Source organism: Arboricoccus pini (assembly GCF_900187945.1).
Taxonomy (GTDB): domain Bacteria; phylum Pseudomonadota; class Alphaproteobacteria; order Geminicoccales; family Geminicoccaceae; genus Arboricoccus; species Arboricoccus pini.
On the sequence record NZ_FYEH01000010.1, the window covers coordinates 1 to 57,671 of the forward strand.

General features: G+C 64.1%; 49 protein-coding genes (1 of these 49 running past the window's edge). 10 read left to right on the top strand and 39 right to left on the bottom strand.

Translation table 11 applies throughout. The features are described 5' to 3' along the window. The 4 genes from CFB17_RS13440 to CFB17_RS13455 form a co-directional block, all read left to right on the top strand. Positions 1-1,566, top strand: a 1,566-nt coding sequence (locus CFB17_RS13440) for a condensation domain-containing protein (RefSeq protein WP_133063908.1), incomplete at its 5' end; no start/stop codon positions are given. A 25-nt stretch (positions 1,567-1,591) separates the two neighbouring features. Then, on the top strand, positions 1,592-2,896 hold the full coding sequence (locus tag CFB17_RS13445; protein WP_165769610.1) for a lysine N(6)-hydroxylase/L-ornithine N(5)-oxygenase family protein: 1,305 nt from the start codon (positions 1,592-1,594) through the stop codon (positions 2,894-2,896). A gap of 82 nt (positions 2,897-2,978) precedes the next feature. Then, a complete protein-coding gene (locus CFB17_RS13450) occupies positions 2,979-5,204 on the top strand; it encodes a TonB-dependent siderophore receptor (protein WP_165769611.1) in 2,226 nt (741 codons plus the stop codon). Between the two features lie 53 nt (positions 5,205-5,257). Next, entirely contained in the window at positions 5,258-6,259 is a 1,002-nt protein-coding gene (locus tag CFB17_RS13455; protein ID WP_407642425.1) for a GNAT family N-acetyltransferase, read from the top strand. Positions 6,260-6,540: 281 nt separating this feature from the next. On the opposite strand, the gene CFB17_RS13460 is transcribed toward CFB17_RS13455, so the two are convergent. From CFB17_RS13460 to CFB17_RS13500, 9 genes are all read right to left on the bottom strand, one after another. Continuing rightward, complete coding sequence (locus CFB17_RS13460; protein ID WP_088562090.1) at positions 6,541-7,383, bottom strand: SDR family oxidoreductase; 843 nt, start codon at positions 7,381-7,383, stop codon at positions 6,541-6,543. Between the two features lie 592 nt (positions 7,384-7,975). Further along, positions 7,976-8,896, bottom strand: a complete 921-nt coding sequence (locus CFB17_RS13465) for an ABC transporter substrate-binding protein (RefSeq protein ID WP_207762092.1) — start codon at positions 8,894-8,896, stop codon at positions 7,976-7,978. Further along, positions 8,896-10,926 (bottom strand): iron ABC transporter permease, encoded by a 2,031-nt coding sequence (locus CFB17_RS13470; RefSeq protein WP_165769612.1) that lies wholly within the window; start codon positions 10,924-10,926, stop codon positions 8,896-8,898. Before CFB17_RS13470 ends, CFB17_RS13465 begins: the two co-directional genes overlap by 1 nt. Beyond that, the gene (locus CFB17_RS13475) at positions 10,923-11,753 is read right to left on the bottom strand and encodes an ABC transporter ATP-binding protein (protein ID WP_207762093.1); all 831 of its coding nucleotides are present in this window, start codon (positions 11,751-11,753) and stop codon (positions 10,923-10,925) included. Before CFB17_RS13475 ends, CFB17_RS13470 begins: the two co-directional genes overlap by 4 nt. Then, a complete protein-coding gene (locus CFB17_RS13480; protein ID WP_088562093.1) occupies positions 11,750-12,700 on the bottom strand; it encodes a TauD/TfdA family dioxygenase in 951 nt (316 codons plus the stop codon). The genes CFB17_RS13475 and CFB17_RS13480 overlap by 4 nt, the downstream gene beginning before the upstream one ends. Further along, positions 12,693-13,466, bottom strand: a complete 774-nt coding sequence (locus tag CFB17_RS13485; protein ID WP_165769613.1) for a 4'-phosphopantetheinyl transferase family protein — start codon at positions 13,464-13,466, stop codon at positions 12,693-12,695. Before CFB17_RS13485 ends, CFB17_RS13480 begins: the two co-directional genes overlap by 8 nt. Beyond that, positions 13,450-13,674, bottom strand: coding sequence for an MbtH family protein (locus CFB17_RS13490; RefSeq protein WP_088562198.1), 225 nt, complete (start codon positions 13,672-13,674; stop codon positions 13,450-13,452). Before CFB17_RS13490 ends, CFB17_RS13485 begins: the two co-directional genes overlap by 17 nt. An 87-nt stretch (positions 13,675-13,761) precedes the next feature. Continuing rightward, the gene (locus CFB17_RS13495; protein ID WP_088562095.1) at positions 13,762-14,508 is read right to left on the bottom strand and encodes an SDR family oxidoreductase; all 747 of its coding nucleotides are present in this window, start codon (positions 14,506-14,508) and stop codon (positions 13,762-13,764) included. Between the two features lie 9 nt (positions 14,509-14,517). After that, a complete protein-coding gene (locus CFB17_RS13500) occupies positions 14,518-14,724 on the bottom strand; it encodes a hypothetical protein (protein WP_088562096.1) in 207 nt (68 codons plus the stop codon). Positions 14,725-14,805: 81 nt separating this feature from the next. On the opposite strand from CFB17_RS13500, the gene CFB17_RS13505 reads away from it, so the two are divergent. The 4 genes from CFB17_RS13505 to CFB17_RS13530 all read left to right on the top strand — a co-directional run bounded on the left by CFB17_RS13505 (position 14,806) and on the right by CFB17_RS13530 (position 19,499). After that, positions 14,806-15,753 (top strand): LysR family transcriptional regulator, encoded by a 948-nt coding sequence (locus CFB17_RS13505; RefSeq protein ID WP_088562097.1) that lies wholly within the window; start codon positions 14,806-14,808, stop codon positions 15,751-15,753. Positions 15,754-15,884: 131 nt separating this feature from the next. Then, the gene (locus CFB17_RS13510) at positions 15,885-17,231 is read left to right on the top strand and encodes an aspartate aminotransferase family protein (protein WP_088562199.1); all 1,347 of its coding nucleotides are present in this window, start codon (positions 15,885-15,887) and stop codon (positions 17,229-17,231) included. Positions 17,232-18,370: 1,139 nt separating this feature from the next. Then, the gene (locus tag CFB17_RS13520) at positions 18,371-18,814 is read left to right on the top strand and encodes a hypothetical protein (protein ID WP_088562098.1); all 444 of its coding nucleotides are present in this window, start codon (positions 18,371-18,373) and stop codon (positions 18,812-18,814) included. A 484-nt stretch (positions 18,815-19,298) separates the two neighbouring features. Continuing rightward, positions 19,299-19,499 (top strand): hypothetical protein, encoded by a 201-nt coding sequence (locus CFB17_RS13530; RefSeq protein ID WP_133063909.1) that lies wholly within the window; start codon positions 19,299-19,301, stop codon positions 19,497-19,499. 439 nt (positions 19,500-19,938) lie between these two features. Here the strand turns inward: CFB17_RS13530 and CFB17_RS13540 are convergent, their stop codons facing one another. The 8 genes from CFB17_RS13540 to hisN are packed head-to-tail and all read right to left on the bottom strand — an operon-like array spanning position 19,939 to position 29,340. Next, positions 19,939-20,880: a choline/ethanolamine kinase family protein gene (locus tag CFB17_RS13540; RefSeq protein ID WP_088562102.1), complete on the bottom strand. Its 942-nt coding sequence runs from the start codon at positions 20,878-20,880 to the stop codon at positions 19,939-19,941. A gap of 24 nt (positions 20,881-20,904) precedes the next feature. After that, positions 20,905-21,864, bottom strand: coding sequence for a phosphotransferase (locus tag CFB17_RS13545; RefSeq protein WP_088562103.1), 960 nt, complete (start codon positions 21,862-21,864; stop codon positions 20,905-20,907). Between the two features lie 14 nt (positions 21,865-21,878). Then, positions 21,879-23,150 carry a Zn-dependent hydrolase gene (locus tag CFB17_RS13550; RefSeq protein WP_207762094.1) on the bottom strand — a complete coding sequence of 424 codons (1,272 nt, stop codon included), beginning with the start codon at positions 23,148-23,150 and terminating at the stop codon, positions 21,879-21,881. Next, entirely contained in the window at positions 23,143-24,978 is a 1,836-nt protein-coding gene (locus CFB17_RS13555; RefSeq protein ID WP_088562105.1) for an ABC transporter ATP-binding protein, read from the bottom strand. The genes CFB17_RS13550 and CFB17_RS13555 overlap by 8 nt, the downstream gene beginning before the upstream one ends. After that, a complete protein-coding gene (locus CFB17_RS13560) occupies positions 24,978-25,901 on the bottom strand; it encodes an ABC transporter permease (protein WP_088562106.1) in 924 nt (307 codons plus the stop codon). Before CFB17_RS13560 ends, CFB17_RS13555 begins: the two co-directional genes overlap by 1 nt. Next, entirely contained in the window at positions 25,901-26,881 is a 981-nt protein-coding gene (locus CFB17_RS13565; RefSeq protein WP_088562107.1) for an ABC transporter permease, read from the bottom strand. The genes CFB17_RS13560 and CFB17_RS13565 overlap by 1 nt, the downstream gene beginning before the upstream one ends. A gap of 36 nt (positions 26,882-26,917) precedes the next feature. Beyond that, on the bottom strand, positions 26,918-28,495 hold the full coding sequence (locus CFB17_RS13570) for an ABC transporter substrate-binding protein (protein WP_088562108.1): 1,578 nt from the start codon (positions 28,493-28,495) through the stop codon (positions 26,918-26,920). 50 nt (positions 28,496-28,545) lie between these two features. Next, complete coding sequence (hisN, locus tag CFB17_RS13575) at positions 28,546-29,340, bottom strand: histidinol-phosphatase (protein WP_088562109.1); 795 nt, start codon at positions 29,338-29,340, stop codon at positions 28,546-28,548. Between the two features lie 206 nt (positions 29,341-29,546). Between hisN and CFB17_RS13580 the strand changes: the two genes are divergently transcribed. Then, on the top strand, positions 29,547-30,326 hold the full coding sequence (locus tag CFB17_RS13580) for a DeoR/GlpR family DNA-binding transcription regulator (protein ID WP_088562110.1): 780 nt from the start codon (positions 29,547-29,549) through the stop codon (positions 30,324-30,326). A 507-nt stretch (positions 30,327-30,833) separates the two neighbouring features. Here CFB17_RS13580 and CFB17_RS13590 read toward each other — a convergent pair. The 17 genes from CFB17_RS13590 to CFB17_RS13670 all read right to left on the bottom strand — a co-directional run bounded on the left by CFB17_RS13590 (position 30,834) and on the right by CFB17_RS13670 (position 50,695). Further along, the gene (locus CFB17_RS13590; protein ID WP_088562112.1) at positions 30,834-32,060 is read right to left on the bottom strand and encodes an acyl-CoA dehydrogenase family protein; all 1,227 of its coding nucleotides are present in this window, start codon (positions 32,058-32,060) and stop codon (positions 30,834-30,836) included. A 280-nt stretch (positions 32,061-32,340) separates the two neighbouring features. Beyond that, positions 32,341-33,738 carry an NtaA/DmoA family FMN-dependent monooxygenase gene (locus CFB17_RS13595; protein WP_088562113.1) on the bottom strand — a complete coding sequence of 466 codons (1,398 nt, stop codon included), beginning with the start codon at positions 33,736-33,738 and terminating at the stop codon, positions 32,341-32,343. Between the two features lie 5 nt (positions 33,739-33,743). Further along, positions 33,744-35,123 carry an LLM class flavin-dependent oxidoreductase gene (locus CFB17_RS13600; protein ID WP_088562114.1) on the bottom strand — a complete coding sequence of 460 codons (1,380 nt, stop codon included), beginning with the start codon at positions 35,121-35,123 and terminating at the stop codon, positions 33,744-33,746. A 33-nt stretch (positions 35,124-35,156) separates the two neighbouring features. Next, on the bottom strand, positions 35,157-36,551 hold the full coding sequence (locus tag CFB17_RS13605) for an LLM class flavin-dependent oxidoreductase (RefSeq protein ID WP_207762095.1): 1,395 nt from the start codon (positions 36,549-36,551) through the stop codon (positions 35,157-35,159). A gap of 10 nt (positions 36,552-36,561) precedes the next feature. Next, positions 36,562-37,461 (bottom strand): ABC transporter permease, encoded by a 900-nt coding sequence (locus CFB17_RS13610; protein WP_165769614.1) that lies wholly within the window; start codon positions 37,459-37,461, stop codon positions 36,562-36,564. Positions 37,462-37,553: 92 nt separating this feature from the next. Continuing rightward, positions 37,554-39,140, bottom strand: coding sequence for a sugar ABC transporter ATP-binding protein (locus tag CFB17_RS13615; protein ID WP_207762096.1), 1,587 nt, complete (start codon positions 39,138-39,140; stop codon positions 37,554-37,556). 47 nt (positions 39,141-39,187) lie between these two features. Beyond that, the gene (locus CFB17_RS13620; protein ID WP_165769615.1) at positions 39,188-40,531 is read right to left on the bottom strand and encodes a sugar ABC transporter substrate-binding protein; all 1,344 of its coding nucleotides are present in this window, start codon (positions 40,529-40,531) and stop codon (positions 39,188-39,190) included. A gap of 61 nt (positions 40,532-40,592) precedes the next feature. Further along, positions 40,593-41,915 (bottom strand): sugar ABC transporter substrate-binding protein, encoded by a 1,323-nt coding sequence (locus CFB17_RS13625; protein ID WP_088562118.1) that lies wholly within the window; start codon positions 41,913-41,915, stop codon positions 40,593-40,595. A gap of 1,071 nt (positions 41,916-42,986) precedes the next feature. Further along, on the bottom strand, positions 42,987-43,847 hold the full coding sequence (locus tag CFB17_RS13630) for a Pnap_2097 family protein (RefSeq protein ID WP_165769616.1): 861 nt from the start codon (positions 43,845-43,847) through the stop codon (positions 42,987-42,989). Then, complete coding sequence (locus tag CFB17_RS13635) at positions 43,840-45,141, bottom strand: MSMEG_0569 family flavin-dependent oxidoreductase (RefSeq protein WP_088562120.1); 1,302 nt, start codon at positions 45,139-45,141, stop codon at positions 43,840-43,842. Before CFB17_RS13635 ends, CFB17_RS13630 begins: the two co-directional genes overlap by 8 nt. A gap of 8 nt (positions 45,142-45,149) precedes the next feature. Then, a complete protein-coding gene (locus tag CFB17_RS13640) occupies positions 45,150-45,431 on the bottom strand; it encodes an MSMEG_0570 family nitrogen starvation response protein (protein WP_088562121.1) in 282 nt (93 codons plus the stop codon). Then, the gene (locus CFB17_RS13645; RefSeq protein ID WP_088562122.1) at positions 45,419-46,591 is read right to left on the bottom strand and encodes an MSMEG_0565 family glycosyltransferase; all 1,173 of its coding nucleotides are present in this window, start codon (positions 46,589-46,591) and stop codon (positions 45,419-45,421) included. Before CFB17_RS13645 ends, CFB17_RS13640 begins: the two co-directional genes overlap by 13 nt. Further along, positions 46,588-47,559: a sll0787 family AIR synthase-like protein gene (locus CFB17_RS13650; protein ID WP_088562123.1), complete on the bottom strand. Its 972-nt coding sequence runs from the start codon at positions 47,557-47,559 to the stop codon at positions 46,588-46,590. Before CFB17_RS13650 ends, CFB17_RS13645 begins: the two co-directional genes overlap by 4 nt. Further along, complete coding sequence (locus CFB17_RS13655) at positions 47,556-48,056, bottom strand: MSMEG_0567/Sll0786 family nitrogen starvation N-acetyltransferase (RefSeq protein WP_088562124.1); 501 nt, start codon at positions 48,054-48,056, stop codon at positions 47,556-47,558. The genes CFB17_RS13650 and CFB17_RS13655 overlap by 4 nt, the downstream gene beginning before the upstream one ends. A 3-nt stretch (positions 48,057-48,059) precedes the next feature. Then, positions 48,060-49,196, bottom strand: coding sequence for an MSMEG_0568 family radical SAM protein (locus CFB17_RS13660; protein WP_088562125.1), 1,137 nt, complete (start codon positions 49,194-49,196; stop codon positions 48,060-48,062). Next, positions 49,126-50,178: a Nit6803 family nitrilase gene (locus tag CFB17_RS13665; protein ID WP_088562126.1), complete on the bottom strand. Its 1,053-nt coding sequence runs from the start codon at positions 50,176-50,178 to the stop codon at positions 49,126-49,128. The genes CFB17_RS13660 and CFB17_RS13665 overlap by 71 nt, the downstream gene beginning before the upstream one ends. A gap of 34 nt (positions 50,179-50,212) precedes the next feature. Beyond that, the gene (locus CFB17_RS13670) at positions 50,213-50,695 is read right to left on the bottom strand and encodes an MSMEG_0572/Sll0783 family nitrogen starvation response protein (RefSeq protein WP_088562127.1); all 483 of its coding nucleotides are present in this window, start codon (positions 50,693-50,695) and stop codon (positions 50,213-50,215) included. A 324-nt stretch (positions 50,696-51,019) separates the two neighbouring features. Between CFB17_RS13670 and CFB17_RS13675 the strand changes: the two genes are divergently transcribed. Beyond that, positions 51,020-52,399, top strand: coding sequence for an aminotransferase-like domain-containing protein (locus CFB17_RS13675; RefSeq protein WP_243389888.1), 1,380 nt, complete (start codon positions 51,020-51,022; stop codon positions 52,397-52,399). Between the two features lie 231 nt (positions 52,400-52,630). Here CFB17_RS13675 and CFB17_RS13680 read toward each other — a convergent pair whose 3' ends face one another. The 5 genes from CFB17_RS13680 to CFB17_RS13700 all read right to left on the bottom strand — a co-directional run. Beyond that, positions 52,631-53,944: an amidase gene (locus CFB17_RS13680; protein ID WP_088562129.1), complete on the bottom strand. Its 1,314-nt coding sequence runs from the start codon at positions 53,942-53,944 to the stop codon at positions 52,631-52,633. A 63-nt stretch (positions 53,945-54,007) separates the two neighbouring features. Further along, on the bottom strand, positions 54,008-54,751 hold the full coding sequence (locus tag CFB17_RS13685) for an aspartate/glutamate racemase family protein (protein WP_088562130.1): 744 nt from the start codon (positions 54,749-54,751) through the stop codon (positions 54,008-54,010). Beyond that, positions 54,748-55,632 carry a carbon-nitrogen hydrolase family protein gene (locus tag CFB17_RS13690; protein WP_165769617.1) on the bottom strand — a complete coding sequence of 295 codons (885 nt, stop codon included), beginning with the start codon at positions 55,630-55,632 and terminating at the stop codon, positions 54,748-54,750. Before CFB17_RS13690 ends, CFB17_RS13685 begins: the two co-directional genes overlap by 4 nt. A gap of 18 nt (positions 55,633-55,650) precedes the next feature. Continuing rightward, on the bottom strand, positions 55,651-57,186 hold the full coding sequence (locus CFB17_RS13695) for an amidohydrolase family protein (RefSeq protein ID WP_088562132.1): 1,536 nt from the start codon (positions 57,184-57,186) through the stop codon (positions 55,651-55,653). A gap of 25 nt (positions 57,187-57,211) precedes the next feature. Continuing rightward, a protein-coding gene (locus tag CFB17_RS13700; protein ID WP_088562201.1) for an ABC transporter ATP-binding protein crosses the window boundary here: on the bottom strand, positions 57,212-57,671 show its 3' portion. The gene runs 341 nt beyond the window's last position; the window shows 460 of its 801 coding nt (coding positions 342-801); its start codon lies off the right edge, out of view; its stop codon occupies positions 57,212-57,214.

Sequence of the window (57,671 nt, forward strand, 5' to 3'; positions counted from 1 at the left end):
CATGCCAGGGTCGGCCGCCATGACGGCTTCTTCCAACTGGGCGGCCACTCCCTCCTCGCCGCCAAACTCGTCGCCCAGATCCGCAAAGAATGGGGCCGGAACCTGCCGCTCAAGGGCGTGTTCGAGACGCCAGAGTTGGCCCGGCTGGCAGAGCGGATCGACGCCGCCCAGCCGGTTCCGGCGCCCAAGAATATCATCCTTGCGGACCGCGCGGCGCCGCTGCCGGCAAGCGGCATGCAGACCATGCTCTGGCAGTGGCAAAAGGAGCATCCCGAGAGCGGCGCCTACAATATTTGTGGCGCGGCGCGTCTCAAGGGGCCACTCGATGTCGGCATGCTGCGCGCTTGCTTTGCCTATCTGGTCGAGCGGCACGAGGCTCTGCGGACGCTCGTGCGCGAGGGACCGGACGGTCTGGAGCAGGTCATTTGCGAGGCGGAGCCGCTTGCCTTTGCCGTCATCGACCTTATGGAGCTGGAACCCTGGGCGGCCCTGGCCCGAGCCGCCGAGCTCGCCCACGAGCAGGCATCCCGCCCGTTCGATCTTGGCCGCGAGATGCCGATCCGCATCCACCTGACGAGGCTGGGAGATGAGGACTGGGTCTTCACGCTGACCCTGAACCACGCCTTCGCCGATGGTCTTTCCATGGGCATCCTGGGCGAGGAAATCCAAAGTGTCTATCAGGCGCTGATCCTGGGCGTTGAGCCCCATCTTCCTGCCACGCTCCAACTGGCCGACTACGCGGCCTGGCGGCGGCAGCGGGATCGGGATCCCGAAATCCAGCGGCGTCTGAGGCTGGCGTGCGCGGCCCTGCCTTCCGCCTGGTGTACCCACCCGCTGAGGCCGGATCGCCCGCGCGAACGTGCGGGCACGACAGGAGCAAGGCTGCGTTTCCAGATCCCCAAGGAAGCGATTGCCGCGGTGCGGCGGCATGCCGCCGAGAACGGTGCGACCCTGGCGATGGCGACGCTGACGGCACTCGGCATCACGCTTGGCAAGCGGGCCGATTGGGCCGCCATCGGTATCGGTCTCGTGAGCGCCGATCGCGAATTGCCCGAGTTCCAGCGTGTGTTCGGCTGCCTGCTTGAGACCGAGTTCGCCATCGTGCAGGGGGCGCCCCAGCAGTCCTTCCTGGATGTCCTGACCGCCGTTCGCGAGGAGCGACTGGCGTCCCAGGCACGCGGCACGGTGCCCTTCAGACGGATGACAGCCGCCCTGGAGGCCGATGGTCGGCTCGAACCGGGCGCGCCGCCCTATCAGATCTCCTTCAGCTATCTGGGGCGAGGCTTTGACGGTCGGAACATCATTCCGGGGGTCGAGGCCAGCGCCTTTGCCGTCGAGAATGCGTTCGAGGTCTTCGAGCTCGCCTTCGATTTCAACGAACGGCCGGAAGGCAGCCTCCACGTCTCGATGGGCTATCGCCGCGAGATCTTCGCCGCATCCACGATCGAGGGCGTGGCCGCCGATTTTCGCCGGACACTCATCGCCGCAGCGACTGATCCAAGCCAGCCCCTCGGGCGATTAGCCGGTTTCGACCCAAGCGAAGCCCTGAACAATGTCGGCGCCTGAACGCGCGGAAAGCGAGATGCCAGCAATGTCGATGATGGATCTAGATCTGCTAGGCGTCGGCTTCGGCCCCGCCAATCTCGCGGTCGCGGTGGCAATGGCCGAGACGCCGGCCGCCCGCAAGCTCAATTTTCGTTTTCTCGAGCGACAAAATGAGTTCCGCTGGCACCCCGACATGATGGTCGAGGGCAGCACGGTGCAGATCTCGTTCTTGAAGGATCTGGCCACGCTGCGCGATCCCTCGAGCCGCTTCACCTTCGTCAATTATCTCCATGCGAAGAAGCGGCTCGAGGCCTTCATCAACCTGGGTCAATCCCATCCGACCCGAGCCGAGTTCAATGATTATTTCCGTTGGGCAGCCTCGGCCTTCAAGGATCAGGTAAGCTACGGCCAGACCGTCCAGCGAATCGAGCCCGTCCGCCGACAGGGTCGCGTGTCGCAATTGCGCGTGACATCTCATGGCGCCGACGGCGCTGTGCGTGCCTTCACGACGCGCGATCTCGTGGTCGCGGTGGGCGGGCGCCCGAATTTTCCCGTGCCCTTCGCCGCGCTGGGTCGCGAGCGCGTGGTGCACACTTCGGGCTACCTCGCCGCCGCGCAGCGGCTGATCGCGGCGCATGACCGGCCCACGCGGGTGGCGGTGATTGGCGGCGGCCAGAGCGGTGCCGAGGTGTTCTACGATGTGGCGACGCGCTTCCCGCATGCCGAGGTCACGCTGGTCCTGCGCGACCACGCGCTTCGGCCGGCCGACGATAGTCCGTTCGTCAACGAGGTCTTCGATCCGAGTTTTGTCGATGTGCTGCACGGTCTGCCGATCGAGCGGCGACGGTCGCTGCTCGATTCGATGCGCAACACGAACTATTCGGTCGTCAATCTTGATCTGATCGAGCGGATCTACGCGCTCCTCTATCGCCAGCAGGTGGATGGCAACGAGCGGCATCGGCTTTTGGCCGGCCACGTGGTCGAATCCGCGAGCGAAGGAGAGAAGATCGACCTGGCACTCAGGGACACAGTCTCGGGCGAGGCCGCCTTGCATCGTTTCGATCTCGTCATGCTGGCGACGGGATATCGCTACGACGCGCATCAACGACTTCTCGAAGGACTGGCCGACGATCTCGATGGCTTCGAGGTCGACCGATTCTATCGGCTGAAGACGCCGCCTTCCTACAGCTCACGGATCTACCTGCTGGGCTGCAACGAGGACACGCATGGGCTCTCCGATACCCTGCTCTCGATCCTTCCCCGACGTGCCGGGGAAATGGTCGAAGACATGATCGGAGAATACGTTCTAGAAAAACCTATGCCATCGATGGTTTCATCGATGAACAGGTAAACAAAATCTAAACAATAAAAAGAAGATACTTGGATAAACCACAATAATCCAAGTGCAAGTGTTAACAATGGGGAAACGGGATTTGGCTAGGGACGTTTTACGCAAGGGTGCCTGGGGCATCGCATTGCCGGTATCTGTATTATTTGGCGCCCTGGATGATGCGGGCGCGCAGGAGGCCGGCGTGAGCGCGCTGGGCGAAATCAAGGTGGAGGGCCAGAGCGTCGCTGGCGAGGACGGCGGCAAGGGCCCGGTCGACGGCTTTGTCGCCAAGACCTCGACCGCCGGCAGCAAGACGGACACGCCGATCATCGAGACGCCGCAGGCGATCACGGTCATCGGTCGCGACCGGATGGAGACGCTCCAGGCCACCAGCACCAACGAGGCCATCCGCTACGCGCCCGGTATCGCCGTCGACGTCTACGGCCCCGATACACGCTCCGACAATTACCTGACGATCCGCGGTCTGCCCGGCAATTTCTACCAGGACGGGCTGCGGCTGCCCGTGACCAGGCCCTATGCCAGCTACCGTGTCGATCCGTGGATGCTGGACCGCATCGAGATTTTGCGCGGACCGGCCTCGATCCTCTACGGCCAAGGGGGCCCGGGCGGTACCATCAACTACGTCTCCAAACGTCCCGAGGACACGCCGCATACCATCATCGAGCAACAGTTCGGCAATCGTCGTCGCCTGGAGACAGCGATCGATCAAAACGGCTTGATCGACAAGGCCGGCAAGTGGAGCTATCGGATCAACGCCCTGGGCAGCCGGAGCGATCTGGGTGGCGGTGATCCCTATACGGGGCAACGTGTGGCTGTCGCCCCCTCGCTCTCCTTCAAGCCTAACGACCAGACCTCGTTGACGGCCTTTGCCAGCTATCTCCACGACGATACCAGCATCTCCTCCAACTTCCTGCCGGCGCGCGGCACCGTCCTGCCCAACCCGAATGGCAGGATTTCGCGCAATCAATGGACGGGCGACCGGGACTACGACGAGTATAAGAAGGAGCAATGGTCACTCGGCTACGAGTTCGAGCACCATTTCAACTCGATGTTTACCATCAGGCAGAATCTTCGCTATTCCAGCGTCGATTCGGACATCAAGACGGTCTATGGCGCAGACCTGCTGCCATCGAGCTACGATCGTACGCTGAGTTATCTGAACCGCTACGCCGTCGGCGGCAACGTCAAGTCGAAGGCGCTCACGATCGACAATCAGCTGGAGACTAAGCTCGATACGGGTCCGGCCAGGCACACATTCCTGCTGGGTGTCGATTTCCTTCGAGAAAAGAGCAGCGACCATCAAGACTTCCGCTACGGCGACCCGCTCAATCTCTATACGGGCCAGTCGATCGCCTATCCCTTGAAAAACCCGACGCTCGGCATTCGCGGCGAAGACCAGACCGTTACGCAGACGGGGGTCTACGTTCAAGATCAGGTCAAGCTCTGGGAAAAACTGGTGATCACAGGCGGCATCCGCTTCGATGCCGCGACCAATGACTACAAAGATGTGACCGATGCCTCGCTGCCGGGTGATCGCGCCGCGATCAACAAGGCCAAGGCCAGGGACCATGACTGGTCGCCGCGCATCGGTGCCGTCTACCTCTTCGACAACGGTCTAGCGCCCTACGCCAGCTACACCGAATCCTTCTCCATGAACGCGGGTTCGGAATACGACCTTTCGACGCGCAAGACGAACGGCGATCCCTTCGCGCCCAGCAGCGGTAAGCAGCGGGAGGTCGGCCTGCGCTGGCAGCCGCCCGGCACGCGCCATTCCTTCACCGCCTCCTATTTCGACCTCGATCAGACCAACGTCGTCTCGGGCTCCGCTCGAACGGCCTATGCCGAGGACCTGCGCTCGCGCGGCTTCGAACTCGAGGCCCTCATGCAGTTCGACCTCGGTGTCCGCGTCATTGCCTCCTACACGCATCAAAACGTGAAGGTCAGCGACAGCGAGAGCCGGCCGCAGGACGTGGGCAACCACCCGACGGCCGTACCCTCCGACATGGCCCAGCTCTGGAGCGACTACACGTTTCAAGACGGCTTATTGAAGGGCTTTCGATTTGGCGGTGGCGTCCGCTGGACCGGCAGCACCAATGGCGGCACCGACAGCACGAGCGGCGAGAAGGTCAAGGTCCCCGATTTCGCGCTGTTTGACGCGGGTATTTCCTACGACATCAAGAACTGGCGCTTTGCTCTGAACGCCTCGAACCTGACCGACAAGACCTACGTCTCCGGTTGCGGCGATCCGACGTCATGCTTCTATGGCCCCGGCCGGCTGATTCTGGGCAGCGTGAGGTATTCCTTTTGATGAACGTGCCAATGACCGACGGTGCTGCTGCTCAGCTTTCGCCATTCGACCTGATGCTGGCTGACGGACGGCGCGTGTCGGTCGCCGTCGGTGGCGAGGAAGCGATCCTGCTGCTCGACGGCCAGACAAGCCTCGTCCTGGCAACGACAGCACCCGACCGCTTCGAAGCCAGGGTCGCGCCCGACCGCGCGTTTCCCGCCGCCGCCTTCCTGCCGCTTCTTGCCCACAAATTCTCGCATCGCCAGCGACCGGACAAGATCACCTTGTCACTGCCCGCTTCGGTGGATTGGGCCAGGGAGGCCGTGCGGGCTGGCGTGTTCCAGACAGTCTCGAGTGCGGACGGCATGACGACGCTCAGCGTCGACCGAGGAGCCTTCTGGCAGCTCCCACAGCCCTGGCTCGCCGGCACGACCAGCGCCACGACGCCGCTTGTCTACGTCATGACGGACGGCAAGCGGCACCCCAGGCGACCGGCAAAGCCCGTCGGCAACGTCTATCGACGTTACATGCCGCGGCTGGCGACGACATTCTCCATGCGGGCGATTGATATCGATCGCGACGTCGAGATCTTCAATCGATGGATGAATCTCGACAGCGTCGCCGAGTTCTGGAACGAGCGGGGCTCCCTCGATGAGCACCGCGCCTATCTCCAGAAGGTGATGGACGACCCCCACACGATCAGCATGTTCGGCTGTTTCGATGACGAACCCTTCGCCTATTTCGAGGTCTACTGGGCGAAGGAGGATCGGATCGCCCCTTTCTATGACGTCGACGATTATGATCGGGGGGCCCATCTTCTGGTCGGCGATCCACGTCATCAGGGTCCTCGCAAGGTCGAGGCCTGGTTTCGCGCACTCAACCATTATCTCTTCCTCGACGACCCCAGGACGCGTCGCGTCGTCGGTGACCCACGCATCGACCATGTGCGCTGGATCGACTACATGCAAAGGCAGGGCCTTGTCCGGTTGAAGGAGTTCGATCTGCCGCACAAGCGCTCCGCCCTCATCCTGGCCGAGCGCGAGACCTTTTTCGGGCCGCCCTGGGGTGGCGTTTAAATGCTGTCGAGGCCGTCCGCATGTCGAGCAGGCGGCTGCCCGGCAAAGCCGGACCAACCGTTGCCGCGGTCCAAGCCCAGATTCCGTTGACGGACGCAGGGCGCGGATAAAACAAAGTCTCAGTATCATACAGTCGGGCGGGGGCAACCCATGTCGGCGCCCGGACCGGCAAGCGTCGATTAACGCGGCACGCTGCAGCTACGGGAAGAGAGTGCTAAGCCGAACATGCGTTTCGATCCGATGGAGGCTCAAGCGAAACATCGGCCGGACGCAAAGCCTGCTCAGACGGGCGTTCCAGGTTTGATGTCGTAAGCTTTCTGTACGATCTCCGGGCGCCGCCCGAGTCCGTCCGTGACCTTGCGTGTCCAAACCGCCTCGAGCTGTTTGCGCTGCTGGCCGATGATCTCCTTCGGTTCGACGTTACGATAACTGACGATGTCTCCCGTAATCACGCCGATCGTCGTCTCGAAGACAGGCTCTGGATCATATTGTTCATGCGGGAACGCGATCTGACTATAGTCGTACAGGCGTTCCGATGGATCGTCTTCCCAGCTCTTCCAGGTTTCGAACATGCGATCGTTGAAACCTGTCAGGAACGGCCCGGGATTGATCGTCGCGACCTCGATGCCGAACTCCCGCATTTCCTGGCTCAAAGCATCCGCGATGGCTTCGACAGCATGCTTGGACGAGGCGTAGGCGCCGGCGAACGGGTCTGTAGTGAGACCTGCGACGGACGACATGAAGACGATTTTGCCTTTTTTCTTCGCGACCATCTTCTTGACGATCAGTTGCGTCAGCATCACCGGGCCAACGATGTTGACCTCATACTGGCGGCGCAGATTTTCAGCCGGAATATCAGCGACAGCACCGCCTTCCGAGATGCCTGCGTTGTTCAGCAACACGTCCACGTCCCAGCCTGAAGCCTTGCGACGGTCACCATCGTGTGTGACGTCGAGCTTCTCGACCTGAAGGCTCACGCCGCGACGTTCCGCTTCCTGCGCCAGTGCATGGATCTGCGCGACGATCTCGACACCGGCGATTACCTCGAGACCCCTGGCGGCCAGCCGGAGTGCCACCTCTTTGCCAAAGCCGCTGCCCGCGCCGGTTACGAGTACGGTCGTCATGGTATGTCCTTTCCGAGTTCCGGATTAAGCAGGTTCAAGACGCTCACTGCGCCACCGCTGCGGCTACGTTCTGATCCTGCCAGCCAGATCCTCCGTTCAATCCCACCTTGCCCACCAGCTTATCGCCAAAGTCGAGCGGTACCCCCCGGCGAAAGTGATGATCCGCCCGTCGATCGAGTCGGCGATCCATACAACCGGCGGCCGGGCGGGGCATTCTGCTATCCCGCGAACGCGCCAGATTGAAAAAGGTTGGGCCGTCTGGCCAATGCCATCAATGAATTGTTTGTGATTCAGCCATTCATTGAAAGTGGGGGACATCCATGAAGCTTTCCCGCCCCCGCCATTTCCGCGCCTTGATCGAAGAAGGACCCGATCTGCTACCAGGTCGACCTTCCCATCTTGATCCTTCAGCCAATGCTCGGCCGATCCGCAAAAGAAGCTGTTCGAGGCGGTGTTCGACGCCGGTAATCTTCTAGGTCAACGGTCTCAGGTCCATTCAGGTTGCCCTTTTGACCCGCCTAGATGCGGTCGTAACCGCTCGGGACGAGCATGGTCAGCTTGCCAGCTCTTCTCCTGCCCGTTGCCAGGCTCTTTAAGGTGCCGCCAGGACCATGTCGGTCAGCCGCGTTGCGAGATGCCGGGCCGAAGCCGGACCGCCAAAGTTCCAGATATTACGCTCGATCAGCGTGACCCGCCCTTGAGCAAGGGCCGGCACATGGGCCCAGGCAGCACTTTTGGTCTTGGCCGCGAGGTCGACCTGCGGACCGGAATAGCTGACCAGGGCGATGTCGACGTCGTCCAGCGCTAGCAATTCCTGCGAGGTCAGCACCCTGACCCCGTCGCGGCCACGATCCTTCGGCCAGAAATCCAGGCCCAGGCGCTGGGCCAACCCCGCCGACATGCTGTTGGCCGTAAACACCCAATAGGTGTCGAGACCACCCAGTTCCTGCAGCACCACGAGCCGACGCCCGCTCCGCCCGGCCTGAGCCAGACGGGCCGCGTCCTCCGCGATCGAGCGCTCGACCTCGGCGCGGATCTTTGCCGCCTCTGGATCCCGGCCGACATAGGCGCCAATCATGCCGATGAGTTCGAGCACGGCATCCAGTTGCGTGCCGGTCTGGCCAACGCCGAATTCCAAGAGCACGGTGGGTGCCAGGCTTTCGAGAACGTCGAAGAGTGGCGCGTGGCGGTAGGCGAGGCCGATGATGAGGTCCGGCTTCAGTCGCGCGATCGCCTCCAGGCTAGGCTGCTGCCGCGTCCCGACATCGGTCACGCCCGCCAGTCGATCGAGCTCCAGGCCGATCCAGCCGGGATAATATTTCGGGTCCGACATGCCGATGGGCGGCCGGTCCAGCATTGCCAGCGTTTCGGCAATCAGGAACTCCAGCGCCACAACGCGCGTGGCGACCCTCGGAAGTGTCCGCGACTGGCGCAGGGCCAGGGTGTCTTCCGCCATTGCCGGCGAAACGCTCAGCGAGGCGATCAGGGTCAGGATGTCGCGACGGGAGGGCATCATCGATGATCGTCCCGGGTAGCGGGACGGCGGATCATCAGCCAAAGGAAGTAGGGTGCGCCGATCAAGGCCGTCAGCGCGCCGGCCGGGATCTCGGTCGGAGCAAGGGCGGCGCGTCCGACGATGTCCGCCGTGACGGTCAAGAGCGCCCCGAGCAGCATGGCAATGGGCAGTCGCGCGCCATGCCGGTGGAAGCCGAGCAGGCGGGCGAGGTGAGGGGTGAGAAGGCTCACGAAGCCGATCGGGCCGACAATGGCCACGGCGGTGCTGGCGAGAATGGTGGCCAACAGGAGGGCTAGCCCCCGGATAAGGGCGATGGGCAGCCCCAGTCCCGCCGCCGCGTCGTCGCCTAGGGCCAGAAGGTCGAGCGGCCGGGCCAGGAGGGCCAGTGCCGGCAGGGTCGCGACGAACCAGGGCAGGAGGGCCAGGGCATCGGCCCAGCTTCGCCCATAGGTTCCGCCCACCAGCCAGATCAGCGCCCGCGCCGGCTGGGCGCTGGTCTCGACGATCAGCGTATAGGTGAGTGCCGCGAACAGGCCGCCCAGTGCGAGGCCTGTAAGGGCCACGCGGAGGGCCTCGAAGCGTTGACGATAATTGATGGCCAGGATGACGCCCAGCGTGGCGAGGCCACCTGAGAGGGCGAGCCCGAAGGCGCCGGGTCTCCCGAGCAGCGGCCAAAGGAGCGAACCTGTGAGCGTGACGAGCGCGGCACCTTGCGTCACGCCGATGATCTCCGGCCCGGCCAGCGCGTTGCGAATCACGCTCTGCAGCACGACGCCGCTGGCGGCCAGCATGGCGCCCGTCAGGGCGGCGATCGCGATGCGGGGTGCCCTGATGTCCAGGATGAGGGCCGCGATCGGATCTCGACCGGAGACCGCGTCCACGAGGCGGGCAGGAGACAGCCAAGCCTCGCCCCAGGCGAGGCCGAAGGCGCAAAGGGCGATCAGGGCCAAAGCACAGGCCAAGGCCACGACCAGGAACGGTGCCGTCCGTCCGCCAGTCGCCACGTCGCCCCGGCTGGTAGGTGCCGGCATGCGGCCGCGTGCAACGAGCGCCAGCAAAAGCGGCGTGCCGACCAGGGCAGTGGCGACCGTCGTCGACAGACCGGTGCTCAAGCCGGTGCCGGCCACCGCGCCATCGGCCGCGAGCAGCAAAGCCGCGCCGGTGAGGGCGGCAAGCGGCGCCACGGTCTTGAGATCGTACAGGCCCAGGGCGCGAACGAGGTTTGGCGCCAGCAGGCCGATAAAGCCGATGGGGCCGGCGATCGCGACGGCGGCGGCGGTAAGTGCCGCTGCCGCCAGGGCCGCAAGAAGCCGAGTAAAGGGAACGGCCACACCGATCGATCGGGCTGCGTCGTCGCCGAGCGCCAGCGCTTCAAGCGGGCGAAGGAGGAAGGGAAGGACAGCGATCGGCGGGATCAGCCAGAGTGTCGCTGTCTTCAGTCCCTGTGCGCCCGGCTGGTAGAGTGCCCCCTGGCTCCAGAGGGCGACGCCGGCGATGTTCTGCTCGAAGAGTGCCAGCGTCATCGTCACCAGCGAGCTGAACAAAAGCGAGCAGGCGCCCCCCGCCAGTAGAAGCCTGAGCGGCGCTGCGCGCCAACCTCCGGCCGCGACCAGGGCCAGCGCTGCCGCCCCAAGCCCGAAGGCGAAGAGCAAAGGCGGCCCCGCGAGTGGTCGCAATGCCGGCACCGCCAGGCCGACCAGCATGCCTGCCTGGGCACCGGCGGTGACGCCCAGAAGGTCGGGCGAAGCCAGCGGGTTGCGCGTGGCCGCCTGGAAGACCGTTCCGGCAAGGGCGAAGGCACCCCCGGCCAGCAGGGCCGCAAGGAGACGCGGTAGCGAGAGTTGCCAGAGGAGGAATGAGGCGCTCTCCGCTTCCTTGGCCCCCGTTGCCCGCATGAGAGTGCTCAAGGGGTCAGCGAGCCGGAGTAAGACGACCGCGGCAATGACGACGAGGGCCGCCAGGACCAGGGGGTAGAAAGGCCTGGAGGGCCTTTGCCGCGTCGATGTCCAGCGTGCGATTTCGCTCACGCCTGCGTCCCGGACACCTGGCCGACGACGGGCCCGAAGGATGGCAGGCAGACCGGGAGGTCGCTTGCTGGATGGTCGAGCCGCCACATCTCGACCCCGAACGTCTCCCGCAGCGGGCCCGGCATCAACGTCGCCCCGGTCGTGCCGTCATGCAGGATCTTGCCGTTCTTCATCAGCATGATTCGATCGGCGATGGCCGCGGCCTGGTTGAGATCATGCAGCACGCAGACGATCGTGATGCCCCGCGTGTGGTTCAAGACCCTGAGGGCATCGACGAGCTCGACCTGGTGGCGGATGTCGAGCCAGGTCGTGGGCTCGTCAAGCAGCAGGACCCGGCATTGCTGGGCCAGCGCCATGGCGATCCAGGCGCGCTGCCGCTCGCCGCCCGAAAGTGCGGTGACCGGCCGGCTGGCCTCCGCGGTTAGGCCGACCGCTTCGATGGCATCCGCGATGGCCCGCCGATCTTCGGCTGAAAGACCGCCCAGCAGGTGACGATGCGCATGTCGTCCATGGGTGACGAGCTCGGTGACGGTAAGCCCGGGTGGCGTTTCATTGGCCTGGGCCAGCACCGCCAGGGTGCGGGCGCGTTCCCGCCGTGTCAGCCGCTGCAAGGGGCGTCCTTCGAGCAGAACCTGGCCGCCCGCCAGTGGCTGCAGGCCGGCCAGGCTGCGCAGGAGCGTGGACTTGCCGCAGCCATTGGGCCCGCAAAGAGCGGTGATGCCGCCCCGGGAGATCGCGACGCTCAGGCCATCCAGCACGCGCTGATGGCCGTATGCCACGGTCAAGTCGCGCCCCTCGAGGACAATATCTCGGACAGCGCTACTCACGCAGGCACGGGGACCTTGCGATTGGGCTCCGCCATGGCGACCACGACCTTGCGCGGACCGGCATAGGATTGGCGCCCGTGCATCGTCAGCATGTTGTCGAGCATCAAGACATCGCCCGGTTGCCAGGGAAATGTGATCTTCTCGGCCTCGAGCACGCGGCGGATCTCCGCCAGTTCCGCGTCCGGGATCGCCTCGCCATCGCCAAAATAGACGTTTCTCGGCAACTCGTCCTCGCCGACGGCATCGATCAGGACTTCCCGCTCGTCCTCGTCCAGCGCCGAGACATGGAACAGATGCGCCTGATTGAACCACACATCCGCGCCGGTGCGCGGATGGGTCGCCACGGCCTGGCAGAGCTGGCTGGTTCGAAGCTCGCCATCCTCCTTCCATGTGCAGTCGATCTCGTGGGCCCGGCAATAGCGCTCGACCTCGGCGCGATCTTGGGTGTTGAAGACCTGCTGCCAGGGGACGTCGAGTCCGTTGCCGAAATTGCGCACATAGCGCAGGCCGCGCGCGGCGAACTTGGCGCGGATATCCGGATCAAGCGCCTGGTAGATGGCGCGGCTGTCGGCCAGCGGCGTGGCCCCTCCCTCGGGGGAGGCCGTGACGCAGTGGAACCAGATGCGCATCGGCCAGTCCCGCGTGTAGGACTGCTCGTTGTGCAAGGGGATCTCCCGATGCGCCGGATACTCGGTCGAGGAGTAGACGCCGCCCTCGACCTTGCTCCGCGGCGTGGAGCCGAACTCGTAGGACAGGAGCGGATGGCCGAAGGCCGCGGCGAACCCGCGAAACGTCTCAACACTGTCGACTGTGTAGCCACGGAGCAGGACGCCGCCCGCAGTCAGGAGGGCCTCGTCGAGCTCGGCCCGGCGGTCGGACAGCGCCTCCATCAGGGGGCCATCGCCGGAAAGGGTGACAGGTAGGCGAGGGGAGGCATGATCAGGCATTAGAAAACTCCATACCGGACGCCACGGCGTCCTGCTGTCGCGGGGGCGACGCTCCGGCGAGCATGGCCAAAGCGGCGACATAGCCGGCCGGTGCAGGCAGCGAGCGTATGCAAGCGAGGGACGGATCGAGCACGGTGCGGGCGGGATCGCTTGCCACCGGTCCTTCGCCACCCATGACGGTGACGTCCCGCGGGTCGATGAGGAAGCCGGTACCCTGGGCCTTCAAGAAGGCCTCCTTGGCGGTCCAGATCGCCAGAAAGAGCGCCTCGCGCTCATCAGGGCCGGCAGCCGACCAGAGATGAAGTTCGGCCGGCGAGAAGGCAAGGCGGGCAAGGGGTGCCAGCGGTTCGTCCGGGGCCGGCCCCTCGACATCCACCCCGACCGGTCGATCCGAGGAAAGTGCCACGAAGCCGCACGTGCCGGCATGCGAGACGCTGAACCAGAGCTCACCGCCAGGGAGACGCGGCTTGCCGTGGCGGTCGAGGGCAACTGGCACGGCCCCGGGCGATATGCCCAGCCTTTCGCCCAGGCGATGGCGCAGAGCTGTTCGCGTCGCGGCAAAGCGCGCCCGATCCGCCATCCGGCGAAAGCTCGCAAGCCTTGCCTCTTCCATGGGCGTCAAGGTGGCCAGCAATGCTGGAGCGGGGTCTTGGCCGATATCGATGGCGACGCGCCAGACGGCGACGTCAGCCGACCTGAGATCCGGGAGCGCGACAGGCTCGCCGCCCAGGGCCATGTCCGTCGCCGCCTCAGGCGGCACGGCCATCCGAGGATCCATCCATAGCGTTGCGCAGGCTGCGCGTCCGCATGTCGGTCCAGACGGTCTCGATATGCGCAAGGCAGACAGCCTTGCTGCCGCGCACGCCCACCCGGTACCAGCCGGCCGGCGTTGGCTTGAAGTCGGGCCAGATGGAATATTGCTCTTCGTCGTTCACCACGACGTGAAACTCGATATCGTCTCGATCGAAACTCATGATGCGGGTCAGCCTTGGTCTCTGCACGCTCGTCAAAGCCATGACGTTCCGCCGACGGAGAAATTTAGCGTGCCAACGCAAAGAGACTCAAAGATTGCCGACGCCGCCATCGACCAGCAGCTCCGTGCCCACCACGAAGGCGGATTCGTCGGCAGCCAAAAAAACCGCCGCCTTGGCGAGCTCGAGCGGCGTGCCCATGCGGCCGATCGGCACGAGCCTGCCAATCTCCTCCCGCAAGGCTGTCTCAGCCACCATTTCAAGACCGAGCTTGCCCAGTGCCGGCGTCTCGGTGGGCCCAGGGCTGAGGCCGTTCACGCGAATGCCGCGATCCTTCAATTCGCCGGACAGCGTGCGGGCGAGCGAGAGCAGCCCGGCCTTGCTCGCTGCATAGGCGCTCGACTGTGGCAGGCCGATATGCGCCGAGACCGAGCCGCAGAGAATGATCGAGGCGGGATTGGCGAATAGCCGCAGCAGGGCGCGGATCAGGAAGAACGGGCCCTTAAGATTGGTGGCCATGAGCGCATCGAAGGTTGCCTCGTCCCAGTCGCCGAGCGGCCGGTGCGTCACGTCGCCGGCATTGAGGTAGAGCACATCGAGCCTTGGCCACGCGGCCATCAATTGGGCCGCGAGCCTTTCCTGCCCTGCGACCTCGCCGGCATCGCTAGGGATGGCCAGCACGTCGCCCCCCAGTTCACGCCCGGCCGCCGCCAATCCTGTCGCCGAGCGGCCGGTGATGGCCACCTTGGCGCCCTCGGCGAGAAACTGCCGCGCCGTCTCCAGCCCGATGCCGCTGGTTCCGCCCGTTATGAGGGCATGCTTGCCTTGAAGCCGCATGGCGCTTCCCTACCAGTCGAGACTGATGGCGAGCTTGCCGAAGCGATCGCCCGTCGGCAGCTTCTCGTAAGCCTCGCCAATGTCGGCGGCCGCGAAGGTGTGGGCGACCGGCTCCAGCCGATGCAGCGCGACGGCAGCAGTGGCCTGGCCGGTATCGGGTACGCGAACCCGTCGAAGCCGGCCCACGTCGGGGCCGGGCGGCTCAATGCTGTGCATCGTGGTTCTCCTTCACGATGACGCTAATTGATGCAAGATGACGCTGGAATGAGGCGAGGGTACAGCTTATAACTGCATTCCATGCAGCAATTGGCCGATATCGAAACGCTCGAAGCCTTTGTGGCGCTGGCAGAGTGCAGCAGCTTCGCGCGGGCCGGACGCCGGCTCGGCCGCGATCCGACGATCGTCTCCCGGCGCTTGCAGGCACTGGAATCGCGGCTCGGCGTTCGACTGGCCGAGCGCAGCACCCGGCGTGTCACCCTGACCGAGGCCGGGCGATCCTATCTCGACCGGATCAGGCCGCTGCTACGCGAGCTTGCCGCCGCCGATCGCGACGCCGCCTCCTTCGCGCGCGGCCAGCCGCGTGGCCATCTGCGCCTGTCGCTGCCGACCAGCTTCGGCCGGATGTGGCTCTCGCCGATGATCGCGGCCTTTTTGCAGGCCCATCCGGGCGTGACGATCGAGGCGGTCTTGAGCAATCGTTTCGTCGACCTCATCGGCGAGGGATTCGATCTCGCGGTGCGGTTGGGCGTCCTGCCCGATTCCCGCCTGGTCGCACGGCGGCTGCTCGGGCGCGGCCGACTGGTCTGCGCCGCGCCCGACTATCTGGCCCGGGCACCGGCTCTAAAAACCCCGGCGGACCTCAGGCAGCATGCCTGCCTTTGCTACACGGGCAAGGCGAACCCGACGGCGTGGGAGTTTCTCGATGCCGAGGAACGCCTGGTGACGGTGCCGATCGATGGGGCACTCGCCAGCGACGACGCCGAGATCCTGGTCGATGCCGCGGTCGCGGGACTGGGCCTTGTTTATGCTACCGAGTGGCTGGTGGCACGGCAGCTCGCCTCGGGTTTGCTGGTCCGCGTTCTGACGGATTGGCGCATTGCCGACGAGGGCGCGATCTACGTCGTCACGCCTTCACTCGGAGGCCTGCCCACCAAGACCAGAGCCTTCTCCGATTGGCTGGCAGGTCGATTCCAGCCCGACCCGCCTTGGGCGCCAGCGAGGCTGCGCGACCTGGCAGACCACTGAATCTTTGACGTGTCGAAGGCTGGTCGCCGGCCGCCCTGAGACAAAGGCTGCCTGGCGCAGCTTTCCAGATGTTCTCTTAATGAAATTGCTTGCGACCGGTCTCGGCCCTACGCTCGCTCACAACCCTCGACATGGTCGATTTTGAGGAAGTCCAGCCCTTGCCCACTGGTTCACCCGACGCCAATGCCGACCCTGCCTTCTGGTCCGCCGTGTCCGACCACGTGCTCCGCTATGGCGGTACTTTCGAGCGGCGCATCATCGAGCGGGCGGAGGGCAGCTATGTCTTCGATGCGGCCGGCGATGCGATCCTCGACTTCACCTCCGGCCAGATGAGCGCCCTTTTAGGTCATTCGCACCCGGCGATCGTGCAAACCGTGCGGGACCAAGTGAGCCGGCTGGATCATCTGCTGAGCGGAATGCTCTCACGCCCGGTAGTGGAGCTATCGGCGCGGCTGGGCTCGATGGTGAAGGGGCTGGAGAAAGTACTGCTGCTCTCCACCGGTGCCGAATCGAACGAAGCGGCCATCCGCCTGGCCAAGCTCGTCACCGGCAAATACGAGATCGTTGCGTTCTCGAAGAGCTGGCACGGCATGACGGGGGCAGCCGCCTCGGCTACCTACAGTACCAACCGCAAAGGTTATGGCCCGGCCAATGTCGGCGCCTTCGCGATCCCGGCACCCAATGCCTACCGACCGCGCTTCACCCATGCCGACGGCAGTCTCGACTGGCAGACCGAGCTGGATGACGCGTTCGCCCTGATCGACGGCCAGTCGACCGGCAATCTCGCCGCCTTCATAGCCGAGCCCATCCTCTCCTCGGGCGGCATCATCGAGCTGCCGCCCGGCTATCTGGCCGCACTGCGGAAGAAATGCGACGAGCGCGGCATGCTACTGATCCTCGACGAGGCACAGACCGGCATCGGCCGTACCGGGCACATGTTCGCCTTCGAGCGCGATGGCGTGACACCGGACATCTTGACCCTGTCCAAGACGCTGGGCGCCGGCCTGCCGCTGGCGGCGACCCTGACCAGCGCCAGGAGCGAGGAGCTGGCGCATGAGAAGGGTTTTCTCTTCTACACGACCCATGTCTCCGATCCATTGCCTGCCGCGGTCGGCCTCACCGTCCTGGACGTCGTGGAAAAGGGGGGGCTGGTCCAGCGCGCCCGCCAAGCTGGGCAACGGCTTCGTGCCGGCCTGGAGGACCTGCAGCAGCGCTTCGAGTGCATCGGGGACGTTCGGGGACGCGGCCTGCTCCTGGGGCTGGAAATCGTCGCCGACCGATCCGGCCGCGCGCCCGATCTGGCGATGGGCGAGCGGATCGGCGCCCAGGCCATGGCGCGCGGCCTCAGCATGAACATCGTCAAGCTGCCGGCGATGGGTGCCGTGTTCCGGATTGCACCACCCTTGACCGTATCGGATGAGGAGATCGACCGAGGCCTGGCCATCATGGCCGACTCGATCGTCGCGGCGCGAGGCTAGCAGACTGACGTTGAGCGCTCTGTACGCCGGCTGGTCCACGGCGGAAGCAGTGGCTGCGGGCGCGACTGTCGAAGCCACCAACGTTCACCCCTTGCCCGTCTCGACCGCGGCTGGACGCATGGCGCCACGCTGGGGGCATCGGAAGGGCTGGCCGCGTTGTTCCTGCATGTCCTAGAGCGCGCACAATCCCCGAGGAACTGGGCGGCCGCTGCCTTGTCCCAGGCGCGAGCTCGTTTCCCGTTCTCCCGCCATGCCAGCCGGTCCTCGGCGAAAAGGCGGCTCAGCTAAAACAACCTAAACCCATCATTTGGTGGCTGTCGGCGGTTCCGGCGCAGCACTTGATCATTGATGAATGCGGTGGGCGCTGGCGCGAGCGACGTCGGTGGCAGGCCGGGCGGCGATCTCGTCGGCGCTAGGGGTGCCGACGCCGCCAATGATGGCGCGTCTGCTAGTCGGGAGACGCCGCTCGCTGATGCGATGGGTGGTGATGGCCATTCCTGTGGTGGCGGTGGGGACGCCACACGCAGGGCGGTCGCATCGAACCGCCAAAGCGGGTGGTGTGAGCGGGTTCTCCCCAGTGCGTGCTACCGCTATGGCCGCCAACGACAAGCCCTGCTGGCGGCAAAGCTTTGGCGGCGCCGTCGTCCTCGGTCACGCCACCGCCGGCACCCGCACCGGAAACGCCTGTCTCCGAGGCCGTTTGTCCTCTCGTGGAGGGTGTCTGACTGCCAATTCTCAACGGGATTTTCGGCCGACCAAATCTGAAAAGCTGATGCTCTGGATGCTCGCGCAGATCAGGCTGGACTAGATTAGCGAGCGGAAGGACAAGAAAGACAATGAATACTACCTGAAAGACGTCGAGCCGATCGAGCAGGCTATCTATGGCGGGCATTTCTAGGCGCTCGATTGCGAAATGGCCGGCGTGCTTCACCACTACATAGACGACCCTAGGCGGGTTAGCCGTGTTGTGGATGTACGGGACATGTTGAACTTCATCGGAATGGCGTGCAAGGGCTTCGGAGAGGCCGAGAAGCAGCGCCTTATTGATGAAGTCGGTTCATGAGCTAAAGAGCCTGAGTTCGCGAGCTTCGGTGGTGACAATGAAGTCGAATGAAGTGAAAGCGCTGGAGACTGCGTAAATGACCCAATCACAGAACGAGCTGGAACCCGGTGAAGCATTTGCTAGCGGCAAGCTCGCACACTTGGTACGGATGCTATCGACTGGCCCCGATAACCCGACCCCGCCCGATGGCTACCTGGTGCGCGAGCATGGAGACGAACTGCATTGGTTCGCGTTGTCGATCGGGCCGGACACGGATGGCCTTCGGCCCATCATGCTGTCGTTTGGCACGCAAACAGGCTTCGGAGTCAACATGACCACCTACGGCGAGCTGCGCGCATGGTGGAACCCGTCACTACCTGAGCCGGCGGGTCTGAGCGCCGTGGAATCTGTCGCCCTGGCACCGCCGCCGGTTAGCCTGGCCGCCTTCGTGGACGAAGCCATGCGCTATGTGTTGATGGACCTTCCACCCTGGCACGGGCCCCTATGTGAAGCCTTGATGGCAAAGGCTGGCCAAAACTAGCTCTGCCTCACCCGCTCCACCCATCGGCCGACCTCACTATCTGGATTGGTGTACCAGTCGCACCGACGTTGGCCGTGATCCTTGTCGCGTTGATACACCCGCCAAGCCTCCAAGGGCGTCAACGTCCTATACACCGCAGCCTGATAACGGCGCACCCAACGCATGCGGTCGTAATGACCTAGGTCACGCCACCAATCTTTCGCCTGGCATGCTCCTGCTTCCGCCTCGGCCATCCGGGCTTTCGCGTCGGTCATGTCATGTCTTCAATGCAATTATCGGCCACGCTCTGGCTCGGCCTGACGACCCCGCTCGGCCTTCTCGTGGAATGCCGCCATCAGCGGTTGCCGGCGATCCTCGTTGCTTTCTTCCTTTGTGTCGTCCAGCCGTTACCGGGCTGCCGGCCAGCCATCCGTTGTTCGCTTTCAGGCTTGCGTTCAAACTCTTCGATGGCCGTCGCGCTGCTTGCGTCTTGATGGAGTCGCTTTTGTACTTGGTCAGCGCGCGCTTGGCGGGCGCTCCTGATCAGGCGGGCATAGCTCGCGGAAAGAAGCCAACTTACCGGTTGACGTCGGCGATCGCCGGGCGCGAACATCATCTGGGCATCGGCTCGTCCGAGCATCAAGGTGCCGGGCCGGCCGGGGTGCCGATCTTTCGCGAGGTGTCGCGCCCCTATTGCTATCCGTAGCCCAACGAGACACCGCCCAACTCGAGCGACTGTCGTCCCACGGCTAAGGGGTCGTGCAACCGCGTTTCTTGACCAAGGGCCCGGCTATGCTCTTCAAGGCGGATCGTCGGCGCATGGACCGCCAAGGCCAGCAGCCTCAAGGCTGTAGCAACGCTCATCAATACCGGACGCTGTGTCGACGTCCCGCCGGAGCACCACGCGACCGGCACACTGACCTGACGGCCTTCATGACCGTGCCGGGCTTGGAGCATCTCTCAGTCCAGACGATCTTCTCGGTCGTGATCGAGCGCGACCGGACCGTGTCCCCCTCCGCAGCATTCCGGTCGACGTCGCGCGTCGCTCTGGATCGGCAGCCGGGCTCGGAGACCCCTGACCACACACCGGACCTGAGCCGATACTTAGGCCGGAGCGACACCCAAGGCCTCGAAACACCCGGTTCCTAGATACGACTTAGATGAGCGACCCATTCCGGGTCGCGCATGAAAGTTCGCAAGCGGAGCAGCTTCCAGACGCCGTACTTGAAATAGTCGAACTCGAGCGTCGATATTTTCTGCTGCACGAACGACCAGAGCGCCCATTTGACGTCGGCAAGCGCCTTGTGGATCGCGACGCGGGAAACGATCTTCGGATCGACCCTGCCAAAATAAGCCTCGATCAACTCGAGCTCGACAGCAGCCGGATAGAACATCTCGCCGAACCAGACGCCCAGATCGTAGCAGCGATCATTGTTGGCGGCGTATTCGTAATCGATCAGCATGATCGTCTTCTTGTCGTCGACCATGAAATTGCCGGCCATGGGATCGTTGAAACATGGCACGAGGTCGAGCCCCGACGCTTCCAGTCGCGCGCGTGCCAGCCGATACTCGCCCATGATCCAGGCGAAATCCGGCGGCAACCAGCTGTCCAGTTCCTTCGCCTGCTCGATATGCTCCTCGATCATGTCGAAGATCGTCTTGGTGGCGCGCAGGAGGGGGGCCGAATGTAACGTCCGATAGGTATCGATCGCCGCCAACCGCACCGCGCGGTCCTGGAAATCGCTATGCGTACAGGAGCGCCGGTCGGTAACGAAGGTCGTCACCTCGATGAGCGAGCCGTCCGGCATCGGATGCACCGCAGGGCCGATCCCAAGCTGACTGGCCTTCTGCCCGGCATCGAGCGCGGTGCGCCGATCGATGAACATCTCGGTGCCATCGCCCGGAATCTTGACGAAATAGTCGATAGGAGCACCCTCGACGACGACCCGCCAATTGGCATTGCTGATGCCGCCCGAGACGGGCTCGTAGGCGACGGCGCGTCCGCGCCAGTCCGGCTTCAGCAAGATCGCTGCCTCGATCCGGCGCTCGGCCTCACTCGAGGCCTCACCGAGCTTGCGACGTGTCATGGCATGTCCTCCGGCATGATCGTCTCAAACATGGCGCAGCATCGCCTCGAAGCGCGGGTCATGGAGGACCATGCGCGCGCGCAGAAAGCGCCACTCGGCATATTTGACGAATTCGACATGCGATCTTGGACTGAGGCGTGCCAGGAGGTAGCCCCAGAGACCCCAGGCGATGTCATCAGCGGCACCCAGAAGTCGGGCGCGATGGTGCACACGTCGATCATAGCCACCCAGGAACAGCTCGACCAAGGCGGCCTCCTCGTCCTCGAACTGGCAGATCTCGGCCATCACCGTGCCTAGGTCCCAATGCGGATCGGCGTCGCCCGCGAGGTCGAAATCGACGAGCTGCAGCCGGCCGTCCGGATGCAACATGACGTTGGACGACACGCCATCGAGGTGGCAGGGGCAAACATCCTGCCCAGCGCTGGCAATCGCCTCGGTGATGCCGGCACCCTGGCGAATCAGCCACCAGCCGTCGGGGGGCAGCGCGATGCCGAGGGTTTCGATCTTCCCTGCGAAAGCCGCCAGTCGCGGGCCCAGCTCCCGCTTCCTGGACATCGAGGGCGCAGCCTGGATCGCGCGCTTGGCGGCGATGAGCCTGGCCCGGACAGTGGGATCCAGGAACTGATGAAGCCGCGCCCAGGCAAAGGGAGCTGGCAGGTAGTCAAAGAGGATGGCATCGTCGATCAGATAACGTGGCGCCGGCGAGACGCCGGCCTCCGCCGCGACCCGAGCGGCGGCGAAATCGCCTGTCGGGTCGAGGAAAGACGCCATTTCGGGCTCGGGCAGCTTCAAGAAAAGATGGGGCGGCGCATCGCCCTTGGCCACCAGCCAAGCGGTGGTGGCCACACCCCGATGGATGGGTGAGACGACCCCGCCCAGAGCGGGCGCGTAACGATAAGGCTCGCCTTCGCCGTCCGGGAGCTGGCGTAAGATGGCTTCAACCCGGGTCTCGAGTTTGCCCTCTGCCTCACCAACGGTCTTCATGGTAGCGTTCTTTCTCAGGTGCCGCTCGGGCGGCCATCCATGCGATCAAGCCGCCAGAGCATTCTCGTCAGCAGCCGCGTGCCGTTCTCAAGATCCTCATGCGGCGTGAACTCGACCGCATTATGGCAGATGCCGCCTACCGAGGGTACGGCCACGACGATAGCGGGGCAGCGGGCCAGCACAGGTATGGCGTCATGACCGCCGATCGTGTCCAAGGTTTGCGTCGAGAGGCCGAGGTCTTCAGCCTCCTCCTGTGCGAGCCGGACAAGGCCCGGGGCGAAGCGACCGGCCGGGCGGCGATCGATGCTCAAGATCTCGGCGCGTACACCTGCCTTGTCCGCGCAGGGACCGAGCGCGGCGTTGAGCTCCCCCTCAGCCCACTCCAGGACAGCCATCTCCGGCGACCGCAGCTCGGCAAACAAGAGGGCCTCGCCGGGCACGATATTGGGCGAGTTCGGGATGACCTCGATGCGACCTACCGAGGTGTAGAGCGTGTCGGCCGCGCGCGGCGACAGGTCACGGATCGCGGCGATCAGATAGGCCGCACCCAGGAGGGCGTCCTGGCGGTGCGCCATCGGCGTCGGCCCGGTATGCGTCTGGCGTCCGGTCACCTTGATCTTGACCTTGAGCGCCCCCCAATGCCGGGCAAAGGGGCCAATCTTCCGACCCGAGGCCTCGAGATCGCCGCCGCATTCCACATGCATCTCGAGATAGCTGACGGGATTGGGTGCCTCGTCCTTGCCGAGATAACCGGTCTCGCGCAACGCCGTCTCGACGCTGACGCCGTCGCCGTCCTTGCGGCTGAGCGCGTAGTCGAGCGTCAGTTGGCCACCAAAGACGCTGCTGCCCAGAAGGCTGGGCTGGAATCGGGCCCCCTCCTCGTTCATCCAGTCGACAAGGGCGAGGTTGCAGCGCGGGCTGAGGCCATGCGCCTGCGCGTGCCCCTTGAGGGCCAGGATCGCCTCGAGAGAAGCCACCACGCCATAGGCGCCATCGAAGCGGCCGCCATTGGGCTGGCTGTCCAGGTGGGAGCCCGTCAAGATGAGCGGCGCATCGGGGCCGGCCCATTCGAGAATGCCGAAAAGGTTGCCGATCGGATCGATGGCGACGCGAAGGCCTGCGGCCTCGAGCTGGCCCCGCAGCCAGTCGCGCGCTCTTCCATGCTCGCGGGTGCCCGCTGGACGATCCACGCCACCTCCCTTGGTGGCGCCGAAGGCGGAGACCTCGTCCATGAAACGACGCAGGCGCTCGCCATCGATCATTGGAAAGGACAAGGCCTCAGGCACCGGCGGTCTCCCTGGCTGCAACCCGCGGCGGCTCGACCAGAAAACAGGCCGCGAGGTCATGCGATGAGCGGGCGGTCAAGCCCGGATGCTGCGAGCGGCAGCGGTCGAAGGCGGATGGACAGCGGCTGGCGAAGCTGCAGCCGGGCGGCAGGTCGATGGGGCTGGGCGGCTCGCCCTCCAGCAGACAGTCCTCCGGTCGGTAGCGACGTTCCTCCAGCGTCGGCACGGCCGAGAGCAGCGCCTTCGTGTAGGGATGGCCGGGATCGAAGAAGAGCCGCTCGTTCGCGGCAAGCTCGACGATCTCACCCAGGTACATCACGGCGATCCGGCTGCAAACGCGCCGCACCATCGCGAGATCGTGCGAGATGAAGAGATAGGTGAAGCCATGCTGCGCCTGGAGACGCTCGAAGAGATTGAGGAGCTTGGTCTGCTCGGTCTGGTCGAGTGACGAGAGCGTCTCGTCCATGATGAGCAGCGCCGGCTCCAGGATCATCGCCCGGGCGACATTGACCCGTTGACGCTGGCCAGCACTGAGTCCAGCCGGCAGCTCATCGATGAGAGTTGCATCCAGCCCCACTTCACCCATGACGTCCCTGACCTGGCGGCGACGCTCCTTGGCGCCTCCCAGGCCATGGATGCGCAAGGGCTCCTCGATGATGGCGCCGATCGGCGAGCGCGGCGGCAAGGAGGAGAAAGGATCCTGAAGGACCAGTTGCAGGCGGCGACGCAGTTTTTGCAGCGCGCTGCCGCCGCAGGTAGCCAGATCCTGGCCATCGAAGACGATCCGGCCGGTGTCGGGCGGCTCCAGCCGGGTCAGGAGCCGCATCAGGCTCGACTTGCCGCAGCCCGATTCGCCAACGACGCCGAAATTGTCGCCCTTGAAGATATCGAAATTGGCGCGCCGGACCGCCTGGACGTGATTGTAACCGGCGAAGCTGTCGCGCTTCCTGACCTTGTAGGTCTTGGAGACTTCCGAGACCGAGAGGAGCGGTTCCGTTGTCTGCCCGCGCGGCCTTTCGGCAGGGCCGTGGCCTTGCCAGATTGTCGGCAACTCGCCGATGAGAGCTTGCGTGTAGGCGTGGATAGGATGACTGACGAGGCGGCGCGTGGCCTGACGCTCGACGATACGCCCCTCGTGGAGGACCAGGAGTTCGTCCGCGATGTCGGCCACGACCGGCAGGGAGGAGGAGACGAAGACAACAGCCGTGGCGAAGCGTTCCGTCAGTTCGCGCATCAGCTTCAAGATCTGGGCGGCGACCGTGACATCCAAGGGCTGGGTGACATTGTCGGCGACGAGCAGCTCCGGATCGCTGATCAGCGCATCCACGATCAGCGCCCGCTGCATCATCCCGCCGCTATACTGATAGGGATATTCGTGGAAGCGCTGGCTCGGGGAAGGAATGCGGACGGCTGCCAGAAGATCGACCGCCTTTTCGATCGCTTCGCGCCGGCTGGTGCGCGGCTGGACCGACAGGAGCTTCTCGACGATCTGCGCGCCCACCGTCTGAGTGGGGTCGAGCGTGCCCGCCGGATTGCCGCCCACATAGGCGATCTTGCTGCCGCGCAGCCGGCCGAAGCCCTGTCGGTCGCCCAGAAGATCCTTGCCGCGCCAGGCGATCGTCCCGCCGGTGATGTGCAAGGGCTGCTCGATCCAGTTGACGAGCGCCTTGGCCAGCACCGTCTTGCCGGCACCGCTGGCGCCGATCAGCCCCAAGGTGCGTTTGGCAGGGAGTTCGAAGGAGATGTCACGCAGGATCGGCCGCGTGCGACCACTCTGCAGTGCCAGGTCGACATTTAGCCCTTGGACGCCAAGCAGCGGGGCTTCCATCAGGCGAGCCCTCCAAAGATCCGGTTGCGTGCTCGCTCGAGTGCCGCGCCCATGAGATTGACCGAGGTCAGCGTGACGCAAAGGAAGATGCCGGGCATCGTCGCGATCCACCAGGCGTTCAAGAGATATTTCCGGCCATCGGCGATGAGGTTGCCGAAGGTCGGGGTCGGCGGCTGTACGCCCAGGCCGATGAAACCCAGGATCGATTCGAAGATCATCATCCGCGCGATGTCGAGCACGGAGACGAAGACGATGGGCGGCAGGACGAGCGGGGCCAGGAGTAGTGCCATGATCCGGATGTCGGAAGCGCCTAGAACCTTGGCGCCCCGCACGAATTCCTTGCGACTCTCGGCCATGACGACACTGCGCGTGACCCGGGCATAAGTGGGCCAGCCCGCCAAGCCCAGGACCAGGACGATCGCCGGAATCGTCGGCCGCGAGACACCCAGGATAGCGATCGCCAGAATGATCATCGGAATGGAGAGCTGCGCATCCGTGAGGCGCATGAGGATCGTGCTGATCCAGCCGCCTTTGTAGCCCGCCACCATGCCGATCGTGCAACCGATCAGCAGCATGACGATGACTGTCGAAACCCCGATCAGAAAGGAATAGCGCAGGCCGACCAGGCAGCGAAGTAGCATGTCGCGGCCGAGCTGATCGGTCCCGAGCGGATTTGTAAAGCTCCAGTTAGGCCCCAGGAAGAGCGGGGGCAGGAGGCGCCCGCGCACATTCATTTTCAAAGGGTCGATCGAGCTGAGCTCGGGATAGAAGCAGGCAAGCAGGAAAAGGATCAGGAAGACGACGAGGCCAATCTTGAACTCCGGCTGGCGGAACGCTTCGGCCCAGACGCGGCGGGTAAGCGATCTTCCCCGATCAGGCGCCATCGCGAGCTTGCCCATGAGGGCTGGATCGACGCTAGCCATCAGTAGTCGAGCCTCGGATCGATGGTGGTGGCCAAAAGGTCGACGGCGATGTTGATCAACACGAAGGCGGCGCTCGTGATGATGGCGATACCCTGGATCAGCGGGAAGTCACGCTGCAGCACCGCGTTGATCGTCAAGAGACCGAGACCCGGATAATCGAATATGTACTCAACAACGAGAACGCCCCCCAGGAGCATGCTGAACTGCACGCCCAAAAGGTTGAGGAGGGGGACGGAGGCGTTCTTCAAGCCATGTCGCAGGACGACGCGGGAGCGGCTGAGTCCTCTGACCGGGCCGGCGGCGATAAAATATTCCTGCATGACCTGCGCCACCGAAACGGTGAGGGTGCGGATCATGAAGGGGGCCATCTCGATGGCAAGGACGAAGGCCGGCAGGATGGTCCAGGCAAAGCCCTGATAGCCAATGGCGGGCAGCCAGGCGAGCTTCACCGAAAGGAGTAGGATCAGGACGATGCCCAGCCAGAAATTCGGCAGGGAAACGAAGATCGATCCCAGATAGAGTGCCAGCCGGTCGGGCCAGCGGCCAGGGTAGAGGCCGCCCGCGACGCCCAGTGGGAGCGATATCAGGAGTGCCATGAGGATGGCGGTGAGGGCCAGCTGAAAGGTGCGGGGTGCTGTCTGGGCCACAAGTGTGAGAACCTCAGCACGCTCGCTGCGGCTGGCGTCGTTGAAGGCGGCGCCCCCCGTTGCCGCCCCATCCGCCGGCCGGACGAAGGATTGGCCGAAATCGCCTTGCACCACGTGTGCTGCATAGCGGCCGAACTGAACGAGGATCGGGTCGCGGAGCCCCATTTGGGTCGCGATCTGCTCGATCAGCGCCTCGGGGGCCATGCCGCCCGCCATCAATCGGACAGGATCGCCCGGCACGACCCGAAGCAACGTGAAGATCAGGAACATCACCAGGAAGATGATGACGAACCCCTGAAGCAGCCTGCGAGCCAGAAAACTCAAGACGAACATGCCGGGCGGTCCTAAAGATCCTTGGTGCGATAGGGTTCAGGCGTCGGTTGCCTTGGACGCGTCCATGTCGCCTGCGGGATTGATGAAAAGCCCGTCCAGTTCCTTGCGCATCGCATGGATCAGGACAGAGGTGAAGAGCGAGAGGGCCGGCATCTTGCTGGCGATGGTCGGCAGCGTTTCGGTCTGCAAGACCTGCTTGCGCTCCTCCAGGCTGCCGGCACCGCGCTCTTTGTCGAGCACCGCATCGATCTCTGGATCGACGATGCCACAGATGCGCTTCGAGCTCGAATGGAAGTGGGTCCGGATAATGAGGTCCGGCTCCGGCGAGCCGGTCGACCAGCCGCAGTCGATCATATGGCCCGGACCGCCGCCCGGGCGGTCATAGAGTCGCTCGTTCCAGGCGGCGACTTCCATGACGTTGAGCGTCACCGGGAAACCCTGCTCCTGCAGCATAGCGGTAATGAGTTCGCCATATTCCTTGGTCTTTGGGTAGAAGCCGGTCGAGGTAATGTATTCGAGGGGCGGCAGGCCCTGACCATTGGGAAAGCCCGCTTCCTTGAGGAGGGCCTGGCACTTCTCGGGATCGTAGGCGGGATAGTTCGGCAGGTCGCTATAGCCGAACTTGATGGGCGAGATGAAATTGTTCGAGCCATGGCCGGCGTCGCCCAGGATTTCCAGGACCTGCGAACGGTCGATCGCATGGCAGGCGGCGAGACGCAGGCGGGGATCGTTGAAGGGCGGCTTGGAGCAGCGGAACCAGAGATATTTGTTCTCGACGGAGACCAGCGAGGAGATCTTGACGTTCGCGTTCTGCTTGGCGGTCTCCACCTGCTCGGGCTCGAGCCGCTCGATGATGGAAGCCTGACCGTTCAGGAGCGAGAGCAGCCGCGTCGTCGCGTCGCCGACGAACTGGACCTGGACGCCCGGCACCTTGGGCGCACCCTTGAAGTAGCCGGGGAAGGCTTCGAGCACGGTCGTATTGCCCTGCTGCGCGACGAATTTGAAGGGGCCGGTGCCGTTCAGCCGCTGGCTCAGCGGCCCGTTCGGCCCGCCCGCCACGTCCTTGGCCGACATGATCGGCAGGAAGGCCGCGAGGAAGACAAAGAGGCTCGAACCATAGCCGCCCTTCGTCGTATCGACGATCACCGTGAAGTCGTCGGGTGTCGTCACGTCGAAGGTTGTGTTGTTGCCCGGATACCATTGCGCCGGCCGGTCGGGCAGGCTGCCATATTCGAAGGTCGCCTTGACGTCGGCCGCCGTGAACGGCTGGCCGTCGTGGAAGGTGATGCCCTGACGAAGCTTGAACTGGATCTTGTGCGGATCCAGCACCTGAATGTCGGTCGCCAATTCCATGACGATCTCGTCGGGCTTCTCGGGACGCATGGGCGCGCGCGCCAGGAAGCCCATGCAGAAGCCCTCGATGTTCTTTTGCGAGAGCGTCGTGTGCGCGGTCGGATCCCAGTTGCCGGTAATATTCTCGGCCGACTGAAAGACGATTGGCTTGTTCTCGGCGGCGAATGCACTGTTGATCAGGAAATCCGGGTTGAGGCGAGGCAGCCCGAACATGGCGCCGCCCAACGCAGCGCCCTTCAGAAAATCACGACGGTCGACCATCGATCAATGCTCCGAGATTGGCCGCGAGGCGCGGCAGGCGGGGGAGAGGGTCAAGGACAACCGCGCATCCGCGCGACGAGTTCGCGGTGCAAGATCGGGTTGGCGGCAGCGATGACCCGGCCATGCGACTGCAAGGAAAGCGCCGAACCGTCCCAATCGGTGATGCAACCACCGGCCCCTTCGATGACAGGGATGAGCGGAAGGAAATCGTAAGGCTGGAGGCCTTCCTCGATGACCGCATCGACATGGCCGGCTGCCACCAGGGCGTAAGCGTAGCAGTCGCCGCCATAACGAGTCAGGCTCGCAAGTTCGGCGACGCTGGCAAAGGCTGTCCTGCCGGCCGACGTGAAGCTGTCCGGCGAGGTCGTATAGAGAATGGCTTCCTGGATCTGAGCGACTTGGCGCCCCCGGCACGGGCGACCCTGATTGTCTTCGGTCCGCCCGGGCAACCCATGCCAGCGTTCATGCGTAAAGGGTGCGTCGATCACGCCGAGGAGCGGCCGACCCTGATGCAGAAGTCCCAGCAATGTACCAAAGAGGGGATTGCCGGAAACGAACGCCTTCGTTCCATCGATCGGGTCGATCACCCAGACGAATTCCTGATCCAAGGCGTCGGCGCCATACTCCTCGCCCAAAATCCCATGCTCGGGAAATCTCTCGCCGATCATCCGGCGGATCGTTTCCTCGATCGAGCGATCGGCGATCGTCACCGGCGAGAGATCCGCCTTGCTCTCGATCGCAAGCGGCTCGCGGAAATAGCGAAGTGCCAAGGCGCCCGCACTGTCGGCCAGCTGCATCGCGAAACTTTGCAGTTCGGCAATCATCGAGGAAGGAGGATTAGTCATGGATAGGGCTCACGCGCCGGTTCACTCACATCGTCGCAAGTCTGATGCCAAATGCAAAATAGCGCACGAATCTCAACAAGAATGCACATTGGCTGCTTATGAATGCGGCATATGCTCGTCTTTTTGGCCCTCGACCGCCTCGTCCGCGCGGCTTATGGTCCGCTATCTCGTACAGTACCCCAACTATCACGGAGCCGATCGTTAACGTGTGGACGCCTGAGCGCCATCATCGCATCCTCTCGCTCATCAATTCGGCGGGCAGGCTGAAGACGGAAGAGGTCGCACAGGCTTTCGGAGTCTCGCGGGAGACGGTGCGCAGGGATCTTCTCGAACTCGAATCCGCAGGCCATCTGCGCCGTGTTCACGGCGGTGCCGTGGCGCGCGAGGTCGCACCGGAAGAACCTTTCTCGACGCGCACGCAAACGCGGCGGCAGGAGAAGGAAGAAATCGCCATGGCGGCTGCCGGCCTTATCGAGCCAGGCCAGACATGCTTTATCGACGCCGGCACGACAACGCTGGCATTCGCCCGAGCCCTAGGCTCGGTCGGCGGACTTCGCATCATCACCAATTCCCTCGATATAGCCGGGATACTGATGCGCGACGGCCATGAGGTCGTTTTGCTGGGCGGCGCACTGACGAGCGATGTGCCGGCGACCTTCGGTCCGCTTGCACTCCAGGCGATCGACCATTTCGTCGCCGACGTCGCCGTCATCGGGCCGGTGGCGGTGGATGCCCGTCATGGCATCATGAACTATGAACTGCACGAGGCCGAACTGGCGCGCGCCATGATCGACCGGGCCAAGCAGACACTGATCCTGGCTGATCACACGAAGCTTGGTGCCTCCAGCCGCGTCGTGGTCTGCAAGCTCGCGCAAACCCACATGCTGATCACCGATCGTCAGGGCGATAGCGAAATACTGGCCGAACTGCGGATCAAGGGCCTCAGCTCGATCCTGGTTGCCGGCCAGCCCCGTGATCTCGTCTAGTCGCCGGGTAGGGCGCGGGCCTCTGATGCTCGAGGGCCAACCGAGCTGCCGGCTGCGGAGCCTCGAGGCGGCGGCGATCGCCGGGTCGAAGTCGAAGGCGCCTTTACCGGTCGATCCTCTCATTCATGATCTGACATCCTTCCCGACATACATCCGGCCGATGATGGCTGGGCTGAATCGACGCCAGCCTGTCGACGCGATCGCGATGGCCCGCAGCATGGCCCATCGCCGGTCTTCCAGATCTTGGCCCTCATGCCCCTCGTCCGTTCCCTTGCCGAAGAAACTGATGCTTCCAGCCTGGCGTTTTCACGGCACTCACGGTCAATTCTCGATCTGAGGGTTTATCCCCTGCCTGCAAAGCCAATGACGACGACGAGGTGCGCGATGAAGCACCGTCGCCCCTCGGCCGCCCTGGCTTAGACGCGCAAGTCCGGACGTTCCCGATTGAGCATGTCCCAGGTTTCGTCAGGCAGCGAACGCGACTTGGCGGGTCTTAAGCGGCATCGTCTATTCGGCGGGTCGTCCAACCCGCCACTGGGGCGGAGGAGCCGTTCCGTTCACGGCATAGTCGCCGACGATGCGATCTTTGTAGATGCGCGGATTGTGGGAGGCCAAGGTGCGGACATTGCGCCAGTGCCGGTCCAGACCAGCGTCGCGCTTGACTGCGGATGCGCCAAGGGCGTCGAAGGCGATTGTCGCGGCATGCAGGACGAGATCGGTGATAACGGTCTGAGCCTGCGCGCTCTCAAGTTCGGCGATGTGAACGGCGGTCTCGAAGGCCGTCGCATCCTGCCTGGCGTCCGCCGCCCGTTGCAGCGCCTCAGCGACCTGCAGGACGATGGCGCCGGACGCGTAGGCCGCCCCTCTCACCCTCCCCACAACCTGGAGCACTTGCGGGTCTTCCGACGACCGTGAGGCAGCCGCGTGCGTATAGGTACGGGTTCGCGCCGCGACGGCACGAGCAAGGTCGGTTGCAAGAGCCCTACCAATGCCAGCGATATTGGCGAGCTGAAAGAGTTGGAAGAAGGCCGGGGCATATCCAAAGCGAAGATCGGCTTTGGATATGTCGGCCGGATCCAGGGCCACACGGTGGAAGGTCGCGCTTCCGCTGGCGGTCAGCGTCTGCCCGATACCGTCCCAATCGTCTTGGATATCAACACCTGGATCATGCCGCGAGACCACGACACTGATCCCCTCGCCGGCTTCATTGGTTGCCCCGACATCGATCCAGTCGGCGAACAGGGAACCGGTCGTGTAATATTTGCGGCCGTCCAGGCGAAGGTCGCCGGGCTGGCCCGTCACCCTGGTCGAGAACGCGTCGAGTTTGGCACTCTCGCCGGTCTCGCTCCAGGCACCGCCAAAGACGTCGCCACGCCCGACCCTGCCAAGCCAGCGGTCACGCCGCGATGGATCGGCACTATTGATCACATCCTCGACATAGCCGAAATGCGCGCGATAGGCCTGGGTCAGGTTGGACTCGCCCTCCGACAACTCGATGAGCAACGCGAAGAGTTCCGGCAGGCTGGCCCCGGCGCCGCCATATTCCTTTGGCACACGCAAGGCGCCAAAGCCTGCTTTTTTCAAGTCGGCGAATTCCTGGTCTGGCAGACGCCGTTCAAGATCGCGCTTTGCCGCCCCTTCACGAAAACGCGCAAAGAGCGGACGGAAGCGTGATGCCAGGGCTTCGTAGTTGACGCTGGGGCCGCCGCCCCAGGCTCGGTCGATCTGCGTCATGTCCTCAGTCTTTCAGAATTGAGCGGCGGCGATGCCGCGACCCTGCCTGACCTTTTCTCGTCCCACGAGGCTGCATTCGCCGGCCAACTCGGCTTGGTGAAGGCGCCGCGAGAAAAGGCGTCTCGAACTTGTCCTTGTGGATTTTCCGCGCTCGACGATCTGCGTCGCGCTCGCCGTTCAACTCCAGCGTCGAACGAAAGAACGCATCCAGACGATGCGATCGTGCTCGCCAGGTCGTCGATACGCGTTGGAGAATCGACCGCGTGGGAATCCGTCCACATCAGCCGCGACCGGTTGCTGCGAGGGCGGCGGAGGCGTTTTCAGCCACACGTCGATAACGCGTTGCTGGGTGGGCGCCTTGGAGCGTCGCGGGGCGGCCCGGGAACAGCCGCTCCCGCAGCGTACCTGGCGCATATTCAATCTGCGCCAGGCCACGTGCCCGCAACACCGGCATGAGATGGTCGACGACATCGACGAATGAGCCCGGTGCCGTCTGATAAGCGACGTTGATCCCGTCGATACCGGCATCCTGCCAGGCCTCGAGGGAATCGGCGATCTGTTCGGGCGTCCCCACGATCCGCCCGTTATAGGACATGGAGGTGACGAGATCGATCAGCCGTGCCTTTCGGCCGGGATTAGCCTCTTCAAAGAACTGGGTGAAGCCGCGCAAGCCCTCGATCGCATAGTCGGCCACGGGCCGCTCGGGATCGAGCCGGCCGAAATCGATGCCAAGGTCGCGCCCCACATGTGCCGCCAAGCCATCGGTGCTGACATACTCGTCAAGGGCACGCGATTTCCGCCAGGCCTCCTCCTCGGTGCTGCCAATCACGAAGGAGAGACCCTGGAAGAAGAGCAGGTCGGACGGATCGCGGCCGGCCGCCACGACGTCGCGGCGAATTTCATTGACCGCGACACGCGCCGCTTCGGGCGTCAGGCAGACGACGAACGTTGCCTCTGCGTTACGCGCGGCGAAAGCCCGCCCTGCCTTTGAGGAGCCCGCCTGGATCAGGACAGGGGTGCGTTGCGGCGAGGGAGAACTCAGATGCGGCCCCTCGACCCGATAGCGCTGGCCTCGATGGCCGATCTCATGGATGAGGCTAGAGTTCGCATAGCCGCCCGCGGCAGGATCGTTGAGCACCGCGCCATCTTCCCAGGAACCCTCCCAGAGCTTGTAGACCACCTCGACATATTCATCGGCCCAGGCATAACGCTCGTCATGCGCGACCGGCTCGTCGAAGCCGAAATTGCGCGCCGCGTTGCGACTGGTGGTGGTAACGATGTTCCAGCCGATGCGGCCATCGCTCAGATGATCAAGCGTCGACACGCGTCGGGCGAAGTCGAACGGATGGCTTTGCAAGATGGAGCTCGTAAACATCAGCCCCAGATTGCTGGTGGCGCCGATCAGCGCCGCGGAGAGGATTGCCGGATCATTGGCGGGCAGATGAATGCCTTCTTTGAAATAGGTGTCGCGCCCGCCATTGTGCCCTTTATCGATGCCGACGACGTCGGCCAGGAACAGGGCATCGAAACGGCCGCGCTCGAGGGTGCGGGCGAGGTCGGTCCAAAACGCCAATGTATTGAACGACGTCTGCCGATTGGCGGGATGGCGCCATAGTCCATGGTAGACATGAGACACGGCGTTCATCTCGAAGGCGTTGAACACCAAGCGCTTGCGCATGTGCCTCACTCCGCGGCCAGGACGCTATCATTGCAAGCTGCATCGGGGCGGCCTGTATCGAAGCGACTTGTGGCGGGGCGACGAAGCCCGAGATTCTCGCGCAGCGTACGGCCCTCATACTCGATCCGGAACAGACCGCGTCGACGAAGTTCCGGCAGGGCAAGTTCGATGAAGTCGTTCAACCCACCGGGCAAGGTTGGTGGCATGATGTTGAAGCCGTCGGCCCCGCCCTTGGTAAACCGTTCCTCGAGTTGATCGACAATGTCCTCAGCCGTCCCGACCACTTGCCAGTGGCCCCGGGCGCCAGCGATCCTGCGCGCCAGTTGAAGGATGCTGAGGCCTTCCTTGCGGGCGAGTTCAAACAGCAGCTGCTGGCGGCTCTTGCCGCCATTCGTTTCCGGCAGGTCCGGCACCGGTCCATCCGCGGGATAGCGACTGAGGTCGAAGCCGCCGATCATGTCCGAGAGCAGCCGAATTCCGACCTTTGGATCGATCAGATCCTGCAGGCGCGCGAACTTGTCCTCCGCTTCAGCACGGGTGCGGCCAATGACCGGAAAGATGCCCGGCATCACCAGCAGATCACTCGGATCTCGACCGTAGCGGCTCATCCGCGCTTTCAGGTCGCTGTAGAAAGCCTGCGCGTCGGCAAGCGTCTGCTGGGCCGTGAAGACGATTTCGGCAGTTCGCGCGGCTAGCTCCATGCCGGGAGCGGAGGAACCGGCCTGAACCACGACGGGATGACCTTGCGGCGAACGGCGCACATTGAGCGGCCCCTGCACGCTGAAATGCACGCCCTTGTGGTTCAAGACGTGCATCTTGTCCGGCTGATAGAAAGTGCCCGAGGCCTTGTCATATGCGAAGGCATCATCGTCGAAACTGGCCCAAAGCCCTGTCACGACATCAATGAACTCTTCAGCCCGGCGGTAACGATCGGCATGCAGCAGATGAGGATCGTCGCCGAAATTCCTGGCTTCGGCCTCCGTGTTGGAGGTGACCAGATTCCAGGCGGCGCGCCCCTGGCTGATCAGATCGAGCGAGGCGAACTTGCGCGCCAGCGTGTAGGGCTCGTTGAAGGTCGTCGAGACGGTGCCGGCCAGCCCGATTCGCTCGGTCACCGCCGCGATGCCCGATAAGAGGGTGATGGGCTCGAAAAAAGCCGAGCGCGCCGAAAATCGCCCAGTCTGTGGACTGGTGTCCTTGATGGCCAATGTGTCGTCGAGAAAGACGAGATCGAACTTTGCGTCCTCGGCCGCCTGCGCGATCCGCACATAGGCCTTGAAGTCGGCACCGAGATCGGCCTGGGCATCCTGATGGCGCCAAGCCGCCACATGATGGCCGGGCGACATGAGAAAGGCACCCAATTTGAGCTGGCGAGGGGAGGCCATGCGCTTATCCTTAGGCAGACGAAGACGGTCGTTTCAGGCGGCCGGCCAAATCGGGGATGCGGCCCGAGCCGAAAAAGCGCCGCGATAGCGCGCGGCGGGATGCCGGGCAGGGAGCCGGGCGGCCCGCCCGGGAAACAGCCGCTCGCGATACGTCCCATCGGCATAATCCGTCTGGGCAAGTCCGCGTCGTTGCAGCACGGGTGTCACATTATCGATGAAGTCAGCGAACGAACCCGGCGTGGTATGATAAATCATATTGACGCCATCGATCCCCGCCGCCTGCCATTCGGCCAGCTGGTCGGCGATGGTCTCAGGCGTGCCGACAATCTGGTTCGACAACGCATAAGCGCGGCCGAGATCCGCCACGGTGGGCTTCTTTCCGGGATTGCCTTCCTCAAAGGCGCGAACGATGCCTTGAACGCCTTCGACCTTGAGCTCGTCGACCGGCCTGCCCGGGTCAAGCATGCCCAAATCGATCCCAAGATCGCGGCTGATATGGGCCAGCAGACCATCCACGCTGACCAGTTCGCCCAGGTCACGCGCCTTGCGTTGCGCCTCTTCCTCCGTCCCGCCGACGACAAAGGACAGTCCTTGCACGAATAGCAGGTCATCGGGATTGCGGCCGGCGGCGCGTACCAGGGCTCGCGTCTCGTCGATCTGACGCCGCGCGCCTTCCGGGTTGACCGCAGCGATGAACGTGCCCTCCGCGTGACGCGCCGCGAATGCGCGGCCCGCTCGCGAAGAGCCGGCCTGGAAGAGGACTGGCGTGCGCTGTCGGGACGGTTGGCTGAGATGCGGCCCCAGTACCTTGTAGCGCTCGCCCTCGTGGTGAATGCGATGGACCTTGGCGGGGTCGGCATAGAAGTTGCCAGCTTTGTCAGCCTTTACGGCGTCCTCGTCCCAGGACCCTTCCAAGAGCTTGTAGACGACGTCGACATATTCCTCTGCCCAGCGATAGCGCTCGTCATGCGGCACGATCCGGTCGAAGCCGAAATTCTGCGCCGCGTTATGACTGACGCTGGTGACGATGTTCCAGCCGATCCTTCCCTTGCTGAGATGATCGAGCGTCGAAAGTTTGCGCGCAAAATTAAAAGGGTGTTCCTGGAGAATCGAGCTCGTCAAGGTCAGGCCGATATTCTCGGTCTGCGAGATCAGCGCACCGACGAGAGCGCCGGAATCATTGATCGGAATTTGCACCGCTTCTTTGACATAGGTGTCCCAGGTGCCGTTATAGGCAGGATCGACGCCGATAATGTCAGCGACGAAAAAGGCATCGAATTTGCCCTTCTCGAGCAGTCTGACGAGATCGATCCAGGTCTGCAGGTCGTTGAAGGCGGTCTGGCGCGTCTCTGGATGGCGCCAGAGCCCATGATAGACATGCGAGACGGCATTCATCGAGAAGCCGTTGAAGATAAGACGTTTGGTCACGGCAGGAGTCTCACTTTACAACGGTGGTGCGGGAGCGGTCGCGGCTAACCAGCACCGCTGCGATGACTACCAGTCCCTTCACGACCATTTGGGAATATTGCGACACGCCCATCAGGTTCAGCCCGTTGTCGAGGATGGCGATGATCAAGACGCCGATCAGGGTACGATGCGGGCCACCGATTCCACCTGAAAGCGACGTTCCGCCCACCACGATTGCAGCCAGGCTATTGAGCAGCAGGTCCGTGCCGAGTGATGGACCGGCAGCTCCGAGCCGCGCCACGGACAAGACTGCCCCGATGCCGGCAAGCACCCCGGACAGCATGAATGCATAGATCTTGTAGCGCGTGACCGGGACACCGGCCGTACGCGCCACGGTCTCCCCGCCGCCGATCAAATACATGTAGCGGCCAAAGCGCGTGCGGGACGCGATGACGACGACCACCGCCCATGCGACCAGCGCCCAGAAAGCAATGTTCGGGAGATGAGGCACTAGTTGGCCGATGGCGATCGTTTCGAAGCCGTCGAGGTCGAACTGGATCGCTCTTCCATCGAGAATGGTCAGCGCGAGGCCGCTAAAGACCGACAAGGTGCCCAAGGTCACGATGAACGAGGGAATGCGGCCCCATGTATAAATAGTGCCATTGACGAGGCCGAGCAGGCCGCCCAGCAATGCGACCGCCGGAATCGTGGCGAAGCCGAGTGGCGTGTGGTTCAAGAGCGTCACGCTCATCGCGCCACCGAGCAGCACGACTGCGCCTACGGACAGGTCGATCGAACCCATCAAGATGACAAAGGTCCCACCAAGACAGGCGATCAGAAGAGTCCCGGCCTGACCGCTGATCGCCGTGAAATTGCGTAGCGTCGCGAAGGAATCGGTCGCCAGCGAAAAGAAAACGAGCAGGAAAAGCACGACGCCAACGGGCAGCCAAAGACTGGCGTCAATGGCATTTCTGTCGAAGGCAAAGCGCGCGGCACGACGGGGCGCGGCCTCGGCTAGGGCGCTCATTGCAGGGTCTCCGGGATTTGGTGGACGGCGGAACGACCGGGGGTGCCACTCCGCGGCAACATGAACGTTACGAGTTCGCGCTCGGTCGGCTTGGCATCTGGGGGCGCGGCAACCTCGGTTACAATGCTGCCGCGCTGCATGATAAGAATGCGATCGGAGAGGCCGATCAGTTCGAGCAATTCATCGGTGATCAGCAAAACACCGACGCCCTGGTCGGTCAGGTCGCGGATGAGCCGATAGATTTCCTCCTTGGCGCCGGCGTCGACACCACGGGTCGGATTGTCCAGCACCAGCAATTTGGGCTGGCGGCAAAGCCATCGCGCCAGCACGACCTTCTGCTGGTTGCCGCCGGAAAGTCTGGCGCAGCGTTGAGCCGGCGTCGCGGAGCGGATCGACATCTCTTTGGCATACCGCGCCGCCGTCGCCAGCTCGCGCCGTCGCCGCCACCAACCGAGAGGTCCCGCGAAGAGATCGGCGCCGCTCGCCAGCGAGATGTTCCAAGCCACGCTGAAGGCCGGGATCATGCCTTCAGTCAGTCGCTCGGCCGGCACGTAGCCAAGCCCTTTGCGGACTTGCGAGCGAATATCCGGAATTTCCGGAGGGCCCGACACGAACGACACGGTCCCGTGCTCGGCTGGTTCCACCCCCGCCAGGGCCTTGCCCAGGGCACTCTTGCCCGAATCAAGCAGGCCACCAATGCCCACCACCTCGCCCGGTCGAACTTCGAGCGTGACGTCCGCAAAATGCCCCGACCGGCCGAGCTTGCGGACGCCGAGAAGGGCCGGGCCATCGGTGACGGGACGCTGGCGGCGCTCATGATAGTAGTCAGCGGCACGCTCTCGGCCGACCATCAGGCCGTGCAGGGTTTTCTCATCCGTCGTCGCCGGGTCGAGTCGCGCGACCAACTGGCCGTCCTTCAGCACGTAAATGAGATCAGAGATGGCCAGCACCTCTGTCAGACGGTGCGACACAAACAAGAGCGAACCCTGGCCCTTGATGCGCGTCACCAACTTAAAGAATGCGTCCTCGTCACGACGATCCAGGGCGGAGGTTGGTTCATCCAGCAGTACGAAGGGCTCGACGATGCCTCCGAGGTGCGAGGTGGCGAGACAAGCCCGCGCGATCTCGATCGACTGGCGCTTGGAGAAATCGTAGTCGGCAGTCCGCCTGCGTACGTCGACGTCGATACCCGCGGCTTCGATGATCCCTTCCGCCGCGGCAATCATCGCCCGGCGATCCAGCCACTGGCCGGCATGGGTGAAGCGGCCCTCATAGCCAAGCAACAGGTTCTCGTAGACCGGCACGTTGCCGACGAGCGATTGTTCCTGAAACACGCGCGAGACGCCAAGACGCAGCGCCTCGCCATAACCATGCGGCCGGTAGTCCCGGCCGTTCAGTCGCATGCTGCCGGCGTCTGGAGCCACGATGCCGCTCAGGAGATTAAAGAGGGTCGACTTGCCGGCCCCGTTCTCGCCTACGAACGTGACAATGGCCTTGCGCGGCACCTCGAATTCGACGCCGTCCAGGATGACGTTTGGTCCAAAGGACTTTGTCAGCCCGTGAGCCTTGAAGAGTGGGGTCACGCTCGTGGGTGCCGGCGGGATTTGACTATGCGGGCTCATAGTTCCGGCTAGGCCTTGGCGTACGGCGAGGGGCCGTCGAACCTGATCTTGTAGTGATCGGCATATTGGGCCCTGACCCGCTCGAACTCGCCGTTCGACCGCGCATCGGCATAGGCCTTGGGCACCGTCCAACCTTGCGGCTTGGCTATTCCCTGCCAGTGCTTTTCGATATCGATGGGATAGACTTCGGCCTGGGGGTCCCAATCGTCCGGATGCAGGACTTTGGAGATCTTGCGGTAGTCGAAAGGCTTCACGTCGCCATTATCGACAAACCGCTTCAGGTAACCTTCGACATTCGTTTTCGTTGTAGTGAGCGACCGCCAGTTGAGCATGCGCTCGGCGGCGCGCGGTTGCCAGCCATGCGTCACGTCGTAGATTCGCCCGGCGAAGAGCGCTGCCGCATAGGCCGGGCTGTTGGCGCTGGTCGCCAGCTGGGTCCCCTTGGCAATCGACTTCGCGCCCAGGCTGGTACCGTCCGCGCCGACAACCAGAACATCCTCGCCTGGCCTCAATCCGGCGGCATTCAACGCTGCGATCACTCCCTGTGCCACGTCGTCGTTCTGCGCCACGATCCCCACAACGTCTTTGTGGCGGCTGAGCAGGTCTTCCGTGGTCTTCAGCGCGTCCTCGCGGTTCCACTTGCCGGGTAGCTGATCGACGAGCCGGGTCTTGGGATATTCTTTGAAGGCGGCATCGCGGCCCCCGCTGCGGGCAATGTCACTCCAATTGCCTGGGGAACCGGTCACTCCCAGAATATCGCCGCCGCCGAATTTCTCCGTGACCGCCTTGAGTAATTCCTCGGTCACCGCCTTGTGGGCCGCGAATTCCTCCGGCACGGCATAGAGGGTATAGTAATCGCCGGCCTCGAAGGGCGTGAACCAGGCCAGGGTATCCCAGACATTGCCGACATAGACCTTGTTGTCCTCGGCGCCCTTGGCGATGCGCGGCAGCGGACTGCCATCCGCTAGATTGAAGATGGCAGAGCCAATGCCGGCAGCGGTCTGTTGCTCGAACTGGTTGAGTTGAAGCTGACTGTCGAAATTTCCGTCCAGGCCGACATAGCCGCTAAAGCCCAATTCCGTCGTGGCATCCGCAAAGGCCTTGTCGAGGATGATGTTATATTCGTTGCGATAGAAGGCCGTCAGAAATGCCAGCTTGCCGGAAGGTGCGACGGCGGCGGCGGCGGGCATTCCCATGGTGGCGGCGGCAACGCTGGCGACGGCACCCGCCGAGGCCAGCGCCAGGAAATCCCGTCGCGAGACGCCATGGGTGTCCAGCCGGTCCATATGACGATCGACGACGCGCCGGTCGGTAAAGTCGGGAAATCGCCGGGGGTCGATGACGCGGCTCATGAACGTTCCAGTGAATGAGAGATCGGTGAACTCGAAGGCCATTGCTCGACAGGCCCGCGAGCTACGCCTTGCGGTTGGGCGAGGGGCCGTCGAATTTGATTTTGTAGTGATCGGCGTACTCGGCCTTGACCTTCTCGAATTCGCCATTGGCCCTGGCCTCCGCATAAGCCTTTGGCGGCGACCAGTCGGCCGGCTTGGGATAGCCCAGCCAGTGGCGTTCGAGATCGAGAGGATAGAGGTCGGCCTGAGGATCCCAGTCGTCGGGATGCAGAACCTTGGACATCCGTCGATAGTCGAAAGGTTCGGTATCACCGTTGTCGACGTATCGGTCGATGTAGCCGTCCACATTGTCCTTCGTCACGACCGTGGCGCGCCAGTACAGTTGGCGCTCGGCCGCCCGTGGCACCCAGCCATGGGCCACGTCGAAGATGCGTGTTGCAAACAGCGCACCGGTGAAGACCGGGGAATTGCCGCTGGTCGCGATTTGCCGGCCTGCTCGAACGGCCTTGGCGCCCAGGGACGTGCCGTCAGCGCCGGCAACAAGGACGTCCTCGCCCGCCTTGAGCCCGACGTTGCGCAAAGCGGCTATCGCGCCTTGCGCCTCGTCGTCATTCTGCGTGATGATTCCAACGATGTCCTTGTTGCGGGTCAAGAGATCCTCGGTCGCCCGCAGCGACTCCTCGCGCAGCCACTTTCCGGGCAACTGATCAACCAGCTTGATGTTGGGAAACTTGGCCAGGGCTTCCTCTCGGCCCCGGTTACGGGCCGTTTCACACCAACCCCCAGGCGATCCGGTAAGGGCTACGACCTTGCCACCACCGAATTTGTCGGAGACCGCTTGAAGCAACGCCTCGCTGACGCCGCGGTGGGCGACATCTTCCTCGGGGTTGGCATAGAGCGTGTAGTAGCCGGCACCATCAAACGGTGTGAACCATGGCAAGCTGTCCCAAACCGCGCCGAAATAAACTTTAGATGCGTCGGCTAACTGGGAGACGCGGCGCAGAGCGCTGCCGTCCAGGATATTGAAGAAGCCGCCTGTCGCTTGAGTGGTCGCCAGTTCCTCGAACTGGTTAAGCTGGCGCCCCGCATCGATCTGGCCGTCAAGCAGAGTATAGCCCATGCCCAGCGCCGCCGCAGCCGCGCCTGCCCCCTTGCCGACCAATTGATTATATTCGGTGCTTGCGCTCCAGGCGAGATAGGCAATCTTGCCGCTCGGGTCGGCGACGGCGACCGCGGGCCAGCCCATCGCCGTGGCGGCTGCGGAAGCAGCGACGCCCGCGGAGGCCAGCGCCAGGAAGTCGCGCCGTGCTACGCCGCGAGTATCCAGACGGTCAAGATGTCGGTCGATCACGCGCTTGTCCGCGAAATCCGGAAATTTTGGCATGGGCTCATCCGAGCGTAGGGAGAACAGACGGATCAGACTAAACGATCCGAAAACAAGGGTCGGCCGCTCCAATCTCCGTTAACGACCCGAGCGGGCCCGTCGAAACGGCGAAGCTTACTTAGGAAGACTATAAGTCGTCGGCGCCATCATTATTATGATTGGCACCCAATTCGCCTCGCGATCAACACGTACATATCTTATTATGACTTTCGCGTACTTCGGGTTTATTCCCATTTTTGCATTCGAACATTATTCGTTCCTCTTCAAGAGGCGCGACATGAGAAGCCAGGCTATCGCCGTCGTCGATAGCGTTCCCGCTTGATCGCTTCCGCAGGTTTATACCACAAACCCTATGGGTCAAGTCGTGAATTAGGAATATGTCATCGCGAATATAAAGGGGGCCCACCGGAGCGGTACGATTACGGCTATCGCCTCAGGTGTCACGCCCGGACGTGGGCGAGATAACGCGGACCGGCGAGCTTCTACCGGGACGTCGAGATCATGACCGTCCTGGAGGGATCAGATTTGACACGTTCGAAGGAACGTAGTGACCACCTTGCTGGCAAGGAGCGATCCTGTCGGGCAGCTGGCCGCGCATCATTTTGACGGGGTTGAAGCGAGACTGGGTGCTTACGCTGGTGCTACGGCTTGATCGGCCCGCAAACCGGTATCGACTATCAATTCTGGTCTCACATTAGCTTCGGCCTGACCTATGAGGGCTGCTCGCGGGCGCGGCCTGAAGCTATGGCATTGTCGCCAATCTCGTCGTCGGCTCTCGAGTCGAGGGGTCAAAGCCTCCAGGAACGTCCAGGCCTCGCAGCAGGTCTTTACCCGGAGATCTGGTCGCGACCTTCAGCTGAAGGCTGCATTGGCTCGGCAGTGACGAAAGCCGGACACGACTACCCATGCGGGCACGATCACCTCAAGATCGGCCATGCGATTTATGCATTGAAGCGCCGACATTCTGGCGGTTCCGGCCGGCCGATTAACTCAGCACAGCGTCGAAAGGAAATAGCGCTGACGCCTACAATGTGACCCCCGCGCCTCTTCCTTGCTCGCTAGCTGGGCTCTCTAGCTGGCTTCGCCCCGTTTCTCGGTGCGGGCAATGGCAAGGATGGCGTCATCGGAGAGGCGCCGGACAGCGCAGGTTGCGATCCGTCCAGCCGAAGTCGGCTCCAGCGCCAGGAGTTCGATCGCCAGCGGAACGGCCGGCCCCACATTGCCGAAGTAATGGATCTCGCGCATGACTAGGCGCTGATCGAGCTCATGCCACCAGTGCCAGTCGGCGCGCTCGAGAAAGGCCTGAAAGCTGGCGAAATAGAGGAAGCCCGCTCCGTTGAAGTCGGTGAGCGGGCAGGGTTCGATGGTGAATCGCTGGCTGACCTCGCTCATCGCCTGCTCGCGGGCCGTGTGGTGACGGCGTGCGAGGTCGGGTAATGCCTCGAGGGGAGCCAGCGCGCACTGGCAGCCTGCGGGCAGGTCGCGCGCCACCCTTTCATTGCAGCCCTCCTCGTGGCGATGGATGAAGACCGAAATCATCTCGATCGAGGCGATCACGCGTCCGTCGCACGACACCCGCTGGCGGCTAGCAAAACGTGTGGCCGAAAGCCGCGAGAGCTCGCCTTCGAAGATCAGCCTCGCCCCCTCGCGAACAGCCTCCAGGCAAAGATCCGCCAGCCGCAATGACACGAAACTCGGATAGAGGCGCTGGCCGCGGCTGTTTTGAAACGCGGGCTCGAGTTGGCCGAACGCTGCCGCAAGCATCAGCCAGTGCCGGTGGCCACAATATTTGAGCAGCCATGTCTCGGCCAGGCCGGCTGGTGCAAGCTCGGGCATACCGACGACCACGACGCTGGGGGCGGCATACCTCGCCGGCAGCGGATGGCGCTGGCCCTCGAGAAAGGCCATCTCGGGAAACGCGGTCTCAGACATGTGCGGCGCCCGCTCCATTCAAGGTCCGCCCCTGGCGGGAGGAAGCTCCCGTTGCCAGCCAGGCGGCAAGCTGCTCGACGATGAAGCCGGCATCGCGGGCGATGCCGGCAAAGCGGCCCGAACCCCAGCTATGCAACCAGGGAAGGCCGATGAAGGCCAGGCCCGGCATGGCACTCATGCCGCGCCGATGCGTCGGGTACCCCGTGCCATCGAAGACCGGCAGGCGGACGAAGCTGAAGTCGCTACGAAAGCCCGTCGCCCAGACGACGCTGTTGATGCCGGCCTCCTCGAGGTCGAGCGCGTCGCGCTCGATCGTCGGCTGCCAGACCGGCCGATAGGGCGGCTCCGACGGCGCGTCGATGCCCTTCTCAGCGATGTGCTTGTCGATGACGGACTTGATCCCTTCGGCTACCTTGTCGGCGGCATCGAGATTGGCCTTGAGGTCGGTGCCGAGCCTCAGGCTCGATCCGTCGATCTCAAGGAGGCGCCCATAGAGTTCCATGCCCTCCGTCGCGAAGCGGCGAAGATCGATCTCGCGACCGCCGTCACGGCCGGTCAGGTAGTGATTGGCGTTCTTCCGTACCCCCTCCTTGAGGGGATGCTGCTCGACCGGCACATCGTAGTAGCCCATGTCATGCAGCCATGCGATGGCATCCCGGCCGCGATAGCGGCGCGGTGATTTCGGCGCCCGCCCGACGCAGAGATAAACCTTTCGGCCGGCCAGATGCAGGTCCTCGGCGATCTGGCAGCCGGACTGGCCCGAGCCCACCACCAGGACGGCTCCCTCGGGCAGCGCATCAGGGTTCTTGTAGTCGCGGCTGTGCAGCTGGTGGATCGACCTTGGCAGCCGCTCGGCGATGCGCGGGATAACCGGCAGGTGATACCCGCTGATCGCGACGACGACGGCATCGGCGGTAAAGGGGCCGCGCTCGGTTGCAAGCTCGAAGGGGCCATCCGGCTGGCGCGTCAGGGCCGTGACTGCCGTATGCTCGAGAAGCGGCGGGTGCACCTTGTCACGATAGGCCTGTACATAAGCCACGATCTCGTCGCGGAGCATGAAGCCATCCGGGTCTGGCCCCGGATAGGGAAAGTCCGGCAACTGACATTGCCAGTTGGGCGTCACCAGGCAGAAACTGTCCCAGCGCTCGTTGGCCCAGGCATGCCCGGTTTCCCGCTTCTCGATGACGAGATGGGCGATGCCCTGCTGCATGAGATAATGACTGACCGAAAGGCCAGCCTGTCCGCCGCCAATGACGATCACGGGGTAATGAGGCGGCGTTGCTGCCTTCTCCATTCTGGTCCTCATGTGTTGAATGCGCCCACATGGACGAGGGCATCCGGCTCGAAGCGCGCGGCCTGGGCTTCGAGCCTTTCGAGCTGGCCGATGGCACGGCTGCAGGCAAAGCCGTATTTGGCCTCGACGCGGGCGCTGGCGATGGTAAGCGCCTGACGGCAACGATCCATCAGGTCGGTGAGACGATAATCGCTGCCGGGCTTGAGAAATTCCTGCACGACCAGGGATGGCGAATAGCAGACCTCATCCCGGCCGTCGGGCCAGCGAAGCGTGAAGGTCATCTCCGGCATCGCGCACTCCTCTCGGTCGATGCGGCCAGACGCGCGTAGAGCGGCACATGCCGGTCCGCCACGTCTTGCCAGTCAAAGCGGGCCGCCACCTTGGGTCCACGCCGCGCAAGATCCGGCCCGATCTTCGGGTCCAGGGAGGCACGCATCGCGGCCGCGATGGCGGCCGGGTCGGATGGATCGACCCACAGGCATTCATGCGCGCCCAGATAATCGCGAAAGGGCGGTCGATCCGCGACGATGACCGGCGTGCCCGAGGCCATCGCCTCGATGACGGCCAAGCCAAATCCCTCCTCGAAGGAAGGGAAGACCAGGGCGTCCGCCAGGCGATAGAGACTCTCCATCCGCGGCTGTGGGAGCGCGCCGGTGACCTGCACAGCCCGGATGAGATCCGGATCGTACGCCGCCAGTTTCGCCGCGAACGCAGCCTGATAACTGCTGTGATCGAGAAGCGTGGCGCCGCCTGCAAAAATCAGCCTTGCCTCGGGGAGGGCCGCTTGCACCCAGCGAAAGGCCGCAAGGATGTTCTGGCTGTTCTTGCGGGCCTCGATGCCGCCCACGGCCAGGAAAAGCGGCCCCTGTCCGAGCTCGAGCTCCTGGCGCAAGGCGGCGTCCTGCGGCCTCGGCGCCGGGCTGAAGCGGTCAAGGGCGACGCCGTTGCCGACACAGAAGGCCTCACGACCATGCGTTTTGCGTAAGATCGCCTGCCAATGCGCGCTGACGCAGCAAAGGACATCCGGTTTCTCGATCGCCCGCTGGCTCCAGCAGGCCAGCACCGGATCGGCGAAATTGTCCACATGGTGCACGGTACGAACCAGGGGGGTCTTAATCCGCGCGGGCCTGAGGGCCAGCACGGCATTGGCACTGATGGGATCCTGGGCGTGGAGGATGTGGAAACGGTCCGGCGGCTGGTTCGCCACATAGGCGCTGATCTCGTCAATCCGCTGCGACACCAGTTGGCGCAGATCCTTGCCGACAGCGGCCACGGGCAGGGCCACGGTTTCGCAGGCGGCCTGACGAAAAAACCCGCGCCCGTCCTGGTCAGGGCCAATGACGACCGCCTCGACGCCGCGTGCCAAGAGGGCCTCGCCCAAAGCCAGCGCGTGCGCCACGCCGCCGCGCGGATTGACCGAATGCGTGAAGAGGGCGACGCGCAGCCTCATGCATCCGGTCTCCGGCCACAGCCGATCAAAGGCTGGACCCCAAAATCCCAAACGGTGGCTTCCTGCCCACCCTGGGCGATCCTGACGGACGATCCCGCCTCGACATGGCCGATCGGGGCGCAGGCGATGTCCCGGCTGGCAAAGTGACCGGCGACCAGATCTCGCGCGGCGGGCGGCACGGCCAGGAGAAAGCCGAAGCTTGGAAAACTCGTGAGCCAGCGCAAGGGGTCGATCCCCTCCGGCCGCGGAATGGCGTCGATGTCGAGACGACCGCCGCAGCCAGAGCTCTCGAGAAGCATGACGGCCGTGCCGACGAGGCCGGCCTGACTGATGTCCTTGGCGGCGCCGCAGGCGGACATCTCGGCCAGGCTCGGCAGCAATTCAAGATCGCCGCGCAGCCGCTCCGCCGGTCTGCCGGTGCTGGCGTCCCAAAAGGGGTGCGGCTCGCGAAAGCGCCCTCTAAGATCAATGGCCGCCATCAATAGCTGGCCAGGCTCGGCCGCAAAGCCCGAGAGCAGGCGGCGCGCTCGTCCGAGAACGGCCACGGCCAGCTGATCGCTCGGGCTGCGAAGGTTGCTGTGACCGCCGACGATCGGCACACCGTAGCGCGACGAGGCCGATTTCAGCCCGTCGAGGAGAGGCAGGCTGGCGACCGCATCTCGCGCCCAAAGGGCATCGACGACGGCGATCGGCCGCCCGCCCATGGCAGCGATGTCGGAAAGATTGACCATGAGGCCGCAATAGCCGGCGAAAAAGGGATCGGCGGCAACGAAACTTGGCAGAAAGCCCTCGATCGCCAGAAGAAGGAAGCCATCGCCATCGGCAATGGCGGCGCAGTCGTCGCCGACCTCGATGGGCGAGTCTGAGAGGCCCAGCCGTTGCGCCACGCCCGCGATATCGCGCTTTTGCGCCAGCCCCAAAGTCTGGCTGATCGCCAGGGCCAGGCCATCGAGCGAGGTGCGGGTCATGCGACCAGCCGTCCGGCCACGATGAAGCCCTCCTCGCCCGCGGTATCCGGAGGATAGAAGTCGAGGTCGGCCTGCATCAGGTGATGCGGATGGTCATGCAGGAGCACTTCGCCCTGGCTTTGCCAGTGTAGGCGGCGAAAAAGAACGACGTTGCGGCGCTGCACGTGGGCAAGAAAGCGGGTGCTGCCTCGGGCATGCGCGGTCGAGACTGCAAGGCGGATTAAGGCCGCCCCGAGCGGGCCGGCGCGGCGATGATCCGGATGGACGCAGAGTCGCGAGCCCCACCAGAGGCCGGGTTCGCTCGAATGAATGCGCACCGTGCCGACAACGACGCCCGCCTCGTCCAGGGCGACGATCGGCAGGGCGATGGCGTCGATCGCATCCCGGTCGTCGTCGGCAAAGAGGCCCTGCTCCTGACAGAAGACCTGACGCCGCAAGGCGGCCGCACCCTGGCATTCCTCTGGTAGCGTGGCGAGTTTGACCCGGTAATCCTGCATGGCTCAAAAGGCTCCGACCGCGCGGTCCGGTTTCTCATAAGAGGCGAGGGCGGAGCAGGCGCCGCATTTAGCGCAGCCTGCCTTGACATCCAAGGAGCGGAGGCCAGCCGACCAGAGCATGGCCCCCAAAGGCTCGAGGATCGCATGCATGAAGGAGGGATCGGGTGTGGGATGGCTCTCCAGGGGCGTGCCAGATATCGGCACGAAGGGAACGACGAAGGGGTAAACGCCAAGGCTAATAAGCAGCTCGGCCATCCCGAGGATCGCCTCCTTGCTGTCGCCCAGGCCCGCCAGGATATAGGTCGAGACTTGGCCCCGGCCGAAGACAGGGACGGCGGCGGCGAAGGCCTGCATGTAGCGCTCGACCGGCACGCCGGCCTTGCCAGGCATGAGGCGCTGGCGCAATTCGGGCGTGACGATCTCGAGATGCATGCCCAGCGAATCGACGCCCGACGCTTTCATTCGGGCAAACCAGTCATCGTCGTCGGGTGGCTCGCATTGCGCCTGGATCGGCAGGTTCACAGCTGCCTTGACGGCAAAGGCGCTCTCGGCCAGCACGGCCGCCCCGCGATCGGAAGTCGCCGGTGTGCCCGTCGTCATGACCATGTGGCGCACGCCATCGAGGCGCACGGCCGCCTCGGCGACCTCGGCCAATTGGGCCGGCTGCTTGTGCGCGATGGTACGGCCAGCCGCCAGCGACTGACCGATGGCGCAGAACTGGCAGGTCTTGGTCCGGCTCTGGTAGCGGATGCAGGTCTGCAAGACGGTGGTCGCCAGAACGTCGCTGCCATGCATGACAGCGATCTTCGAATAAGGAACGCCTTCGGCCGTCTGCAGCTGATAGAAGCGTGGGCCCGCCGGAAAAGCGATTGTCGCGACCGGAACGCCATCCCGAAGCAGGACGCTTTGGCCCGAGGCATCGGGTCGCTCGGCCATAAAGGGGCTCTCGAAGGCTTGAGCGGTGTGGACGGGTATCATGACCGTCCGGTCGCCGATGGTCACGGCCTTGTGGTCGGAGGGTCCGGCACCGCCGCGGCGGCTGGCGATGCCGGCCTTCGGATCGACCAGTCTAAGACCCGAGGACTGCAGCTCGTTGATCAGCTGTTCCAGCCCCGGGGGCGTCGAACAAACTGGGGTCATGATCGTCTCTTCCGTATGGATCCGCGAAGGGAAAGGAAACAGCGTCCGATCGGCTGGTGGCCATCACCGGCTGCGGACGATCGTCGATCAGAAGGCGCAGGAGTTCGGGTCTGGCATAATGACCGACCGAATCCATCATCCGCTTGCGCTTGACGATGAGGGAGAGATCGAGCTCGGCCACGAGCAGGCCCTCGCCCTCCTTCAGGGGCGGGGCCAGATGCTGGCCCTCAGGCGATATGATCGCCGTGCAGCACCCGCCGCGCAGCGCGCGCTGCAGGCCCTGGTCAGGCGTTATGGCGACGATCTGCGCGTCGGTCAGCCAGCCGGTGGCGTTCACCACGAAGCAGCCCGCTTCCAGCGCGTGGTGGCGGATCGTCACCTCCATCTGGTCGGCAAAGATCTGGCCCACCATTGAGCCCGGAAATTGGGCGATGTGGATTTCCTCATGCTGCGCCATGAGGGCAAAGCGGGCCAAAGGATTATAGTGCTCCCAGCAGGCCAAAGCACCGAGGTGGCCGACACGGCTCTTAACCACCTTGAGGCCGCTGCCGTCGCCCTGGCCCCAGATCATGCGCTCATGAAAGGTGGGCGTGATCTTGCGACGTTTTAAAAGCAGGCTGCCATCGGCGTCGATGAGAAGCTGTGTGTTGAAGAGCGAGCCGTGATCTCGCTCGTTGATGCCGAGCGCGACGACGATCTCATGTCGGCGGGCTGCCGCCGCTACTGCATCGACCAGTGGGCCCGGCACGGTAGGAGCAAGTTCGTAGAGCCGGGCGTGTGCCCGGCCGGACAGAACGGGCGGCTGGACGAACGAGAAATAGGGGTAATAGGGAACGAAGGTTTCAGGAAAGGCGATCAGCCCGGCACCTTGGCCGGCGGCCTCGCCGATGGCCGCCAGAACCTTGGCAAGGGTGCCCTCGGCCGAGTCGAGATCGGGGGCCAGCTGGGCTGCCGCCACCTTGATCGTCGGGGAAGCGCTCATTGACGGCTTGTCTCCAGGCGACGGTCGGTCAGGATCAAAGCGTCCAGGTATCAAGGATGAAGGCGTTGGCCTTGCGGTGCAGAAGGACGAGATCCAGCACGTCCAGGGGGCTGATCGGCTGGATGCCTTCCATAAGCGCCGGCTCGCCGCTGCCATAGAGGGCCTGCAGCGCGAATCGGCAGGCATACACCTTGCCGCCCTCGCTCATGATCTTGCCCAACTGGTTGTTGAAGTTCAGGTGACCGGGGAAAGCCTCGTCACCCAGGGTCGGGAAGCCGCGCTGGATGCCAAGGGTCACGCCAGGCCCATAAAGGAGGACAGACGTCTCGAACCCCTTGCGGATCAAACGCGTGGCCTGCAGCAGGTTGACGAGGCCGATCGAGCCTTCAAAGGCCACCGTATGAAAGGTGACAAGCGCTTTTTCGCCGGGCTCGGCTTTCACGTCCTCGAACAATTTCGACTCGTAATCGACCAGATAATCGCCCTTCTGGTGCTTGGCTTTCTTTACGACCGGCATGGCTTCAACTCCATCAAGGGATGATCAAGCGCAACGACACAGCTCCGTAGCGGCGGCATCGTCTCGCCTGGCAGGCTGAATGATCGCAAGCATTATGCCAGTCAATTTGAATGTCAGACCATGGTCATTATCCATTCAATAATGCATTCAATTCGCTAAGACAAATGACTTAGAATTACCCATTTTGTGCATTTTATGAGGCAAAATGCCTACTGATCGGGCAATTGGGGCGTGCTTTACAAGTGGCTGCCACCGGGTTACTGCTGCGATCAATTCAGAAATTGAATGCATCTATCTCGACCCTTCACCAGGAAGACATCCTCGATGTGGCTGCCCGACCTTGGCGATCATGCGCGACCGCATTATCTGGCGATTGCCGATGCCATTGCCGAGGATATCCGAGTTGGCCGGCTGCGCGCCGAGGACCGTCTGCCGCCGCAACGGCATCTGGCCGCGCGGCTCGACCTCAACTTCACGACCGTGGCCAGAGGCTATGTGGAGGCGCAGCGGCGCGGCCTGGTCGAGAGCCGGGTCGGGGCTGGGACCTTCGTGCGCTCGCAGGCAACGGCATCGGCTCCGGCGCGTAGCATCCGTCGTACCGATCTCGTCGATTTCAGCATGAATCTGCCGCCCGAGCCGGACGATCCGGCCCTCCTGGAGCGGATGCGGCGGGCATTCACGGCCGTTGGCGGCGATCTTACGACCCTCTTGCGCTACCAGGGCTTCGGCGGCACGCCGGAGGACAAGGATGCGGCCCTTGGCTGGTTGACGCGGCGCCACGTGAGCGCCACCCGCGACCGCCTCCTCATCTGTCCGGGCACACATAGCGCGCTCTTGGCCATCATTGGTTCGCTGGCGCGCCCAGGCGAAGCCGTTGCTTGCGAGATGCTGACCTATCCGGGGCTGAAGGCGATTGCCGGCCAGCAGGGGGTGCGGCTGGTGGGTGTGGAGAGCGACGCGCAAGGCATGCGCGCGGATGCCCTGGAAGCGGCCTGTGCCGAAGGTGCCATCAAGGCCCTTTACTGCAATCCCACGCTCTTGAACCCGACGACGGCGACGATCACCGCACCGCGCCGCCTGGAACTGATCGAGGTGGCGAGAAAACATAGCCTGCGCATCATCGAGGACGATGCCTACGCGTTGGTTCCGAGACAGCCGCCGCCGGCCTTCGCAACGCTGGCGCCGGACATCACCTACTACGTCATGGGTCTGGCTAAATGCTTAGGGGCGGGTCTGCGCATATCCTACCTCGTACTGCCCGAAGGCGGTCGCTCATGGGCGGTCGCGACGGCCCTGCGCGCCGCCAACGTCATGGCCTCGCCCATAACGTCCGCTTTGGCCTCGCGCTGGATCGCCGAGGGGATCGCCGATGACGTGCTGGAGCAGATCCGCGTCGAGTCACGAGCGCGACAGGAACTGGCCCGGGAGAGCCTGGCCGGTCACGAGGTGGCCAGCGATCCCGAGGGCTTCCATCTTTGGATCACCCTGCCGCCGCACTGGACTCGCTCGGCCCTGACCGGCCAGTTGCGGACTTCTCGCATCGGCGTCGTTGCCAGCGACGCTTTCGCCGTGGGCGAAACGCCGCCCGAAGCCGTGCGCGCCTGCCTCGGCGGGTTCACCAACCGGGCCGAGACCCGGCACGCGCTGGAGTTCCTGGCGGAGGTCCTGAACACGCCCCCCAGCATGATGAGCGGCGTCATCTGAGCGCAGGGCACCTATGGACAGACGAATGCTAAGGGCCGTCCCTCGTGCGCGCTTGCATGGCAGGCGAGGCAAGCCGGCCGGACACGATCAAGGTGCTCTGCACCCTGCCGCGGCACGCGCATCGCTGCAGTACTCGAGGTCGAGTCGGGCCAGCGCCCCTCTACGGGCGGCAGCCGAGCCCCATAACTAGGACGACCTTGACGAATAGCCTGGCCGGCAACGCCACGGGCCTCAAGGCTGCCAATGGCTAAGCCTTTTCTCCAGCCAGGTGGCGGCGGCCAGCAAATCGGCGTCGCCTTGCTCGCGTCCCACCAGTTGCAAACCCAGCGGCATGCCCTCGAGCGTCAGTCCGGGCAGGCTGAGGCTGGGTGCGCCGAGAAAGGTCCAGATCGAGGCCAGGATGGGGTCGCCGGTGCCGGCCTCGAACGGCCCCGCCACATGAGTGGTCGCGGCTGTGATCAACGCATCAAAGGGAGCGGCGATCGCCGCGAATTCCTGCCGAAGCGTCTCACGAAGCCGACGGGCCCGGGCGAGCGCGGGATCGCCGATCGACTGGCCACGCTCGATCAAATCCACCAGGATGGGTGACATCAACGCTCTTCCCCGCCGGTAGTCGACGTCGAGCTCGGTTGCGAGACCATGCATTAAGAGGTCGCCCAATGCCGGACTGGCCTCGGCGAAGCTCTTTGGCAGATCGAGGCGCTCGACCTCGGGGCCAAGCGAGCGGACAAAGGCCTCGATCAGCGCCCGGGAGGCAGGACTGACCTGGTCCCAATAGGGGCCGGGCACGAAGGCCAGGCGGGGCAGGGCCGGCGACCCGATGTGAGATGCGTCGAGCAGGCCCGGCTCGGTCAGAGCCGCAAGGAGAACTGCCGCGCCTTGAACGTCCGTCGTCATGAAACCCGGCTGATCGAGAAGCTCGGCCTGGGGAAGAATGCCCGTGCGAGGCAGGAGTCCGAAGCTGGGCTTGAAACCGACGATGCCGCAATAGGAAGCTGGTCGGATGATCGATCCGTTCGTTTGCGTTGCGAGCGCGGCCGGCACCATGCCGGACGCGACGGCGGCGGCCGATCCGCTCGACGAGCCGCCGGGCGTGCGCCCTTTATCATGCGGATTGCGCGTAGGACCGGCGGCGAAGGTGGCAAATTCGGAGGTTACCGTCTTGCCGATGATAACGGCCCCAGCCTGCCGCAGCCGCGTGACCAGCGCCGCATCCGTCCCCGGCCGGCGCCCTTCGTGCAAGGGCGAGCCATAGGCGGTCGGCATGTCGGCCGTATCGATGATGTCCTTAACCCCGACCGGCAGGCCATGCAGCGGACCAGGCGGCTTTCCTGCCTTGCGCGATGCATCCAACGCCCGGGCCCGGGCCAACGCCCCGGCCGGGTCCAGATGGACGAAGGCCCGGATCTCGGGCTCCTCCGCCGCAATGCGCGCGAGACAGGCGGCGGCGAGGTCGACCGCCTCGAGATCCCCATCGCGAAGAGCACGGAGAAGATCCGCAAGGGACCGGCCGGGCGAGTTGCCCGGGTTCAAGGATGCCGTCATAGCGGGCTCCCATCGTTCCGTTTTAGAGCCGCTCACGCTCCGAGGCCAGCGACATGGGCAAGGTCAACCGGCCTGGAAGAGCGCGCGAAGCTCGGGGGTGACACCAAGGACGGGCTTGCTCGCGGAGCCGCGAGGACGACGGGACCCGCCGGGCTTGGGCGGGAATGCCGCAAGGGCTTCCGCCTGGCGGGTCGCCGCCGCCACGCAGTCGAGGATCGGCACGGCCACGCGCTCCGCGAGCCGCTCGGCCAGCCCGGCCAGCGGCGCGCCCGCGAGAATGATGATGTCGGCACCGTCCAATTCGACGGCCTCGCGGCACAAGGTCAGGAGGGCCGTTTCCTTCTCTTCCTGGATACGGGTGATGTCGCCGAACCCGTCCTGCAGGCAGCGGATCGATGCCAGCCGCGAGCGCAGGCCCAGCCGTTCGACGGCGTCTTCGTACCAGGGCTTGAATTCCGCTGCGAAGGAGACGAGCGAGAAGCGGCGTGCCAGCATGGAGGCCGTCAGCATGGCACTCTCGGCAACACCCAGCACCGGCACCGACAATAGCTCGCGCGCGGCATCCAGCCCGGGATCACCGAACGCCGCGATCACCGCCGCATCGCAGTCGGCAGCGTGGGCGGCCAGCATTTCCAAGGTAGCGCAGGCGGCGATCGCGGCTTCCGCGCGGGTGACGATGTAGGGAACACCCCAGGTCACGGTGACGGCCTCGATTTCGGTATCGGGCGACGCAGCGCGCCTTGCCGTAGCCGCGATACGCGCGGTTATGTCCGTCGACGTGTTGGGATTGACGATCAATAGCCTCATGCTTCGATCCTTATGCCAGGCGTGATGAAGCCCTGGGTGAGAATGGGATGGCGCCGCTCGAACAGGGGCAGGGTGGCACGCGCCCGCTCGATGTCGGCTCGCTCGATCGCCGCCACGGCCATACCGGCCGTTGCCGCCGCGCCGACGGCAGAGCGGGCCAGAACGGTGCCGTCCGCAGCGATGACGCAGCTGCCGCCGGGCTGCGGAATGCTCGTGCCGGCCAGCCGATCCTCTCCTGCACGGCTGGCATAGATCACCGCCAGGCCGTTCTCCCGCGCATGCGTGCGCAGTTCGCCCAGGACAAAGGCGTCATCCTCCCCGCTCAGGCCGGCAACCGGCACCGCGACCAGATCCGCCCCCAGCGCACGTAGCGCTCGCCATGCTTCCGGAAAACGGCGGTCGTAACAGATCAGACAACCGAGTCGCAGGCCACCGAGATCGAAGACACGAAGATCGGCCCCGGGGCGGAAATGACCCGCCTCGTCGGCATCGGGACCGCTTGGGAGATGCAGTTTGCGGGCGACGCGGCCCGACCCCTGCAAGCCGGCGCCAGGAACGAGCCTGCCATCGGCTCCGATCAACACGGCGCTGTTATAGCCTGGCCCATCGGGGTCCCATTCGTAGAACGGCAATAGCGCCGCAATGCCAAGGCTGGCACAATGCGCCGCCACGCGCGCGAGCACGTCAGCATCGATGGACACCGCCCAATCGCATCGCGACCCAGCCGGCTCGGCACAGAAATAGGGAAGCATCGCCAACTCTGGCAGGACTGCCAGCTTGACCGATGCCGCAGCGGCGGCTGCGAGCGCGGCGCAGACCGCCGCCTCGTTCACCGCCAAATCTTCCATACAGCCCTTCGGCTGCAGGGCGGCGACCAGCATGGAACTTGGCATCCCCGCCTAGAAGCGCGCACTCTGCCGATAAAAGGGCACGTGGCCCTCAGGATCGATATAGCCTTCATAGAATGCACGCATGTGCGGCAGCACGGCCTTGGACAGCCGCCGGCGATCCTTTTCGCTCTCGCTCAACTCCCGACTCAGGAGGTCGCTGATCTGGCCAAGCGCCGCGTCGCGGTCAACCTTGGTGAACCTGCCGCCCTGATAGACGACCTCGCCCGCGACCATGACCGTGTTGACGCCCTCGGTCTTGGCCCGCTGGATCACCGCATCCAGCACCGGAACCTCGCGGTCGAGATAGGGGTAGCTCACCTGGCGCCAGTCGATCAGGACCATGTCCGCCCCACGTCCCACCTCGAGCCGGCCCAAGGTCGAGCCGTAAGGCGTGGTCATGGCTCCGCCCTCGGTCGCCATGCGGAAGACCTGGGCCGGGGTGGGCACGCTATCGTCCATGCCCGGCTCCCGATGAGCGCGCAGCACCATGCGCATTTCCTGCAGCATGTCGCGATCGTCATTGATGCCAGCCTCGTCGATGCCGATCGCGACATTGATCCCCTTGGCCTCGAAGCGGTTCAGGGGAGCCACACCCGAGCGCAGACGGAAATTCGAGCTGCAATTGTGACAGATGCAGGTGCCCGTCTCGGCGATGCGCTCGATATCTCCCTCCGAGAGCCACACCCCGTGGCCCAGGGTCAGCTTCGGGCCGAGCAGGCCGAAACGAGCGATGTAGTCGAGCGCCGTGCCGCCGCCACGACGCCTTGCATACTCTTTCTGATATGCCGTCTCCACCAGATGCATGTGCAACGGGGCATCGTAGCGTTCCGACGTCTCGGCCAGCATCTCCAGCGCCCGGTCGGAGCACCAGTGCAGATTGGCGGGTGCGAGTTGGATCTTCACCCGTTCCTTCGCCTGATGCTTGCCGTGGAGGTGGCCGAAAAGCTCGATAGCCTCTTCGGCGCCAAGCTGGAAACGATCGAAATATTTCGCCAGCAGCGGCTTAACGTCATCCGGGACGCGGGCCAGGAAATCTTCGTTGGATTCGTAGACGAGATGATTCTGATCTCGCAGCGCGAAGCAGTAGGAGACCCGCATGCCGATGGCTTCGTAGGCCGCGATGACCTGGTCAGCACTTGCCTCAACCTCCGGCAGCCTGCCCGGCATCCAGCCGTGGATATGCTGCACGGTGGTGATGCCCGACGCGATCATCTCGAAGGCCGAATAGAGCGTGTCGAGATAGAGATCGACATCGCGCGTGACCATCCGTGTGGCAAACCAGAGTTCCAGCGGCATGTCGGGCGAGCCCAACTGTAGGGGGGTCAGACCTACATGGTGGTGACCGTTGACGAAGCCCGGCAGCAGCACCTCGTTGCCGGTGCCGATTACCGATGTCTCGGGATTCTGACGCGCCAGATCCTCAAACCGGCCGATCGCCGCGATCACACCGTCTTTCTGCAGGACAGCGCCATCCTCAATCTGCTCCCAACCGTGCCGGTCAAGGGCGCGCGTGATGACATACTTGCCGCGAATGATGCTTTGCATCGGGATTTCGTCCTAGAAAAAATCGTCAATTGGCGGAGGTCAACGCTTCCTGCTCGGCGAAGGCCCGGTCGACCTCGTCGCGCAGGAGGCCGGTCAGCTCGCGTCGCAGGGCCATCGCCTCGGGCGCCTCCACGTCTCGTGGACGCGGAAGGTCGACGTCGATCACGGCCTTGATGCGCCCAGGCCGGGCGGTGAATACGGCGACCCGATCGGCCAGGGCTACCGCCTCGTCGATATGGTGGGTGACGAACATCACCGAGGCGCCGGTGGCGTGCCACACGTCGAGCAAAAAGCCCTGCATCTTGGCGCGCGTCTGCACGTCCAGGGCGGCGAACGGCTCGTCCATCAGGAGCACGCGCGGCCGCATCGCCATGGCGCGGGCGACCGAGACGCGCTGGCGCATGCCACCCGAAAGTTCATCCGGGCGCTTGTCGAACGCCTCCGACAGGCCGGCCCGGGCCAGAACCTCGCGGGCCACTTGGCGA

What these genes read in the sequence shown, in the direction of transcription:
- CFB17_RS13660 (WP_088562125.1), bottom strand. Translation starts at nt 49,196, where the DNA reads ATGACCCCAGTTTGTTCGACGCCCCCGGGGCTGGAACAGCTGATCAAC.
- hisN (WP_088562109.1), bottom strand. Translation starts at nt 29,340, where the DNA reads ATGACTAATCCTCCTTCCTCGATGATTGCCGAACTGCAAAGTTTCGCG.
- CFB17_RS13560 (WP_088562106.1), bottom strand. Translation starts at nt 25,901, where the DNA reads ATGGCTAGCGTCGATCCAGCCCTCATGGGCAAGCTCGCGATGGCGCCT.
- CFB17_RS13490 (WP_088562198.1), bottom strand. Translation starts at nt 13,674, where the DNA reads ATGAGTTTCGATCGAGACGATATCGAGTTTCACGTCGTGGTGAACGAC.
- CFB17_RS13665 (WP_088562126.1), bottom strand. Translation starts at nt 50,178, where the DNA reads ATGAGCGCTTCCCCGACGATCAAGGTGGCGGCAGCCCAGCTGGCCCCC.
- CFB17_RS13445 (WP_165769610.1), top strand. Translation starts at nt 1,592, where the DNA reads ATGTCGATGATGGATCTAGATCTGCTAGGCGTCGGCTTCGGCCCCGCC.
- CFB17_RS13675 (WP_243389888.1), top strand. Translation starts at nt 51,020, where the DNA reads ATGTGGCTGCCCGACCTTGGCGATCATGCGCGACCGCATTATCTGGCG.
- CFB17_RS13455 (WP_407642425.1), top strand. Translation starts at nt 5,258, where the DNA reads ATGCTGGCTGACGGACGGCGCGTGTCGGTCGCCGTCGGTGGCGAGGAA.
- CFB17_RS13520 (WP_088562098.1), top strand. Translation starts at nt 18,371, where the DNA reads ATGACCCAATCACAGAACGAGCTGGAACCCGGTGAAGCATTTGCTAGC.
- CFB17_RS13465 (WP_207762092.1), bottom strand. Translation starts at nt 8,896, where the DNA reads ATGCCCTCCCGTCGCGACATCCTGACCCTGATCGCCTCGCTGAGCGTT.
- CFB17_RS13590 (WP_088562112.1), bottom strand. Translation starts at nt 32,060, where the DNA reads ATGACGCAGATCGACCGAGCCTGGGGCGGCGGCCCCAGCGTCAACTAC.
- CFB17_RS13685 (WP_088562130.1), bottom strand. Translation starts at nt 54,751, where the DNA reads ATGAGGCTATTGATCGTCAATCCCAACACGTCGACGGACATAACCGCG.
- CFB17_RS13460 (WP_088562090.1), bottom strand. Translation starts at nt 7,383, where the DNA reads ATGACGACCGTACTCGTAACCGGCGCGGGCAGCGGCTTTGGCAAAGAG.
- CFB17_RS13570 (WP_088562108.1), bottom strand. Translation starts at nt 28,495, where the DNA reads ATGGTCGACCGTCGTGATTTTCTGAAGGGCGCTGCGTTGGGCGGCGCC.
- CFB17_RS13635 (WP_088562120.1), bottom strand. Translation starts at nt 45,141, where the DNA reads ATGGAGAAGGCAGCAACGCCGCCTCATTACCCCGTGATCGTCATTGGC.
- CFB17_RS13565 (WP_088562107.1), bottom strand. Translation starts at nt 26,881, where the DNA reads ATGTTCGTCTTGAGTTTTCTGGCTCGCAGGCTGCTTCAGGGGTTCGTC.
- CFB17_RS13625 (WP_088562118.1), bottom strand. Translation starts at nt 41,915, where the DNA reads ATGCCAAAATTTCCGGATTTCGCGGACAAGCGCGTGATCGACCGACAT.
- CFB17_RS13555 (WP_088562105.1), bottom strand. Translation starts at nt 24,978, where the DNA reads ATGGAAGCCCCGCTGCTTGGCGTCCAAGGGCTAAATGTCGACCTGGCA.
- CFB17_RS13630 (WP_165769616.1), bottom strand. Translation starts at nt 43,847, where the DNA reads ATGTCTGAGACCGCGTTTCCCGAGATGGCCTTTCTCGAGGGCCAGCGC.
- CFB17_RS13650 (WP_088562123.1), bottom strand. Translation starts at nt 47,559, where the DNA reads ATGACCCGCACCTCGCTCGATGGCCTGGCCCTGGCGATCAGCCAGACT.
- CFB17_RS13640 (WP_088562121.1), bottom strand. Translation starts at nt 45,431, where the DNA reads ATGCCGGAGATGACCTTCACGCTTCGCTGGCCCGACGGCCGGGATGAG.
- CFB17_RS13505 (WP_088562097.1), top strand. Translation starts at nt 14,806, where the DNA reads ATGCAGCAATTGGCCGATATCGAAACGCTCGAAGCCTTTGTGGCGCTG.
- CFB17_RS13670 (WP_088562127.1), bottom strand. Translation starts at nt 50,695, where the DNA reads ATGCCGGTCGTAAAGAAAGCCAAGCACCAGAAGGGCGATTATCTGGTC.
- CFB17_RS13485 (WP_165769613.1), bottom strand. Translation starts at nt 13,466, where the DNA reads ATGGCCGTGCCGCCTGAGGCGGCGACGGACATGGCCCTGGGCGGCGAG.
- CFB17_RS13600 (WP_088562114.1), bottom strand. Translation starts at nt 35,123, where the DNA reads ATGGCCTCCCCTCGCCAGCTCAAATTGGGTGCCTTTCTCATGTCGCCC.
- CFB17_RS13645 (WP_088562122.1), bottom strand. Translation starts at nt 46,591, where the DNA reads ATGAGGCTGCGCGTCGCCCTCTTCACGCATTCGGTCAATCCGCGCGGC.
- CFB17_RS13495 (WP_088562095.1), bottom strand. Translation starts at nt 14,508, where the DNA reads ATGCGGCTTCAAGGCAAGCATGCCCTCATAACGGGCGGAACCAGCGGC.
- CFB17_RS13695 (WP_088562132.1), bottom strand. Translation starts at nt 57,186, where the DNA reads ATGCAAAGCATCATTCGCGGCAAGTATGTCATCACGCGCGCCCTTGAC.
- CFB17_RS13545 (WP_088562103.1), bottom strand. Translation starts at nt 21,864, where the DNA reads ATGAAGACCGTTGGTGAGGCAGAGGGCAAACTCGAGACCCGGGTTGAA.
- CFB17_RS13690 (WP_165769617.1), bottom strand. Translation starts at nt 55,632, where the DNA reads ATGCTGGTCGCCGCCCTGCAGCCGAAGGGCTGTATGGAAGATTTGGCG.
- CFB17_RS13540 (WP_088562102.1), bottom strand. Translation starts at nt 20,880, where the DNA reads ATGACACGTCGCAAGCTCGGTGAGGCCTCGAGTGAGGCCGAGCGCCGG.
- CFB17_RS13595 (WP_088562113.1), bottom strand. Translation starts at nt 33,738, where the DNA reads ATGCGCAAGCGCTTGGTGTTCAACGCCTTCGAGATGAACGCCGTGTCT.
- CFB17_RS13480 (WP_088562093.1), bottom strand. Translation starts at nt 12,700, where the DNA reads ATGCCTGATCATGCCTCCCCTCGCCTACCTGTCACCCTTTCCGGCGAT.
- CFB17_RS13655 (WP_088562124.1), bottom strand. Translation starts at nt 48,056, where the DNA reads ATGCAGGATTACCGGGTCAAACTCGCCACGCTACCAGAGGAATGCCAG.
- CFB17_RS13680 (WP_088562129.1), bottom strand. Translation starts at nt 53,944, where the DNA reads ATGACGGCATCCTTGAACCCGGGCAACTCGCCCGGCCGGTCCCTTGCG.
- CFB17_RS13500 (WP_088562096.1), bottom strand. Translation starts at nt 14,724, where the DNA reads ATGCACAGCATTGAGCCGCCCGGCCCCGACGTGGGCCGGCTTCGACGG.
- CFB17_RS13510 (WP_088562199.1), top strand. Translation starts at nt 15,885, where the DNA reads ATGGTCGATTTTGAGGAAGTCCAGCCCTTGCCCACTGGTTCACCCGAC.
- CFB17_RS13620 (WP_165769615.1), bottom strand. Translation starts at nt 40,531, where the DNA reads ATGAGCCGCGTCATCGACCCCCGGCGATTTCCCGACTTTACCGACCGG.